Source organism: Nonomuraea sp. NPDC049624, assembly GCF_040675255.1.
GTDB lineage: Bacteria > Actinomycetota > Actinomycetes > Streptosporangiales > Streptosporangiaceae > Nonomuraea.
Window position 1 is genome coordinate 201,028 of the sequence record NZ_JBFAOR010000003.1, and the last position, 57,472, is coordinate 258,499.

49 protein-coding genes (1 of these 49 cut by a window edge) are annotated in these 57,472 nt (G+C 71.4%); 24 read left to right on the forward strand and 25 right to left on the reverse strand.

The genetic code is table 11. The features are described 5' to 3' along the window. A partial coding sequence (locus AB0J76_RS12495) for an RICIN domain-containing protein (RefSeq protein WP_364389438.1) occupies positions 1-291 on the forward strand: 291 nt, incomplete at its 5' end. 138 nt (positions 292-429) lie between these two features. Here the strand turns inward: AB0J76_RS12495 and AB0J76_RS12500 are convergent. The 3 genes from AB0J76_RS12500 to AB0J76_RS12510 form a co-directional block, all read right to left on the reverse strand. Beyond that, complete coding sequence (locus AB0J76_RS12500; RefSeq protein ID WP_352328014.1) at positions 430-1,059, reverse strand: hypothetical protein; 630 nt, start codon at positions 1,057-1,059, stop codon at positions 430-432. A gap of 80 nt (positions 1,060-1,139) precedes the next feature. Further along, positions 1,140-2,234 (reverse strand): HAMP domain-containing sensor histidine kinase, encoded by a 1,095-nt coding sequence (locus tag AB0J76_RS12505; RefSeq protein ID WP_364389440.1) that lies wholly within the window; start codon positions 2,232-2,234, stop codon positions 1,140-1,142. Next, positions 2,231-2,896, reverse strand: coding sequence for a response regulator transcription factor (locus AB0J76_RS12510; RefSeq protein WP_352328012.1), 666 nt, complete (start codon positions 2,894-2,896; stop codon positions 2,231-2,233). Before AB0J76_RS12510 ends, AB0J76_RS12505 begins: the two co-directional genes overlap by 4 nt. Before the next feature lie 163 nt (positions 2,897-3,059). Between AB0J76_RS12510 and AB0J76_RS12515 the strand changes: the two genes are divergently transcribed. The 5 genes from AB0J76_RS12515 (at position 3,060) to AB0J76_RS12535 (ending at position 10,122) form a co-directional block, all read left to right on the forward strand. Further along, entirely contained in the window at positions 3,060-4,136 is a 1,077-nt protein-coding gene (locus AB0J76_RS12515) for a hypothetical protein (RefSeq protein WP_352328011.1), read from the forward strand. 268 nt (positions 4,137-4,404) lie between these two features. Next, positions 4,405-5,736 carry a PHB depolymerase family esterase gene (locus AB0J76_RS12520; protein WP_352328010.1) on the forward strand — a complete coding sequence of 444 codons (1,332 nt, stop codon included), beginning with the start codon at positions 4,405-4,407 and terminating at the stop codon, positions 5,734-5,736. Then, on the forward strand, positions 5,733-7,109 hold the full coding sequence (locus tag AB0J76_RS12525) for a PHB depolymerase family esterase (protein WP_352328009.1): 1,377 nt from the start codon (positions 5,733-5,735) through the stop codon (positions 7,107-7,109). Before AB0J76_RS12520 ends, AB0J76_RS12525 begins: the two co-directional genes overlap by 4 nt. Before the next feature lie 25 nt (positions 7,110-7,134). After that, positions 7,135-8,712, forward strand: a complete 1,578-nt coding sequence (locus AB0J76_RS12530; protein ID WP_352328008.1) for a lectin — start codon at positions 7,135-7,137, stop codon at positions 8,710-8,712. A gap of 78 nt (positions 8,713-8,790) precedes the next feature. Further along, the gene (locus AB0J76_RS12535; RefSeq protein WP_352328007.1) at positions 8,791-10,122 is read left to right on the forward strand and encodes a glycoside hydrolase family 43 protein; all 1,332 of its coding nucleotides are present in this window, start codon (positions 8,791-8,793) and stop codon (positions 10,120-10,122) included. Positions 10,123-10,252: 130 nt separating this feature from the next. Here AB0J76_RS12535 and AB0J76_RS12540 read toward each other — a convergent pair whose 3' ends face one another. The 6 genes from AB0J76_RS12540 to AB0J76_RS12565 form a co-directional block, all read right to left on the reverse strand. After that, a complete protein-coding gene (locus AB0J76_RS12540) occupies positions 10,253-11,563 on the reverse strand; it encodes an FAD-binding oxidoreductase (protein WP_352324367.1) in 1,311 nt (436 codons plus the stop codon). Positions 11,564-11,602: 39 nt separating this feature from the next. Then, a complete protein-coding gene (locus AB0J76_RS12545; protein ID WP_352324366.1) occupies positions 11,603-12,007 on the reverse strand; it encodes a DUF4267 domain-containing protein in 405 nt (134 codons plus the stop codon). A 37-nt stretch (positions 12,008-12,044) separates the two neighbouring features. Continuing rightward, the gene (locus AB0J76_RS12550) at positions 12,045-12,683 is read right to left on the reverse strand and encodes a hemerythrin domain-containing protein (RefSeq protein ID WP_352324365.1); all 639 of its coding nucleotides are present in this window, start codon (positions 12,681-12,683) and stop codon (positions 12,045-12,047) included. A gap of 87 nt (positions 12,684-12,770) precedes the next feature. Next, entirely contained in the window at positions 12,771-12,944 is a 174-nt protein-coding gene (locus tag AB0J76_RS12555) for a hypothetical protein (RefSeq protein WP_352324364.1), read from the reverse strand. A 290-nt stretch (positions 12,945-13,234) separates the two neighbouring features. Beyond that, entirely contained in the window at positions 13,235-14,449 is a 1,215-nt protein-coding gene (locus AB0J76_RS12560; RefSeq protein WP_352324363.1) for an aminopeptidase, read from the reverse strand. A 232-nt stretch (positions 14,450-14,681) separates the two neighbouring features. Beyond that, positions 14,682-15,197, reverse strand: a complete 516-nt coding sequence (locus tag AB0J76_RS12565) for a helix-turn-helix domain-containing protein (protein WP_352324361.1) — start codon at positions 15,195-15,197, stop codon at positions 14,682-14,684. 49 nt (positions 15,198-15,246) lie between these two features. On the opposite strand from AB0J76_RS12565, the gene AB0J76_RS12570 reads away from it, so the two are divergent. The 3 genes from AB0J76_RS12570 (at position 15,247) to AB0J76_RS12580 (ending at position 17,346) form a co-directional block, all read left to right on the forward strand. After that, on the forward strand, positions 15,247-15,990 hold the full coding sequence (locus tag AB0J76_RS12570; protein WP_352324360.1) for an MBL fold metallo-hydrolase: 744 nt from the start codon (positions 15,247-15,249) through the stop codon (positions 15,988-15,990). Positions 15,991-16,261: 271 nt separating this feature from the next. Next, complete coding sequence (locus AB0J76_RS12575; protein WP_352324359.1) at positions 16,262-16,609, forward strand: hypothetical protein; 348 nt, start codon at positions 16,262-16,264, stop codon at positions 16,607-16,609. Next, positions 16,606-17,346: a DUF998 domain-containing protein gene (locus AB0J76_RS12580; RefSeq protein ID WP_352324358.1), complete on the forward strand. Its 741-nt coding sequence runs from the start codon at positions 16,606-16,608 to the stop codon at positions 17,344-17,346. The genes AB0J76_RS12575 and AB0J76_RS12580 overlap by 4 nt, the downstream gene beginning before the upstream one ends. A 15-nt stretch (positions 17,347-17,361) precedes the next feature. Here the strand turns inward: AB0J76_RS12580 and AB0J76_RS12585 are convergent, their stop codons facing one another. Continuing rightward, positions 17,362-17,796, reverse strand: a complete 435-nt coding sequence (locus AB0J76_RS12585) for a nuclear transport factor 2 family protein (RefSeq protein WP_352324356.1) — start codon at positions 17,794-17,796, stop codon at positions 17,362-17,364. Positions 17,797-17,880: 84 nt separating this feature from the next. Between AB0J76_RS12585 and AB0J76_RS12590 the strand changes: the two genes are divergently transcribed. The 4 genes from AB0J76_RS12590 to AB0J76_RS12605 all read left to right on the forward strand — a co-directional run bounded on the left by AB0J76_RS12590 (position 17,881) and on the right by AB0J76_RS12605 (position 22,683). Continuing rightward, positions 17,881-18,261, forward strand: a complete 381-nt coding sequence (locus AB0J76_RS12590; RefSeq protein WP_352324355.1) for a helix-turn-helix domain-containing protein — start codon at positions 17,881-17,883, stop codon at positions 18,259-18,261. Between the two features lie 140 nt (positions 18,262-18,401). Then, a complete protein-coding gene (locus AB0J76_RS12595; protein WP_352324354.1) occupies positions 18,402-20,507 on the forward strand; it encodes a prolyl oligopeptidase family serine peptidase in 2,106 nt (701 codons plus the stop codon). Between the two features lie 158 nt (positions 20,508-20,665). Next, positions 20,666-21,913: a hypothetical protein gene (locus AB0J76_RS12600; protein ID WP_352324353.1), complete on the forward strand. Its 1,248-nt coding sequence runs from the start codon at positions 20,666-20,668 to the stop codon at positions 21,911-21,913. Positions 21,914-22,224: 311 nt separating this feature from the next. Continuing rightward, positions 22,225-22,683, forward strand: a complete 459-nt coding sequence (locus AB0J76_RS12605) for a hypothetical protein (RefSeq protein ID WP_364389446.1) — start codon at positions 22,225-22,227, stop codon at positions 22,681-22,683. A 25-nt stretch (positions 22,684-22,708) separates the two neighbouring features. Here AB0J76_RS12605 and AB0J76_RS12610 read toward each other — a convergent pair whose 3' ends face one another. Genes AB0J76_RS12610 through sigJ form a run of 3 tightly spaced genes read right to left on the reverse strand, consistent with a single transcriptional unit; the run spans position 22,709 to position 26,212 of the window. Continuing rightward, complete coding sequence (locus AB0J76_RS12610; protein WP_352324351.1) at positions 22,709-24,304, reverse strand: OmpA family protein; 1,596 nt, start codon at positions 24,302-24,304, stop codon at positions 22,709-22,711. Positions 24,305-24,318: 14 nt separating this feature from the next. Further along, on the reverse strand, positions 24,319-25,275 hold the full coding sequence (locus AB0J76_RS12615; RefSeq protein ID WP_352324350.1) for a hypothetical protein: 957 nt from the start codon (positions 25,273-25,275) through the stop codon (positions 24,319-24,321). 49 nt (positions 25,276-25,324) lie between these two features. Beyond that, positions 25,325-26,212, reverse strand: coding sequence for an RNA polymerase sigma factor SigJ (sigJ, locus tag AB0J76_RS12620; RefSeq protein ID WP_352324349.1), 888 nt, complete (start codon positions 26,210-26,212; stop codon positions 25,325-25,327). 143 nt (positions 26,213-26,355) lie between these two features. On the opposite strand from sigJ, the gene AB0J76_RS12625 reads away from it, so the two are divergent. Then, positions 26,356-27,165 carry a serine hydrolase domain-containing protein gene (locus tag AB0J76_RS12625; protein ID WP_352324348.1) on the forward strand — a complete coding sequence of 270 codons (810 nt, stop codon included), beginning with the start codon at positions 26,356-26,358 and terminating at the stop codon, positions 27,163-27,165. Continuing rightward, a complete protein-coding gene (locus tag AB0J76_RS12630) occupies positions 27,054-27,617 on the forward strand; it encodes an MFS transporter (RefSeq protein WP_364389788.1) in 564 nt (187 codons plus the stop codon). Before AB0J76_RS12625 ends, AB0J76_RS12630 begins: the two co-directional genes overlap by 112 nt. A 70-nt stretch (positions 27,618-27,687) precedes the next feature. Here the strand turns inward: AB0J76_RS12630 and AB0J76_RS12635 are convergent, their stop codons facing one another. Beyond that, positions 27,688-28,566, reverse strand: coding sequence for a sigma-70 family RNA polymerase sigma factor (locus AB0J76_RS12635; RefSeq protein ID WP_352324347.1), 879 nt, complete (start codon positions 28,564-28,566; stop codon positions 27,688-27,690). Positions 28,567-28,700: 134 nt separating this feature from the next. On the opposite strand from AB0J76_RS12635, the gene AB0J76_RS12640 reads away from it, so the two are divergent. After that, entirely contained in the window at positions 28,701-29,159 is a 459-nt protein-coding gene (locus AB0J76_RS12640; protein WP_352324346.1) for a carboxymuconolactone decarboxylase family protein, read from the forward strand. A gap of 28 nt (positions 29,160-29,187) precedes the next feature. Next, entirely contained in the window at positions 29,188-29,652 is a 465-nt protein-coding gene (locus AB0J76_RS12645) for a DoxX family protein (RefSeq protein ID WP_352324345.1), read from the forward strand. Between the two features lie 124 nt (positions 29,653-29,776). Here AB0J76_RS12645 and AB0J76_RS12650 read toward each other — a convergent pair whose 3' ends face one another. Together AB0J76_RS12650 and AB0J76_RS12655 are read right to left on the reverse strand one after the other, a co-directional pair. Beyond that, positions 29,777-30,166, reverse strand: a complete 390-nt coding sequence (locus AB0J76_RS12650; RefSeq protein WP_352324344.1) for an antibiotic biosynthesis monooxygenase family protein — start codon at positions 30,164-30,166, stop codon at positions 29,777-29,779. Between the two features lie 31 nt (positions 30,167-30,197). After that, complete coding sequence (locus AB0J76_RS12655) at positions 30,198-30,869, reverse strand: NAD(P)H-binding protein (RefSeq protein WP_352324343.1); 672 nt, start codon at positions 30,867-30,869, stop codon at positions 30,198-30,200. Positions 30,870-31,653: 784 nt separating this feature from the next. Between AB0J76_RS12655 and AB0J76_RS12660 the strand changes: the two genes are divergently transcribed. From AB0J76_RS12660 to AB0J76_RS12670, 3 genes are read left to right on the forward strand one after another with little or no spacing between them, the layout of a single operon-like run. After that, positions 31,654-32,412 (forward strand): hypothetical protein, encoded by a 759-nt coding sequence (locus AB0J76_RS12660; RefSeq protein ID WP_352324342.1) that lies wholly within the window; start codon positions 31,654-31,656, stop codon positions 32,410-32,412. A gap of 4 nt (positions 32,413-32,416) precedes the next feature. Then, the gene (locus AB0J76_RS12665; protein WP_352324341.1) at positions 32,417-32,989 is read left to right on the forward strand and encodes a hypothetical protein; all 573 of its coding nucleotides are present in this window, start codon (positions 32,417-32,419) and stop codon (positions 32,987-32,989) included. Continuing rightward, entirely contained in the window at positions 32,980-33,783 is an 804-nt protein-coding gene (locus tag AB0J76_RS12670) for a hypothetical protein (RefSeq protein WP_352324340.1), read from the forward strand. Before AB0J76_RS12665 ends, AB0J76_RS12670 begins: the two co-directional genes overlap by 10 nt. Before the next feature lie 119 nt (positions 33,784-33,902). Here the strand turns inward: AB0J76_RS12670 and AB0J76_RS12675 are convergent, their stop codons facing one another. Next, positions 33,903-34,865 (reverse strand): AraC family transcriptional regulator, encoded by a 963-nt coding sequence (locus tag AB0J76_RS12675; RefSeq protein WP_352324338.1) that lies wholly within the window; start codon positions 34,863-34,865, stop codon positions 33,903-33,905. A gap of 71 nt (positions 34,866-34,936) precedes the next feature. Here AB0J76_RS12675 and AB0J76_RS12680 point away from each other — a divergent pair, with 71 nt between their 5' ends. Both AB0J76_RS12680 and AB0J76_RS12685 read left to right on the forward strand, forming a co-directional pair. Continuing rightward, the gene (locus tag AB0J76_RS12680) at positions 34,937-35,782 is read left to right on the forward strand and encodes an NmrA family NAD(P)-binding protein (RefSeq protein WP_364389451.1); all 846 of its coding nucleotides are present in this window, start codon (positions 34,937-34,939) and stop codon (positions 35,780-35,782) included. Continuing rightward, positions 35,779-36,135, forward strand: a complete 357-nt coding sequence (locus AB0J76_RS12685) for a DUF4440 domain-containing protein (RefSeq protein WP_352324259.1) — start codon at positions 35,779-35,781, stop codon at positions 36,133-36,135. Before AB0J76_RS12680 ends, AB0J76_RS12685 begins: the two co-directional genes overlap by 4 nt. Before the next feature lie 58 nt (positions 36,136-36,193). On the opposite strand, the gene AB0J76_RS12690 is transcribed toward AB0J76_RS12685, so the two are convergent. Beyond that, on the reverse strand, positions 36,194-36,904 hold the full coding sequence (locus tag AB0J76_RS12690) for a hypothetical protein (protein WP_352324260.1): 711 nt from the start codon (positions 36,902-36,904) through the stop codon (positions 36,194-36,196). 275 nt (positions 36,905-37,179) lie between these two features. Further along, positions 37,180-39,312: a hypothetical protein gene (locus AB0J76_RS12695; RefSeq protein WP_352324261.1), complete on the reverse strand. Its 2,133-nt coding sequence runs from the start codon at positions 39,310-39,312 to the stop codon at positions 37,180-37,182. Positions 39,313-39,585: 273 nt separating this feature from the next. On the opposite strand from AB0J76_RS12695, the gene AB0J76_RS12700 reads away from it, so the two are divergent. Both AB0J76_RS12700 and AB0J76_RS12705 read left to right on the forward strand, forming a co-directional pair. Continuing rightward, positions 39,586-39,942, forward strand: a complete 357-nt coding sequence (locus AB0J76_RS12700; protein ID WP_352324262.1) for a hypothetical protein — start codon at positions 39,586-39,588, stop codon at positions 39,940-39,942. A 274-nt stretch (positions 39,943-40,216) separates the two neighbouring features. After that, positions 40,217-40,543, forward strand: a complete 327-nt coding sequence (locus AB0J76_RS12705; RefSeq protein WP_352324263.1) for a hypothetical protein — start codon at positions 40,217-40,219, stop codon at positions 40,541-40,543. A gap of 132 nt (positions 40,544-40,675) precedes the next feature. Here AB0J76_RS12705 and AB0J76_RS12710 read toward each other — a convergent pair whose 3' ends face one another. The 6 genes from AB0J76_RS12710 to AB0J76_RS12735 form a co-directional block, all read right to left on the reverse strand. Next, positions 40,676-41,533 (reverse strand): phosphotransferase, encoded by an 858-nt coding sequence (locus AB0J76_RS12710; RefSeq protein ID WP_352324264.1) that lies wholly within the window; start codon positions 41,531-41,533, stop codon positions 40,676-40,678. 228 nt (positions 41,534-41,761) lie between these two features. Then, complete coding sequence (locus AB0J76_RS12715; RefSeq protein WP_352324265.1) at positions 41,762-43,276, reverse strand: hypothetical protein; 1,515 nt, start codon at positions 43,274-43,276, stop codon at positions 41,762-41,764. Positions 43,277-43,294: 18 nt separating this feature from the next. Beyond that, positions 43,295-54,679: a hemopexin repeat-containing protein gene (locus tag AB0J76_RS12720; protein ID WP_352324266.1), complete on the reverse strand. Its 11,385-nt coding sequence runs from the start codon at positions 54,677-54,679 to the stop codon at positions 43,295-43,297. A gap of 327 nt (positions 54,680-55,006) precedes the next feature. Continuing rightward, complete coding sequence (locus tag AB0J76_RS12725; RefSeq protein WP_352324267.1) at positions 55,007-56,341, reverse strand: protein kinase; 1,335 nt, start codon at positions 56,339-56,341, stop codon at positions 55,007-55,009. Between the two features lie 61 nt (positions 56,342-56,402). Next, positions 56,403-56,894, reverse strand: a complete 492-nt coding sequence (locus tag AB0J76_RS12730; protein ID WP_352324269.1) for an SRPBCC family protein — start codon at positions 56,892-56,894, stop codon at positions 56,403-56,405. 37 nt (positions 56,895-56,931) lie between these two features. Beyond that, positions 56,932-57,472, reverse strand: the 3' portion of a protein-coding gene (locus AB0J76_RS12735; RefSeq protein WP_352324271.1) for an alpha/beta hydrolase. Its footprint extends 338 nt past the window's final position; 541 of the gene's 879 nt are visible here — the last part of the coding sequence; its start codon lies off the right edge, out of view — the gene reads right to left on this strand; the stop codon is at positions 56,932-56,934.

Here is a 57,472-nt window from a genome sequence, read left to right on the forward strand (position 1 = left end):
TACGTGCGCATCATCGTCAAGCATTCGGGCAAGGTGCTGGCGATCGAGAACGCCAGCCTCAATCAGGGCGCCAGCCTGAACCAGTACGACACCGGCACCCAGGACAACGAGAAGTTCCAGCTGCGCGACGCCGGTGACGGCTACGTGCGCATCATCGTCAAGCATTCGGGCAAGGTGCTGGCGATCGAGAACGCCAGCCTCAATCAGGGCGCCAGCCTGAACCAGTACGACACCGGCACCCGGGACAACGAGAAGTTCCGGCTGGAGCCCATCAGCGACGCCAACTGGTAGCTCACAAGGTTGAGCACGTCCGGCCGTCCGTGCGCCGGACGGCCGGACGTACCTGACATCGCGCGTCACCTGCAAGGGTGACGTGCCCGTCCGCTCGGCTGAGCGCGCATCGCGACCTGAGCCGTGGTCTCGTGGACGTCAGCGAATCCTCGCGGACGCCAGAGGCGCCGGCGTCTCCTGACCCGGCCAGGCACCACGTACCACGACGTCCGCGAGCTCGACGCCGACATCGAGTCGGCGGACGACGACCAGCTCGACCGTGTCTGTCACGATCACCGTCGGGTCGTCCTCGGTGACCCGCTCGATCTCGCGCACCGCCGGCAGCACCACTGCCTCAGCTCCACCACCGAGGACGCTCATATCAGGCTCGCGACGCACCAGACGGCCATCGACCTGCACCAGTTTCTCGGCCTGGCCCGTGCCATTGATGATCGCGCCCGCCAGCGCCGCAGCGTAGACAGGATCACCGACCCCGTCATAGATCCAGCGCATGCCCAGCACCGAGTGCTCGGCGGTGCCCAGCAGCCACGCGTCGGCACCGGGCAACGGCGCCTCCCGGTAGGTGAGCGGCATCTGATGAACCGGGCCGTCACCGACCCGTACCAGTATCGTCTCCATGCCGACCGCGCCGGCCGGGTCGTCGAACCGGAAGGAGGCGACGTGCCGCATCTCGCCGGCCGACCCGCTGTACCAGGGGCGTCCGGGCAACCAGCCGCTCAGCAGCTCAAGCTTCGTAGGCCGAAGGGTCGCCTGGTAGAGCAGTGCCATGGGGGCATCGTAGCGTGATCGAGGAATTCGCCATCGGGAGAACTTCCGCCGCGACCGGTCCGCCGGCGCCCGAACCGGGATCAGCCGAACAGTAGCGTCACGTCCAAGCCGCCCTCGGCGCGTGGAAGGGCCGTCAGCCGTGCGCCGTGCGCCTGGGCGACGGCCCGGACGATCGCCAGGCCCAGTCCGTGACCGCCGGTCGTGTGGGTGCGGGGGGCGCCGAGCCGCTGGAACGGCTGGAAGAGCCGCCGCAGGTCCTGCGGCCGGATGGGCGGGCCGGTGTTGCCGATCGTCAGGCGGGCGCCCTCGCCGGTGAGGCCGGTGGCGATGGTGACGTGTCCGTCGGGGACGTTGTGGTGGAGCGCGTTGTCGACCAGGTTGCCGATCATGCTGGCGATCAGGTCGGGGTCACCGCTGACGGGCGCGGGGTCCAGCGACGTACGAACCGTGACCGTTCGCCCGGCGGCCTCCGAGCGGCGCGACGACACCACCTGCTCGGTGACCTCGGCCAGGTCGACCGGCTCCCGGTGCTCGATGCCCTTCTCTCCTTCGGCCAGCGTGAGGAGGGCGCCGATCAGGCGTTCCTGCCGCGCTCCGAGAGCGAGTGCCTCCTCACACGCGGCCCTCAGGCTCGCCTCACCCGCCTCGGGGTCGGCGAGCGCGACCTGGAGCACGGCGCGCTGACCGGCCAGCGGGGTGCGCAGCTCGTGGGAGGCGTTGGCCACGAAGTGGCGCTGCGCCGCGAACGCGGAGTCCAGCCGCTCGAACAGGTCGTCGAGCGTACGCCCGAGCCTGGTCAGCTCGTCGTCCGGGCCGCGCAGGCCGAGCCGGCGGTTGAGGTTGGTGGCCGAGATCTGCCGGGCGGTCACGGTCATGGCGCGCAGCGGACGGAGGAAGCGCCCGGCCAGCCACCACGCGGCCACCACGGTCAGGGCCACGACGACGATCCCGGTGACCGTGAGCACGGCGTCGACCTGCTGGGCGGAGGCGTCAGGCGGGGGAGCGGCGTCCCCGGCCCGGAGGCGGACCTGGTCCCTGCCGAACAGGAAACCGGCGACCAGCATCATCGGGACGACGACCGCCAGAACCAGTCCGGCGTACAGCGTCGTGAGCTGCGCGCGCAGGGACGGCCGTCGCAAGTGGCTGCGAACGCGGCCGGTCACCGTCGGGTTCATCGCGGGACCCCGATGCGGTAGCCGCCCTCGCGGACGGTGCCGATCACCGGTGGTTCGCCGAGTTTGGCCCGTAACCGGTGCACGGTCGTCTTGACGGCCGTGGTGAACGGGTCAGCGGCCTCGTCCCAGACCCGTTCCAGCAGCTCCTCCGTGGACACGACCCGGTCACCGGCGGCCAGCAGGCACTCCAGCAGCGCGAACTCCTTCGGGGTCAGCTCCAGGCGCCGCGCGCCGCGAAAGGCCACCCGCCTGCCCGGGTCCAGCATCAGGCCCTCCGCCCGGAGGATCGGCGGCACGGCGGGCGCCGAGCGGCGCGCCAGCGCGCGCACGCGGGCCACGAGTTCGGCGAAGTCGAACGGTTTGGGCAGGTAGTCGTCCGCGCCCAGCCCCAGACCCTCGACCCTGTCCCGCACGGTGCCGGCGGCGGTGAGCATCAGCACCCGCGAACCCGTGTCACCGGCGGCGATGTCACGGCACACCTCGTCGCCGGGCGTGCCCGGCAGATCGCGGTCCAGCACCACCACGTCGTACCGGGTGGCGGCCAGGCGGGCCAGAGCGTCGTCGCCGTCGAGGACGACGTCCACCGCCATGCCCTCGCGCCGCAACCCGGTCCCGATCGCCCGCGCCAGAACCTCGAAGTCCTCGACGACCAGCACTCGCACGACCGTCCTCCTCACCCCGGTGGTGGCGCCGTCCCGTCCACCGTTTCCCGTCAATGGCCACGATGCCAGGGATCGGGTGTCGGGCGGGTGTCAGCGGCTGACACCCGGCCGACACCGGCCGTGCCGTACAACCGTCCGTGATCCCCCTCGGAAAGGACGAGACGTGACAGATCCGCGGTTGACCCGGCGCAGGTTCCTCGCCGTCACCGGAGCCGGCACGGCTGCCGGCGGACTGCTGGCCTCCAGCTCGACGGCCGGCTCGACGGGCAGCTCGACGGGCGGCTCGACGGGCACGGGCGAGGTGTCCGCACGGGGCCTCACCCAGGCCGTCCTGTCGGCCTTCGAACACCACCGGCTCGTCGCCGTCGGCGAGTCGCACGGCCAGCAGGAACACGGCGACGCGCAGCAGCTGCTGCTCACGGACCCGCGGTTGCCGGACGTGGTCGACGACATCGTCGTGGAATTCGGCAACGCGCTCTACCAGCCGGTCGTCGACCGGTTCGTCGCCGGCGGGGCCGTCGAGGACCACGTGTTGCGGCAGGTCTGGCGGAACACCACGCAATCGCCCGGGGGCACCGGCGACCAGCCGATCCGTGAGCAGTTCTTCCGTACGGTCCGCGCCGTCAACTGGACGCTGCCCGCCGCGCGGAGGATCCGGGTGCTCCTCGGGGACCCGCCCATCGACTGGTCACGCATCACCACCCAGGACCAGGTGGACGGCTTCCTCGCCCAGCGTGACACCCACATGGCGTCCCTGGTGCGGCGGGAGGTGCTCGCCAGGAACCGCCGGGCGCTGATCTGCTACGGCAGCGGGCACGTGACGCACTCGCCGGAGCGGGGCCAGAACGCCGACCACGCGATCCCGCTGATCGAGGAGCAGACCGGCCGGCGCGTGTACGTGATCGTGGCCGGCAGCCATCCCCGCCTGGCGGCCTGTCCACGGCGTACCGTGATCGCGTGCTCCGGCACCTGGCTGGAGTCGGCCGACGCGGGACACTTCATGGACGCGCCCCGGCTGTGCGGCTTCCCGCTGGGGAAGCTGGCCGACGCCGTCCTGTACCTGGGGCAGCTGAAGGACCTGACGCAGCCGCTGTGGAACCCCGCGATCTTCCTCGATCCGGTGTACTGGGCGGAGCTCCAGAGACGCAACGCGATCAACGGGAACCTCGTCGACCTGGAGGCGTACCGGCGGCAGCAGCCGATCTCCCTGCCCTCCTCACCTCCCGTCAGCTGCTCCTGACAGCGCCGGGCGGGGCGCGCCGTAAGCCTGGTGAAGTGCGTGTGCTGGACGCGGAGGCTGATGAAAGTTTCATGGCGACGCTCTGGCCGGCCCGCCTCGATAGCTCAAGGTGAGCGCGCCCGGCGGCCGCCTCGTCCGGCCGCCGCGCGCCATGGCGCTCTTGACAGCGCCTTTCCGGCTCGTATTTGCTCCCACCGTCCCTTCCATCGGCCCGGAAGAGCTCGACCGGTTGGCACTTTGTTAGCGCTAACATACGAGAGGTGGATGCATGAGACCAGGCGAATCGCGCAGGAGAAGGCGCGCGGGCATCGGAGCCGCCCTGGCGGCTGTGATCACGGCGGCGGCCACCACTCTGGCCATGTTTCTGGTGGGCGCGCCGCAGGCGTCGGCCGCGGTCCTGACCGAGGTGACGAACTTCGGCACCAACCCGGGCGGGCTGCGGATGTACCTCTACGTCCCCGACAGGGTGGCGGCCAGGCCGGGCGTCCTGGTGGCGATGCACGGCTGCAACGGCTGGGCCCCCGGCTTCCACCAGGGCACCGAGTTCGCCTCGCTGGCCGACCGGTACGGCTTCATCGTCATCTACCCGCAGGCGAACAAGAGCGCCAACGGCCTGTCGAACTGCTTCGACGTCTGGTCGAACGAGGCCCTGCGGCACGGCGGCGGCAGCGACCCGGTGTCGATCGTCTCCATGACGAACTACGTGCTGCAACGCTACAACGGCGACCCGCAGCGGGTGTTCGCGACCGGCTTCTCCTCGGGAGCGATGGAGACCAACAACCTGCTCGCCACGTACCCCGACGTCTTCAAGGGCGGAGCGCCGTTCTCGGGCGTCCCCTACGGCTGCCTCGGCCCCGCCGGATGCGGCGACAAGACCCCGCAGCAGTGGGGTGACCTGGCCAGGAACGCCTACCCCGGCTACACCGGGCCCCGGCCGCGCGTCATGGCCTGGCACGGCACCGCCGACTCCGTCCTGCCGTACACGATGTTGCAGGAGGAGGTCGACCAGTGGACCGACGTGCACGGCCTGAGCCAGACCCCCGCCTCCACCGACAGCCCGCAGTCCGGCTGGACGCGGCGTGTCTTCGGTTCCGGGCAGGTCGAGGCGTACACCGTCACCGGCGCCGGACACGACCTGCCCCACCCGGGGATGGCGGCGTACGCCATCCGCTTCTTCGGCCTGGACGGCGGCTCGTCCACCACGACGCCGACCCCGCCACCGGCAGGTCAGATCAGGGGAGTGGCCTCCGGCCGCTGCGTGGACGTGCCCAACGCCGGCACCGCCGACGGCACCGCCGTGCAGCTGTGGGACTGCAACGGCCGCACCAACCAGCAGTGGACGCAGACCCCGGCCGGAGAGCTGAGGGTGTACGGCAACAAGTGCCTGGACGCCGGAGGCGCCGGCAACGGCGCCAGGATCCAGATCTACTCCTGCTGGGGCGGCGACAACCAGAAGTGGCGCCTCAACTCCGACGGCACCATCACCGGCGTCCAGTCCGGGCTGTGCCTCGACGCCGTCGGCGCAGGCAACGGCAACGGGACCGCGCTCCAGCTGTACAGCTGCTCGGGCGGCGCCAACCAGAAGTGGACCCGGACGTGACGCCCCTGGCCCGCCGCGTCGGCCGCGGCCCCGCGACGACCTGGGCATCGCGTGCCGCACTCGCGGCCGCCGCCGTCCTCGTGATGGCCGCCGCCGTGCTGCTGGGCATCAGGCCCGCCGCCGCCGCGTCGCTGACCCGGGTCACCGGCTTCGGCAACAACCCGACCAACCTGAACATGTACATCTATGTCCCGGACCGGGTGGCGGCGAGGCCGGCGCTGCTGGTCATGGTGCACTACTGCACCGGCTCGGCCTCCGGGGTGTTCAACGGCGTCGGGCACGACTACGTCACCGCCGCCGACCAGTACGGATACCTCATCGTGGTCCCGGAGGCCACCCGCAGCGGCCAGTGCTTCGACGTGTCCACTCCGGCCGCGCTGAGACGTGACGGCGGCGGGGACTCCACCGGGATCATGTCGATGGTCGGCTACGCCCGGCAGCGGTACAACGTGGACCCCGCCAAGATCGTGGTCAGCGGCTTCTCCTCGGGCGCGATGATGACGAACGTACTCGCCGCGCAGTACCCCGACGTGTTCTCGGCCGCCGCGGCGTTCTCCGGCGTCCCGGCCGGATGCTTCGCCACCGCCGACGGATCCTTGTGGAACAGCGAGTGCTCCGGCGGCCGGATCGTCAAGACCGCCCAGCAGTGGGGCGACCAGGCCCGCGCCATGTTCCCCGGCTACACCGGCGCCTACCCGCGCATGCAGCTCTGGCACGGCACCGTCGACACCACCCTGGCCTACGCCAACTTCGGCGAGGAGATCAAGCAGTGGTCCGGCCTGAACGGGGTGAGCCAGACCCCCGCGTACACCGACAGCCCGCGCTCGGGCGTCACCCGCACCCGGTACGGCGGCACCGGGAACCAGCCGCGGGTCGAGGGGCTCAGCTTCGCGGGGCAGGGCCACTCCCTGCCGTTGACGGGCATGTTCCCTTACGCCCTCTCCTTCCTCGGACTCGACGGCACCTCGCCCGGCCCGGCGCCCGGCGGCCAGGTCAGGAACGCGGGGTCGGGCAGGTGTCTCGACGTCGCGGGCGCCTCGCAGGCCAACGGCGCCCAGGCGCAGATCTGGGACTGCCACGGGCAGCCCAACCAGCAGTGGACGTCCACCGCCTCCGGTGAGCTGCGCGTGTACGGCGGCAAGTGCCTGGACGTGGCCAACCGGAGCACCGCCGACGGCGCCGGCGTGATCATCTGGGACTGCAGCGGCCAGAGCAACCAGCAGTGGCGCTTCAACGCCGACGGCTCGATCACCGCCGTCGGTGCGAACAAGTGCCTGGACGTGCCGAGCAACAGCACCGCCAACGGCGTCAAGCTCCAGATCTGGTCCTGCAGCGGCGCCGCCAACCAGCGCTGGACCCGCACCGGCTCATGACGACACCCAGGAGGTGGAGAAGCGAATGCGCAGCATTCTCGGCCTGACGACGGCCGCGTTACTGGCGGCCGGCTCCCTCGTCGCGATCGGCGGTGCCACGTCCCCGGCCGTCGCGCTGGAGAACGGCCTCGCCCGCACCCCGCAGATGGGCTGGAACGACTGGAACAGCTTCGGCTGCAACGTCAACGACGGCCTCGTCCGCCAGACGGCCGACGCCATGGTCTCCAGTGGCATGGCGGCGGCGGGCTACACCTACGTCAACATCGACGACTGCTGGTCCACCAAGAGCCGGAACGCGAGCGGCGACCTGGTGCCGGATCCGCAGAAGTTCCCCCACGGCATCAAGGCTCTGGCCGACTACGTGCACTCCAAGGGGCTCAAGCTCGGCATCTACTCCTCGGCCGGCACCACGACGTGCGCGGGCTACCCGGCCAGCCTGGGCTACGAGCGGCGGGACGCGGCCCTGTGGGCGTCGTGGGGGATCGACTATCTGAAATACGACAACTGCGGCGACCACCGCGGCATGAACGGGCAACAGCGGTACACGGCCATGCGGGACGCGCTGGCCGCCGCCGGCCGCCCGATCGTGTACAGCCTGTGCAACTGGGGCCAGGAGAACGTGTGGACCTGGGGAGCGCCGGTGGGCAACTCCTGGCGTGACACCGGCGACATCGCGGCCAACTGGAATTCCATCATGGGCATCCTGGACCAGCAGGTCGGGCTGGAGTCGTACTCGGGCCCGGGGGGCTGGAACGACCCGGACATGCTGGAGGTCGGCGTCGGTTCGGTGACGGGCACCGAGGGGCGCGCGCACTTCAGCCTGTGGTCGCTGCTGAACGCGCCGCTCATCGCCGGCAACGACCTCCGTACGATGAGCGCCGACACGCGCGCCATCCTCACCAACACCGAGGTCATCGCGGTCAACCAGGACTGGGGCGGCCGGCAGGGCCACAAGATCAGCGACAACGGCGACCTGGAGGTCTGGCGCAAGCCGATGAAGAACGGCTCGGTCGCGGTCGTCCTGCTCAACCGGGGCACCTCGACCGCGACCGTCTCCACCACCGCCGCGGCCCTCGGGCTGGGCTCGGCGTCCTCCTACTCCGTGCGTGACCTGTGGGCGCACACGACGTCCTCCTCGCCGGGGACGATCAGCGCGCCGGTCCCCGGGCACGGGGCGGCCATGTACGTCGTGACGGGAGGCGGCATCGTCCCGCCTGCCACGGTCGCGATCAAGGGAGTGGGCTCGGGACGGTGCCTCGACGTCGCCGGCGCCTCGCAGGCCAACGGCGCCCAGGCGCAGATCTGGGACTGCCACGGCCAGGCCAACCAGCAGTGGACGCCCACCGCGAGCGGCGAACTGCGCGTCTACGGCGGCAAGTGCCTGGACGTGTACGACGGCGGAACCACCGACGGCACCAACGTCATCATCTGGGACTGCAACGGCCAGAGCAACCAGCAGTGGCGGTTCAACGCCGACGGCACCCTCACCGCCGTCGGTGCGAACAAGTGCCTGGACGTGCCGAACAACGCCACCGCCAACGGCACCAAGCTGACCATCTGGTCGTGCAACGGCGGCGCCAACCAGCGCTGGACCCGTAGCTAACCCGTCGTCCCGGGAGCGATCGTGAGAATGGCATTACGGTTTCCGGCCACCACAGGAGCCGGACGCGGAATCGTAGGGGTGCTGGTGCTGCTCGGGCTCGTGGCGCTGCTGCCCGCCCACCCTGCCAGGGCGGACAATCCGATCATCCAGACCGTCTACACCGCCGACCCGGCGCCGCTGGTGCACAACGGACGGGTGTACCTCTACACCGGCCACGACGAGGACGGCTCGACCTGGTTCACCATGAAGGACTGGCGGGTCTGGTCCTCCGCCGACATGGTGAACTGGACCGACCACGGATCCCCGCTGAGCCTGACCACCTTCAGCTGGGCGAAGTCCGACGCCTGGGCGGGACAGACCATCTACCGGAACGGCAGGTTCTACTGGTACGTGCCCACGACCAACCGGGCGACCGGCCGCATGGCCATCGGGGTGGCCGTCTCCGACAGTCCGACCGGGCCGTTCAGGGACGCACTCGGACGGCCGCTGATCGAGAACGGCGAGATCGACCCGACGGTCTTCATCGACGACGACGGGCAGGCCTACCTCTACTGGGGCAACCCGCACCTCTGGTACGTGAAGCTGAACGCCGACATGACCTCCTACTCGGGAAGCGCGACGCAGATCCCGCTCACCACGGCGGGATTCGGCGCCAGGACGGGTGACGCCAACCGCCCGACGCTGTTCGAAGAGGGGCCCTGGGTCTACAAGCGGAACGGTCTGTACTACCTGGTGTTCGCGGCCAAGTGCTGCTCGGAGTTCATCGCCTACTCCACGGCCCCCGGCCCCACCGGGCCCTGGACCTACCGAGGGACGATCATGCCCACGCAGGGCGGCAGCTTCACCAACCACGCGGGGATCGTCGACTTCCAGGGCGGCTCGTACTTCTTCTACCACAACGGCGCACTGCCGGGCGGCGGCGGCTTCACCCGTTCGGTGGCCGTGGAGAAGTTCACCTACGGCTCCGGCGGCACGATCCCGACGATCAACATGACCGCGTCCGGGGCGCCCCAGGTGGGCACCCTCGATCCGTACGTCCGCCAGGAGGCCGAGACGATCGCCTGGGAGTCGGGGGTCGAGACCGAGCCCTCCAGTGAAGGCGGGATGAACGTCGGCTGGATCGAGAACGGCGACTACATCAAGGTCAAGGGCGTCGCGTTCGGCGCCGGCGCCAGGACCTTCACCGCGCGGGTCGCCTCGGCGTCCGCCGGCGGCAGGCTCGAACTCCACCTGGACGGCGTCAACGGCCCGTCGGCCGGGACGTGCACCGTGCCGGGCACGGGCGGCTGGCAGACCTGGACCACCGTGTCCTGTCCGGTCAGCGGCGCGACCGGCACCCGCGACCTGTACCTGAGGTTCACCGGCGGAAGCGGCTACCTGTTCAACATGAACTGGTGGCAGTTCAGCTGACGTCGCATCCCCACGCGTCACCGGCGTCACCGCCCTCGCCGGAGGGCGGTGACGCCACCCCGCAGCACGCGGGTGCGGTACGGCCCCGCCGCCGTGGCGGGCGGAGGGGCCATGACCTGCTGGGGCCGATCTATCCGAGCACCGGGTAGTTCGCGCGGAACACGTTGTGCGGGTCACGGGCCCGCTTGATCTTCCGCAGCCGCGCGAGCGCGTCGCCGGAGAAGGACTGCGCCGCCGTCTCGCCGGGGGACAGCAGGGTGTACGGCTTGCGGCCGCTGACGTACGCCTCCAGATCGGCCACGACCTCGGCCTGCTTGGCGCGCGTCGCGTCGGCCGCGTGCGGCAGGCCGAGACCCACCAGTCCGAGCAGGTACGGTTCAGCCACCGCGCCGCTGGCGCCGGCCCCGCCGTCCGGCTCGGCGAGCGCGCCGCCCAGGTGCCTGATCTGCACGTTGACGAGCGGCTCGATCGGCTTGGCCAGCAGCAGCTCCACCGCGTCCGCGTCCAGCCCGGTGAGCAGCTCCGCCCGAGCGATGGACGGGACCGGGCCGGTGGGTTCGGCGGATATGTCACCCAGGTCGGCAACCGGGACGACGCCGCGGCTGTCGGAGATCGCGTCCTCGATCTTGTCGATGCGCGCCAGCAGGTCCGCCCCCTGCGCCGCCTCGCCCAGGTAGGCCAGATCCAGCGTCACCATCGGCGGCGCGCCGGGGGGCTGGAGCCGGTTGATCCAGACACTGAGTTCACGCGGCGCGTCGGCGGTGATCTCCAGGAACGCGTCGTACACCTCCCTGGTCCGGTGCTCGGGCCAGATCACGCGCCCGCCGTACAGGTCCGGAGCGGGATACAGGTCGAGTTCGAGGGCGGTCACCACCGCGAAGTCCCCGCCGCCGCCGCGCAGCGCCCAGAACAGGTCCGGGTCGGACTCGGCGGTCACCCGGCCCGGCTCGCCGTCGGCGTCCACGATCTCGATGGCCCGCACGCTGTCGGAGGCCAAGCCGTACGCGCGGCTGAACCAGCCGACCCCACCGCCCAGGGTGTAGCCGGTCACGCTGACCCCCGGCGCGCTGCCGGACAGGCCGGTCAGACCCAGCGGACCGGCCGCCGCCAGCACCTGCCCCCACTTCACGCCCGCGCCCACCCGGACCACGCGCTCCTGCGGGCGTACCTCCACCTCGTTCAACCGGCCGGTACGCAACAGGATCAGGCCGTCCACATCGCCCGAGGCGCCATGCCCGCTCGGCTGCGCGGTCACCGTCATGCCCGCCCGCCGGGCGTAACGCACGAGCGCCGTCACGTCATCGGCATCCGCGGCCTCCGCCACGGCCGCCACCGGCTGCCTCACGGTCAGGTTCCACGCGGTGGCCGCCTGTTGGAAGCCGTCGTCACCGGGCAGGAGCACACGCCCCTTGAGGACACCGGCCAAATCGTTGATCGTCATTGTCGTCTCCCTGGTCGAGTTGTCAGAAAAATGTGGGCGTCAGGCGGGCTGCGCGGCGGTCGCGGGGGCGGTGCCGGCCTCGCGGAGGGTCAGCAACCCCGTGACCGCGATCAGCGCCGCGGTCAGGCCGTGGACGCCGAGCGCGACGGCCGTGGATCCGTGGTGGGCCAGGACGTTGACCATGTCGCCGAACGGGGCGACGGCCGTCATCAGCAGGACCCAGCCCAACGGGCGGCGGTGACCTGTCACCAGCAGGACGCCCATGGCCAGGCCCATCGCGATCTCGCGGCTGCCCTTCACGATGGAGAAGCCGCTGCCGTCAGAGGGCCAGTTCGCCAGCCCCGGGAAGGTGGTCCCGAGGGGCAGGACGAAGGACAACCCGAGGTAGAGGGTGAACAGGACGACGACGGCGGCCAGGACGGTGTTGAGCTTCTTCAGCGACATGGTCGTTCTCCTTTGTCTGTACGGACGGTCAGGAAGTTCAGCCGCGGACACGGCGGATGTGGCGGGCGTAGCGGGGGCGGCCGATGACGTGCCAGATGACGCGGACCGGAGCGGGAAGGCCGCGGAGGACGATGGCGCGCTCGGCCGGGTTCGCGTCCTCCAGGACGGCGCCGCAGAGCGTGAGCAGGGTGAGTTTGGGCGTGTTGTGCACCAGGTGGTCGCCCAGGGAGGCCCACTCCCGTGGGGTGATGTGCTTGGCCGCTAGCGGGAGGAGGGTGGCCTCCTCGTCGCGGAGGTGTTCCAGCAGGACCGCGCGGTGCTCGCAGAGCGCGGCCGCCAGGGCGTCGCGCTCGTCGGCGCCCGCGGTGGCCTCCCAGGCGGGGAACGCGGCGTCCAGCCTGCTCAGGGTGGCCGCGACGCGTTCGTGCTGGGCCTGCATGCGCAGGACGACGTCGGCCTCCAGGTCCACCCGGGAGAGCAGCGGCGGCCACAGCAGCTCGTCCTCGGCCTCGTGATGGTTGCGCAGGCCCAGCCGGTAGAGGCGGAAGTGGCCGGAGATCACCTTGGCGCGAGCGGTGTCACCCGGGGCGACGGCCGCGACGAGCTCCACCAGCAGCCGCGACTCACGGCGGAGCACGCGGTGGACGATCTCCATGTCCTGGGCGTTGACGCTCATCTGTTCCCGCTCCTTCATCGGTTGCGATGTGTTCAGCCTGCTCCTGGGTCTTTGGAAGGCATTTGGAAGGGATTTGGAACGTCCACGTCAGATGCGCGGATCATGGTCTTCACCGCTGGACACGAGCCCCGCCGTCCCGGCCCCCCGGCCGGTCAGCGTTCGATGGGACTGCCGCGGGATGAACGTGCCGTCGTTGGTCCTGGTGATGTCGAAGGAGGCCACCACGTAGGCGCCGTCACGATGGAGCGGCAGCACGTCCACGTTGGGTTTGTCCGCTTGGCGGCGCCATGACCAGGTGGAATCGGCCACCCGCGTTCCCGGATCGGCGCGGAAGGGGGGCCGCCGCTCCCGTGGAGCCGCGTACTCGGCCGGGGGAGGGGCTTGTGGTGGCCGCGTCGCCGCGTCCGGCCCTGTTGCTTGATGGAGTAGGAGATCTCCACGCGGCGGTTCCTGGCCCGCCCTGCCGGATTGTCGCTGCCGTCCCGCGGCTTGTATAAGTCAATGCTGATAGAGCGGAGGATGGTTGGGGCGACCTCGGCGAACTGGCCGCGTCAGAACTCCCAGGTGTCGTCGCGCAGGAGCACCACCTTCCCGCCGGGCCCCAGCCCGGTGACCGTGACGTCCGGGCCGCCGACCATGAAGTCGACGTGCACGCGCGAGGTGTTCACGCCCGCCGCGTCCAGCCGTGCGGGGTCGTCCGTACGCAGGTGGGCGGGCACGCCCGGAGGCAGCCCTGCGCCCCAGGCCAGGTGGCAGGTGGCGTTCTCGTCCAGAAGGGTCTCCAGGTAGGTGATGCCGCTTTCGCCCACCCGCGAGGAACGGTCGACCAGAGCGAGCTCGCCCAGCCGGGCGGCGCCCGCGTCGGTGGCCTGGTGCGCGCGGACGACCTCGGCTCCGGCGCTCGCCCTGACATCGGTCACGACGCCGTCGGCGAAGGTCAGCTCCAGGTCGCGGATGAGGGTGCCGTCGAGGGACAGCGGCCGGGTGGCGCGGACCGTACCGGTGACGCGGCGGTAGTCAGGGGTGGTGAACACCTCCTCGGTCGGCAGGTTGGCCTGGAACGGGCGGCCGTTGACGTCCTCCAGGCGGGCGGCGGTCCAGTGGGCGTCCGGGAGCAGGCCGATGGTCAGGTCGGTGCCGGGGCCCTCGAACCGCACGGCGTCCAGGCGCATGTCGGTGAGCCGTCGAGCGCGATCGAGCAGTTCGGCGATGCGCTGCCGCCACGCCTCGCGCGGATCGGGCTCGTCGAGACGGAGGATGCGGCGCAGGTGCCGCCACAGCCTGGCCTGGTCGGGTTCGCCGAAGACGGCACGGGCCCACTCGGGGGTCGCGTAGGGGACGATCGTCCAGCGGACCAGGTTGTTGAGCTGGAGCCGCTGCCGTGAGGTCAGCGCCGGCATGCGGTCCAGCCCGACGCGGATCGGATGGAGTCCGGCCAGGAGGTCGGGGGCGGCGGTGCCGCGGACGTTGACGATGATGCCGCCGTTCCGCCCCAGCTCGTCGTTGCGGGCGTCGAGCCACGAGGGCACCTCGGCCAGGCTCGCGGTGTCGGCGTGCCGGAGTCGGGAGCGTTTGGCGTGCGGGTCGAAGTACCAGATGTCGGCGTAGCGGGCGCCTCGGGCGTAGGCGGCCTCGGCCAGGGCGCGGGCGAGCGGGGCGTGCTCGATCTCGGCGTTGATCAGCACCCGGTCGTCCGCCAGCAGGGGCACGGCCACGTCGAACACGACGTCGGCATAGTCGGACAGGTCAGCGGGGGGAATGGTCAAGGGGGGCTCCTTCGCGTTCGTTGTGGTGCATGGGCGGGAACAGCAGCGCTCCGGCGGACGGCGACGAGGACGCCGTCGTGGACCAGGAGATGGAGACCGCAGGTGACGGCCGGCGAGACGCCCACCATGCCCGCCTGCCGGCCCAGCGGGCCGGTGAGGTGTCGCGGAACCGCCGGGACGAGCGGTCCGATCGGCAGGAACGCGCCGGCCGCGCAGGAGAGCAGGCGGCCGATCACTGTTCGTCACGTAGTTCGAGCAGGAGCGCGGTCATGCTGACCTTGACGCCGTCGTGCGGCGGTCCGGCCTTGTCGTGCAGGAGCGCCACGGCCTGGTCGATCAGGCCGACGATCTCCTCCCAGACAGGCCTGGCCAGCCACACCTCGGCGTCCATGGACGTGCGCCGGCGAGCGGTCTCAGCCAGGCGCCTGGCCAGGTCGGTGCTCATCGCCTGGTGAAGAAGCTGCTGTCCCTCGGACCGGTCGAGGCGCTCACCACTGGACGGGTCGTACCGGTAGAGCAGCTGCGGGCGGCCCTTGCCTGCCCGCGGACGCTCCTCCGTCTGCTGGAGGAAGCCCGCCTTGGCCAACTGGCGCAGGTGGTAGCTGGCCGAGGCGTGCGCGATGCCGAGCTCGTCGGCGACCTCGGTGGCCGACATCGACGCGCCGGTGAGCAGCGACACGATGCGGATACGCAGCGGGTTGGCGAGGGCGCGCAGGGGAACAAGATCGTCCCGGTTTTCCAAAGACACCTTGGGATAATAATTTTCCCAACGACTCTTGGGAAGGGGTGGCTCACGGATGCTGCTGACGATCCTTGGCGGATGCGGTGCCTGGCCGGCGGCGGGTCAGGCCTGCAGTGGTTACCTCGTGGAGCACGACGGGTTCAGGCTGCTCGTCGACCTTGGCTCCGGGACGGTGCCGCGGCTGCTGGAACGGGTCGGCGCCGATCAGATCGATGCGGTGTTCATCAGCCACGGACATCCCGACCACTGCGCCGACCTGAACCCGCTGTTGCGGGCGCGCACCATGCGTGATGACCCGTCGGCGCCGTTGCCGGTGTACTCGCTGCCCGGCGCCCTGGACGCGGTGCTCGCGCTGGACCGCCCGGGAGTGCTGGCCGACGCCTACGTCCTGCACGAGTTCGCCGTCGGCAGCGCATTCGACCTCGGCCCGTTTCGCGCACAGACTCGCCTGCTGCCGCACTCGGTCCCCAATGCCGGCGTACGGCTGACAGCGGGCGGACGGGTGCTCGCCTATACCGGCGACAGCGGCCCGAGCCCCGACAGGGTGGAACTGGCGCGTGACGCTGACCTGCTGCTGGCCGAGGCCACCTATGTGGACCAGGTCCCGGAGGATTTGCGACGTCACCTGACCGGCGCCCGTCAGGCAGGTCGGCAGGCGCTGGAGGCCCACGTCCGGCACCTGCTCCTGACGCACCTGCAGCCGGGCACGGACACCTCGGCCGCGCGGGCCGCCGCCGGGGCCGAATACGACGGTGAGATCGGCATCGCCACGTCCGGTCTCGTCTTCGACCTGTCGTGAGCCGAGGTCTCAGGGGGCGAAGAACGTTCACCGCACAGGCGCAATCACAGTAGTCGATCGCCTGGTGATGGACCGTATCCCTGATCGATCTCTGCTGTATCAGGATTGACTTATATAAGTACTGGCTGAAATTATGGCCCGCGCACGCACTCGACGTGCTCGGCGGCGCTGGACGCTGAAGTCGCGCGCGCCCGGCGCGAGCGCCGTCACCCGCTTGAGGAGATCCGTCCGATGAGGGACGAACAGGCTCGAACGACGAGAAGAAGGACCAATGATCGACATCGTCAACCAGGTGAACGCCACCCGGCGGGAGACCGGCAACCGGCCGGTCGCCGTCGGCGAGGGACGCTCACTGCTGCTCAAGGACAACGCCAGGGGGGAGATCCTGCGCCGTGAGAAGCGCCATCTGATCAAAGTGACCCGGATGTCGGGGAAGGGCATGCCCACCGAGGTCGAAGCGGGTCTGGCGCCCGGCGGTGACGGCGGCGGGACCGTCCTGGAACTGGAGCACGCCGCACCCCAGGCTGCTCGGGGCACCGGCGACGACGGCCTCGCCGCAGCCGTCGCCTTCGCCGTGCAGCACTTCGCCCCCGAGTCCGGCAGGGACGGCGACAGATGACCCGCCGCTCGGTGGGTCGTCCCGTTCTCAGAGGAGTGGGCCGGACGGCCGACCACCCCACCACCACAGCGGTCAGCAGGGCGACGCGGACGCTGCTGACGTGCGGCACCGTCGCCGGAGCGTTCTACATCATCGTGGTCCTGCTGCAGATGCTCACCAGGGACGGATTCGACATCAGCCGGTACCCGGCCAGCATGCTGAGCAACGGCGACCAAGGATGGATGCAGATCGCCAATTTCACGGTCAGCGGCCTGCTGTTCGTGGCCGGAGCGGTCGGCCTGCACCGGGCTCGTGGCCCGGCGGGCTGGGACGGCGCCTGGGGGCCGCGACTGGTCGGCGTCTTCGGCGCCGGGATGATCGCCGCTGCCTGCTTCTCCGCCGACCCTGCCGACGGCTTCCCGCCCGGGACGCCCGTCGGCCCGCCCACCAGCATGAGCACGGAGGCGATGCTGCACCTCCTCGTCTCCGGGATCGCCTTTCTCGCGCTGATCTCCGCGTGTTTCGCGTTCGGACGGCGGTTCGCGGCGGCCGGCCGTCGCGGCTGGGCCGTCCTGAGCATGGTGACCGGCGGGCTCTTCGTGGCGGCCTGGATCTCGATCTTCGCGGCGCAGGGCTCCAGAGCGGCCAATGTCGCCTTCGCGCTGGCCATCGCGCTCACCATGGCATGGGCGTCGATCCTGGCCGCGTACCGGCTGGCTTCGACCCGGCGTCGCGGCGTCACCCTGACCGTGGTCTGAGCGGGCATCGTGACCTCATGACGTGATCACGGCGGGGTTCCCCTCGCTCCAGACGCTGGTGATCCTGCGGTGGGCGAACCGCCAGCCGTCCGGGGTGCGGCGCAGCCGGTCGTCGTAGCGACCCCCGGCAAGGAACTTGTCGCCATCGGGCAGGCCGAGGCGGACATGCTGGGCCTGGTAGTAGCACGTGTGCTCGGCCTCGTCGCCGTGCACTGTGGCGACATGGTTGCCGTTCAGGTGATGGGTGGCGTCGAATCGCTCCACGCCGGTCCGGATCCTGGCGATGATCGCCTCAGGCCCGCGGAGCCGTTCGCCCGAACCGCTGTACTCCCAGCAGGCGTCGTCGGTGAACAGCGCGCCCAGGGTCTTCCAGTCCCTGGTGTCCAGGGCCGTCGCGTAGGCGATGACGGCGTCCACGATCGCGGTGCGGTCTGCCAGTTCCTGCAACATGGGGGCCACCTTCCGGTTTGGTGCACGATTTGATACGGAGTACATGATTGGTGACTGTCGAGACCGGCGGAAGAAGGCACTTTCATGTCCCAGAGTCACATCGATGTGTCAGCCCTGGCCCGCGAGGCGTGCCCGGTCTCGGAGGTCCTCGATCACGTCTCCGGGAAGTGGAGCATCGGCATCCTGGTAGCCGCTGCGCAGGGTCCGGTCCGGTTCACGGAGCTGGAACGCTCGATCACCGGGATCAGCAGGCGCATGCTCACGCTCAAGCTGCGCAAGCTGGAGCGGGACGGCCTGCTCGTCCGCACCGTCCATCCCGTCGTTCCGCCCAAGGTCGAGTACACGCTGACGGAGATGGCGCGGGAACTCCACAAGTCGCTGCTGGAGCTCACCGACTGGGCCAAGCGACACGGCGCCGCCGTCGCCGCCGCCCAGGCCGCCTACGATCACGAACACAAGGGCTGACGGCAGCCATCGCCCAGAAGACTCCGTGCCCTTGACGGTCAGACGGCCCTCGCTGCGGAGCGGCTCGACCAGCTTGGCGACGCCGAGGCTGCGCAGGAATCATCAGCCCCACACCCGGCTTCGCGCCTATGATCACGCGGATGAGCGACATCAGCGGCCCCCCGATCGCCCGAGTGGACGTGGTGCGCGACGTTCACCACGGCGTCACGCTCGACGATGCCTACCGGTGGATGGAGGCGGACGGCGAGGAGTTCCACCGCTGGCTCGACGGCCAGGCCCGCCATGCCCGCGAGCAGCTGGACACCCTGCCCCGCCGGGAGGAGCTGCTGACCCGGATCCGCGAGCTGGGCGGCGCGCTCCCGCAGTACTCGACCTTCACGCCGGCGGGCGACAGGATCTTCCACCTGGCGCGCGAACCGGGCGCCGGCGTACTCGTGCTGATGGTGCGTGAGCCCGACGGAACGAGCAGAGTCCTGTTCGACCCGGACACCCTGCCCGGCGAGGGGCACCACGCCATCGCCTGGTACGTGCCCTCTCCCGACGGTCGCCACGTCGCCTGCGCCGTCTTCCCGTCCGGGGCGGAGGAGAGCACGATCCAGGTCATCGACGTCGGCTCCGGTGCCGTCCTGGAGACGATCCCGCCCACGGTGCGCTTCGCCTTCCTGAGCTGGCTGGAGGACGGCCGGTCGTTCGTCTACCACCGCTTCGTGGCTCCTGCGGCGGGCGCTCCGCCCGAGGAGCGCCGCCTGGACAGCCGTTCCTTCCTGCACCGGCTGGGCGCCGACCCGGCGCGGGACGAGGTGGTGCTGGCGCGCGGGCTCAACCCCCACGTCGAGCTGACCCCGCAGGATCGGCCCTTCCTCGTGGTGCCGCCGCGTGGCGAGTGGATGCTGGCAATCGTCTCCCGCGGCGCACTCGGCCCCTGGACCAGCGAGCAGTTGAGCGATTGCGCGCTGTACGTGGCGCCACGAGCCGCGCTCGCCGATCCCGCCACCTGCCCCTGGCGGAAGGTGGCGGACGTGGCGGACGGTGTCACCGCCTTCGCCGCCAGTCACGACACCCTCTATCTGGTCTCCCATCGGGACGCGCCCCGCTCCCACGTGCTGGCCGTTCCGTTCGCCGCACCCGATCTGTCGCGAGCCCGGGTGGTGGTGCCCGCGGGTGAGCGCGTGGTGGAGGCGGTGCGGGTCGTCGGCGACCGGCTGCTGGTGCGCGATCTCGACGGCGGCGTCCATCGGGTACGGCATGTGCCCCTGTCCGGCGGCGCGCCCGCCGACCTCCCGCTGCCGGGGGAGGTCGCCGTCTGGGAGTTGACCACCCACCCGGAACGGCCCGAGGCCCTGCTGCTGGCGGCCGGTTGGACGGACGCCCCGCGGCTCTACCGCTACGACGGCGAAACCCTCCAGGACACCGGGCTGGCGCCCCGCTCACCGGTCGACTTCGGCGACGTGCACGCCCGCACCCTGCATGTGCCCGCGAGGGACGGAACACAGATCCCGCTCACCGTCATCCACCACAAGGACGTCGTGCTGGACGGCGACAACCCGGTCCTGCTCACCGGCTACGGCTCCCATGGCATGTCCGAGCTGCCGGAGTTCCGTCCGGAGATGCTCGCCTGGTACGAGCGCGGCGGCGTCTACGCCGTCGCACACCTGCGCGGTGGCGGGGCCTATGGCCGGGAGTGGCACGAAGCCGGGCGTGGCCCGCGCAAGGAGGCCACCATCACCGACTTCATCGACTGCGCCGAGCACCTCATCGCCCTGGGCTACACCCGGCAGGGACGGCTGGCGGGCGAGGGCGTCAGCGCCGGCGGCATCCCCACCGGGGGCGCGCTGGTGCGCCGGCCGGAGCTGTGGGCCGCCATGGTGATGCAGGTGCCGACGGTCAACGCCACCCGGATCGAGTTCAGCGAGAACGGGCCGATCAACGTGCCGGAGTTCGGCAGCGTCACCACCGAGGACGGCCTGCGCGGTCTGCTGATCGCCGATGCCTACCTGCGGGTCCAGGACGGCGTGCCGTACCCGGCGGTGCTGCTGACCACCGGACGGCGCGACGCGCGGGTGCCGCCGTGGCAGCCGGCGAAGCTGGCCGCCCGCCTGCAGGCGGCCGGCGCCTCCGGCCGGCCGGTGCTGCTGCGTGTGGAGGAGCACGGCGGTCACGGCGCCGGCTCGACCCGGGAGCAGGAACATGCCCTGCTCGCCGATGTGCTGGCCTTCCTGCTGCACGCGTTCGAGGCGTCACGATGAGGACGACCGAGCAGTGGGCCTCGTGCCGTCGCCCGAGTACCACGTGCCCGCCCCCGCGCAGACCTTGAGCTGCTGAGGGCTTGGGCCAACCAAACGAGGAGCCGGGCGAGGGGATAGCTTTAGGTGTCCGTACGACTACTAATGGTGATAACTCTGGAGTGATCAACAAACAGCAGATCGCGAGCGCCCTGAGCGCCGCGCCGCCGGTCGTCCTGTCCTCCAGCGCCAGCTCCAGGGCCGGCGCCACCACCACCGCCCCGCCCGCCGAGCAGTGGAGCGACCGCTGGCAGCTGCCCGGCGGCACGGCCTGGGTGTACTACGGCGAGCGGAACCAGACCCTGACCCGGCCGGTGCTCCTGGCCGACGGCTTCGGGGCCGGGGCCACCGACATCGACGAGCTCTACGACGGCCTGGAGCGGCGCGCCTTCCCGCTGATCAGCGAGCTGCGCCGGCGCGACCGCGACGTCGTCGTCATCGGCTACGACGACCGCGGCGCCTCCATCCTCGACAACGCGGAGACCGTCACCGCGGCGATCCACCGCGCCGCCGCCGAGCGGGTCGGCGACAACCGCCTGCTGGCCGGTGGGTTCAGCATGGGCGGCCTGGTCACCCGCTACGCCCTGGCCCGGATGGAGACGCAGCACGTCGACCACCAGGTCGGCGTGTACTTCTCCTGGGACACCCCGCACCGCGGCGCCTACGTGCCCATCTCGCTGCAGGCGTTCGCGCACCACAGCAAGGCCTACGACCCGCGCTTCTCCGACCTGTTCAACAGCCCCGCCGCCCGCCAGCTGCTGGCCTGGCACCTGCCTGACCCCAATGGCGTGCCCGGCGTCGACCCGCTGCGCACCCAGTTCCTGCGCGAACTGGAGTCCGTCGGTGGATGGCCGCGTATCCCGCGTCTGCTCGCCGTGGCCGACGGCGCGGGCAACGGCGCAGGCAACGGCACCGGCGCCGGCGAGAGCGCGCTGCTCGGCACCGGCGACCTCATCTCCGGCACCGATCTGCGCACCCAGCCCAAGGCGCCCGAGACCCTGGCCGCCAGGCTTCGCCTGCTGACGCCCGACGTCATCGAGGTCCAGGCGCCGGGGGTCCCGTGCGTGGACGGCGCGCCCGGCGGCATCCTGGACGGGTTCAAGATCCTCGCCGACGCGCTCAACGCCATCGCCGAAGCCACCGGTCTCGGCCTGGACGTCGACAATCCGATCGCCGGCCACTGCTTCGTCCCCTCCATCAGCGCCGTCTCCGTGCGGGACGTCACCGAAACCCACCTGTACACCGACATCGACGCGCTGTCGCCGGACGAGAGCGACTTCGACGACTTCCTCTGCGCCAACGACAACCACGGCCACACCGAGATCACGGAAGAGGGCGCCACCTGGCTCCTGGACCGCCTGCCCGACTAGAACGCGCCACCGATCCCACAGCAGCCCGGCATCCTCGATGTCGCGAATGGAGCAGAGCGAAGCGGCCCCGTGATCACCAATGGGATCACGGGGCCGCTTCTCATCATGTCCCGAGGGGGAACGGTGTCTGCTTCCCGCGTGAGCGGGCTGCGTCCACCGGTCCGCTGAGTGGACCGAAGATTGCCCGCCGCCGCGCCCCGCCAAGAATATGGATGCTGTACAGGGTCGATCACGGTCAGTGACGGTCCGAAGGTCGCGTGACACCTATGTCCGGCGGCGGCGATCAGGCCGCTGACGAAGGGACGGCCACGATGAACAACCGATCGGCGAGGGCCCTGTCCCGAGCCCTGATCGCAGCGGTGGTGGCGGCTGCTGTGACGACGGCACCGGGCCTGACCGGCGCGAGCAGCGCCTCGGCCGCGGCCGACCCGACATGCGGGAGCTGGATCTCCAGTCTCGTCTTCCCCGGCCTGTCGGCCCGAGCCTGTATCTGGGGCAGCGGTGCCCCCTGGAAGCAGGCCCAGACGGAGGTCTTCAACGGCACGGGCTTCTCGGTGGAGGTCGAGAACCTCACCGCCCGCCTGGAGGGCCTTCCCGCGGACGCCCGTTGCGTCCACATCAGCCTCCAGAACGGGCAGACGGCGTTCTGCGGCACCCGTAGCGTGCCCGACAACAATCCCTTCCAGTTCGACCGGGCCCTGGGCACCGCCCAGGTCACGGACCTGATCAGGCGGGAGCAGTTCTCCTTCGATTCCCCCTTCGTGGGGTGAGCGGCGGCCGGGGCGGGAGAGGTCATCAGGTGATGGGCACGTCGTGCATCGGGGTGAACCCGAACAGGTTCACGTCCACGCTGGTCACGTCGGCGGGTGGGGCGGTCATGAGCACGAACATCCGGATCTGCTCGCCCGCTCCCAGCGACTTCAGCACCGTGCTGGAGCAGACGCAGTGCCGGGGCACGTCGAGGCGGCCGGGCGTGGTCAGCGGGAGGTAGCGGGTACGAGCCGCGTCGGTCAGCGCGAGCCAGAAGAAGTCGAGCTTGTACCCGTAGATGCCGGCCTGCTGGTCGACGTCGGGGTCCCAGGCTCCCCTCTCCAAGGAGACCCTGTCGCCGCCGCCGGCGTGTCGGAAGGTCACGGTGGCGATGAGGGTCCTGTCGTTGATGCGTCTCAGTTCCCGCAGGTCGGCTTTGAGGCCGGTCAGCTCGCGCAGGCCGGTGGCCGTCGGAACCGCCGTGGTGGCCGTCGTGGTCGCCGTGACGGACGGCGTCGGAACGGGGGTGCGCGGCGCGCCGGCCGGCTTGGGCAGCCGCTGGAAGGTCACCTCGACCCGCCGGTTGCGGGCGCGGGCGGCATCGGAGGTGGCCGGCACGGCGGGCTCCGTCTCGCCCTTGCCCTCCACCTGCAAGGGGACCGGGCCGACGAGGCCGGTCAGTGCCTTCTGCACGGCCTTGGCCCGTCTCAGGGACAGGTCCATGTTGTAGGTGTCGTCGCCGACGTCGTCGGTGTGCCCGACGACCCGCACGGCGCCCTGGGCCTCGGTGCGGACGCGCTCCGCGACGCGCTGCAGTGTCTGCTTGGCGCGGCTGGTGAGGGCGGCCTTGTCGAAGGCGAACAGGACGTCGGTGTTGAGCGCCAGCTCGACCTGCTGGTCCGACTCGGTCACCGAGGTCGTGGTGGCGTCGGAGCGGGTGGCGAGCGGGACGGTGAGCGGGAAGGCGGCGGCGATGGCGGCGGCGTCCGGTTCGCCGTCCAGCCGGGGGCCGGTGCCGGCGGGGCTGATCGGCAGGGGCGCGGTCAGTCCGGCGCTGTCGAATCCGACGGCCAGGCTGGTGGTCTCCGGCGGCACCTGGTAGGTGGCCCACATCAGCGCGGGGCTGCCGGGCGTGGCCTTGGCGAGCGGCCCGGAGTAGCTGCACAGGCAGCGGGCCCGGACCTCGGCGTCGTCCTTCTTCATCGGGTAGTAGACGGAGAAGCGCGGGTCGTCCAGGAGGAAGAAGCCGGAGGCGGCCTGAATGTAGTCGTAGGGGGTGTCGCCGGCCAGCTGGCCGGCGTGGAAGCCTTCGAGCCGGACCTCGCCCTGGTCGGCGCTGATCCTGAACCGCGCGGTGACGGCGTTGGGGGCGCTGCGTTCCAGCCCGATCACGTCGATGCGGGCCGTGGCCACGCCGTCGGTGTGGCCGTCGCCGTACAGCGTGGCCAGGGGCGGAGCGTCGGCGGGCGGCGTGCCCCCGTTGGCGGTGGCTGCGGAGGGGCTGGCGGACGGCGCGACGGACGGCGCGGCGGACGGCGGTCGTGTGGTGGCCGCCGGTGCCGACGGGACGGAGCAGCCACCGAGTAAGAGCAGTGCCGCGATCAGAATCCGGCCGCTCGCTGAAAGCCTGCCAAAGTTCATGATCCGCCATTAAATCAGCATCGATTCGCCGCGTTCGACGCACTCTCGGCGGCGAGCAGCGCCGCGCGCAGCCGTTCGTACGTCGGGGCCAGCCGGCGCAGCCCGGCCGCCAGCGCCGCGTCGTCGCCCGCCACGAGCGGGCCCTGCAACCCGCCGACGATGCGGGCCTGCTCGGCGGCGACGGCCGCGCCCGCGTCGAGGCGGAGGGACGACAGGCAGGCCGCCAGGTCGTTGAGGCGGCGGGCGCCCACCCGCACCGCGAACGCCTGCCACAGCATCCTGATCTCGGGATCCAGCCCTTCCTCCACCAGTTCGGCCGTGCGCTCGGCGGCCTCGGCCAGCCCCAGCGTGCCGGGCGGGACCCGCACATCCGTACGGCCCGCCAGCCAGGCCAGTCCGGCGGGCAGCGAGCGCCGCAGCGCCTCCTGCCGGCCGACCTGCTGGCGGCGGGTGAAGCCGTGCCGCATCAGGAACGGCCGCTCCAGATAGGGGATCAGCTCTCCGCGCCACGCCTCGGCGAAGGCGCCGACCGGCAGGGTGGCGTACGGGTAGCCCTGCGGGTCGTGCACCAGCACGGTGTCGCCGGCCACCTCCAGCACCACCAGGTAGTGGTCGGCGCCGACCGCTTCACCCGACCCGGGCTGGTAGGCCAGCAGGCCGAGCTCAAGCGGGCCGGCCAGCACCGGGCCGTCCTCGCAGGCGCGGCGCAGCCGGTCGAGCGCCGCCGCCGCCGTCCCGCCGTCGGCGCGCTCGCACTCCCAGCCGAGCAGGCCGAGCGCGGCGTCGATCCCGATCCCGGGGTCCCAGCCGAACGCGTCGAACAGCGGCAGCCGGCCGCCGATGAGCTGCATCCCGTACGGGGAGCCCGTCAGGACCTCGATCACGGCCGGAGGCGGCGCCTGGCCGCCCAGGACCATCGCGAGGGAGTTGGCGTAGCAGTACGGCCCGGAGCCGACATAGGTGACCGACATGCTCCGCACCGTGCCGCCTGACACGGTGTCAGGGTCAAGTCCGTCGTCGTCACGGCTCCAGGTGGGTGAGGTCGAGCCGACCCAGCCGATCGGGGTCGGACAGGATGTCGATCGTGGCGATCCTGCCGTCGGAGACGGTGAAGCTCATGACCGAGATCAGCTCGTCGTCGATGGTGTTGACCAGACCGGCCAGGCCGTTGACGAGCGCCGGGCGGGTGGTGGCGCTCGTGGCCATGCGCTGGAAGGTGGCGAGCTGTCCGGCCACGGCCGCGGCGCCCCTGATGACCCGCATGCCGCCGGTGAGCGTCCCGCCGTCGGCGCGCAGCGTCACCTCGGGGTGGAGGACGGACACCAGCGCGGCGAGGTCGCCGTCGCGGGCGGCGGCGAGGAAGGCGTCCACCACCCGGCGCTGACTGCCCGGATCGGGGCCGGGGTTCGGGGTCGCGCCGCGGACCCGCAGGCGCGCCCGGCTGGCGAGCTTCTTGGCCGCCGTGGGAGTGCGGTCCACGATGGGCGCGATCTGCTCGAACGGCATCCCGAACATGTCATGGAGCACGAACGCCAGCCGTTCGGCGGGGGTCAGGGACTCCAGCACGACCAGGAGCGCCAGTCCCACCGAGTCGGCCAGCAGCACTTCCTGCTCCGGGTCGGCGGCGTCCGCGCGGCTGATCACCGGATCGGGCAGGCGTTCCTCCAGCGACTCCTCACGTCGGGACCTGCGGGCGCGGAGCATGTCCAGGCACACCCGGCCGACCACGGTGGTCAGCCAGCCGCCGAGGTTGTCGATGTCGCCCGCGTCCGAACGCGCCAGCCGCAGCCATGCCTCCTGGACCGCGTCCTCGGCCTCGCTCAGCGAGCCGAGCATGCGGTAGGCGACCGCCTTCAGGTGCGGGCGGTGCCCCTGGAACCGGTCGGCAAGGAAGTCCTGGGATGTCACGGTCGCGTTCCTCTCTTGTCAGCCACGTCAGAGCGCTGACGCACCGAACCGGTGAAAGGTGACCGGGCACGCGTCCGGTCACCTTTCCCGCGGACCGTCCGTCATGCCGGCGACCGACACTCACTCACGAAGGGTTGCCGACGATGAGCAGGACGAATGTCCACGGAACGGTCGCGGACGGCTTCGAGCAGGTGCGCGAGGAGTTCGCCGCGGTGGTGGCCGGGCAGGACGGCCAGGCGGGCGCGCAACTGGCGGCCTATGTGCACGGCCGTCAGGTGGTGGACCTGTGGGCCGGGGACGAGGTGGGCGGCGACACCCTGACCGGGGTCTACTCCTCCACGAAGGGCGCCGCGACGCTGGTGACGGCGCTGCTGGCGCAGGGCGGGGTCCTCGATCTGGACGAGCCGGTGGCCCGGCGATGGCCGGAGTTCGCCGCCGCCGGCAAGGACGGGATCACGCTGCGGGACGTGCTGACCCACCGCTCCGGTGTCATCAGCGTCGACGGCGGACTGTCGGCCGCCGAGCTGGCCGACGACGCGGTGATCGCGCGCCGGCTGGCCGGGCAGCGGCCGTACTGGAAGCCGGGCTCGGCCTACGGCTACGGCGGGTTCGTCTCGTTCGCCATGGTGAACGAGGTGATCCGGCGGGTCACCGGCCAGTCGCTGCAGCAGGTCTACGACGAGCGCGTCCGCGCCCCTTACGGGCTGGACCTCTACCTGGGGCTGCCCGAGGCCGAGGAGCGCCGCTTCCGGCCGATCCGGTGGTGGACCGCCACGCCGGAGCAGGAGGCCGCGTTCTGCAGGGCCTCGGCGCCGCGATCGTCGCCCCGGCCGCGCTGTCGCTGCTCGCCGACACCTTCCCCGCCGGGCCCCGGCGCAACAAGGCGCTCGGCGTGTACGGCGCCATGGGCGGCCTGGGCTCGGTCGCCGGGCTGCTCCTGGGCGGTGCGCTGACCGAGTACCTGGGCTGGCGCTGGATCATGTTCGTCAACCTCCCCATCGCGCTGCTGGTCCTGGCCGGCACGTTCGCCCTGGTGCCCGGCACCCGTGAGCGCGGCGGGCTCGACCTGCCCGGCGCGCTCACGGCGACCCTGGCCCTCGGCTCGCTGGTCTACGCGATCAACCGGGCCGGGTCCCACGGCGTCGGCGACGGGCTCACCCTGGCCTTCGGCGTGGTGGCCGTGGCGCTGCTCGTCGCGCTCGCCCTGGTGGAGGCCGTCCTCACCGCGAACCCGGCCGGCGAGCGCGTCCCCGACGAGCTGTACGAGCGGGCGCGCGAGCACTACGACGAGAAGGCGCTCGCCACGCTCATCATGGCCATCGGCCAGGTCGGCTTCTTCACCCCCCTGGCCCTCATCGGCAAGCCGCTGGCCGGCGTGTCGCCGACGGAGCAGTGGAGGCGGTAGCCGGCGCACCCGCTCAGGGTGAGGACGCGGTGCCCGCGCCTCGCCCTGAGCGCTTTCAGTGCTCGGACGCCTACCCGCCGAGCGTGACCAGTTCGACGTCCTCCAGGTATTCGGGGTCGGCGAGCAGGTCGATGTGGGTGATCCGGCCGTTCGCGACGGTGAAGGCGAAGACCACCCGCGGCCGTCCGCCCGGCGCCCACACCAGGCCCGGTGCCCCGTCGATGAGCGCGAGCTCGGCGGCCCGAGCCCGGCCGGCGAACGTCTCGGCCACGCCGTCCGCCCCTCGTACCAGCCTGGACGCGCCGGAGAGCACGGCGGTGCGGTCCGCGCTGATCTCCACGTCGGGGTCGAGCAGCGCGAGCAGGGCCGCGAAGTCACCGTCACGGGACGCGGCCCGGAAAGCGGCGACGATCTCCCGCTGCCTGACGGAGCCGGTCCCTGCTCCCGGGGCCGACGGGTGCTGCACGCGCCGGCGGGCGCGGCTGGCCAGTTGCCGGGCCGCGGCCGGCGAACGGTTCACGATCAACGCGATCTCGCCGAACGGCACGGCGAACATGTCGTGCAGGACGAACGCGATCCGTTCCGCCGGCGCGAGCATGTCGAGCACCACCAGCAGAGCCAGGCCCACCGAGTCGGCGACGACCACCTCGTGCTCCGGATCGTCCGCCTCGCGAAGGCCGGCCACCGGGTCCGGGCCGGAGACGCGCAGCGGCTCCTCGCGGCGCGTCCGGCGATCGCGCAGCATGCTCAGCGCCACCCGTGCGACGATCGTGGTGAGCCAGCCCGGCACGTTACGCACGTCCTCCGCGCCGGCGCGGCTGAGCCGCAGCCAGGCCTCCTGCAGGGCGTCGTCGGCCTCGCTCGCCGAGCCGAGCAGCCGGTAGGCCACCGCCCACAGATGGTCGCGATGCTGCTGGAACCAACCGGCCAGCAGGTCCTTCTCCTCCATGACGCCGTCCCTCTCGTGCTGTCTGCAACAGATGACGGAAACGACCGCACAGATGTGACGGCGGCGCGCTGTCACAACCTCCCCTCGCGGCGCGTCATCAGTGCGGAAGTCCAGCCGATACAGCGGAGAAACACATGCAGACACGGATGAAGAATCCCGCCGCCGTCCTGCCGGCGGCGATGGCGCCCGTCCAGGAGCTCTTCAAGGCCGCCCGTACGGGCGGCGTGCCGGAGACCACGCTGGGGCTGGTGCACCTGCGCGCCAGCCAGATCAACGGTTGCGGCCCCTGCGTGGAGTCGGGGGTCCGCAGCGCCAGGAAGAGCGGCGAGAGCGACGAGCGGACGGGGCTGGTCGTCGCCTGGCGGGAGACGCCGTACTTCACCGACGCCGAACGGGCCGCGCTGGCCCTCACCGAGGCCGCCACCCGGCTCGCCGACCGCAGCGACCCGGTCCCCGACGACATCTGGGACGAGGCGGCCCGGCACTACGACGAGGCGGGACTGGCCGCGATCATCCTGATGGTCGCGGTCACGAACCTGTCGAACCGGCTCAACGTCACCACCCGGCAGCTCGCCGGCCAGAAGTGGGGCTGAGTCGCATGGCGCACACGACGGAGGGCTCATGACCTTACGCACCTGGCCGCGACGGCTCGCCACGGTCCTCTACTGGTATCTGGCCGCGTCGTTCTTCGTCGGCTTCGTCACCAAGTTCTGGCCCGGGCCGACCTTCTTCGGCCCGGCCTACGCGGAGAAGTTCGTGGACTGGGGCTGGCCGCCGTGGATGCGGTTCGTGGTCGGCGCGCTGGAGCTCGTCTTCGGGCTGACGATGCTCGTCCCGCGGCGGCGGGTCAGGTTCATCGGGGCGGCGGGGCTGGTGTTCGTGCTGATCGGCGCGGTGACGACCCACCTCATCGACGTCGCCCCCCTGTACGAGGAGGTGTCGGCGCCGCTGCACCTGATCATCATGATCGGCGTGGCGCTGGCGAACTGGCCGGCGGACTGGCGGGACCTTCTCCACCCTCTCGACGACCGGAGCGTCCGCGCGGAGCCGAGCCCGTCGGTGGGACGCGCGTCGGCCGTTCGGTAGAGGAACCGGCCTGGCCGTGATCAAGCACGTGATCACGGCCAGGCCGGGCAAGCCTGCCGTGCACAACACCGTGGCCCGGGCGTCCGCATGTCCTTCGGCGGATGCCCGAGCCACGGCGCCGTCCTCAGCTCGTCACAGGTGCGGCGCCTGCGTCGCGGGAGGGCTGGAGGTCGACGACGACCTCGTAGATGCTGGGCCGCGCGGTGATGTGCAGGCCGGGGTCATTGAGCAGCCGCTGCGCGCTCTCCTGCCATTCGGGTCTGCCCAGCGCCTCTTCGAGCTGCCGCCCGCTCTCCCAGTGCGCCACGTTGACGAACCGCAGCTCGGCGTCGTCGATCATCGATCGGTGCAGCCGCGCCCCGACGAATCCCGGCTGCCGCGCCATGATCTCGGCGTTCTCCCTCCACAGCGGCAGGAACGTCTCCGACTCCGCCACCGGGACGGTGAAGGCGTTGATCATGGTGATCGGCTCGTCGACCGGCGTTTCGGTACGGGTGATCGGAACTTCGTTCATGATTTCTCCCTGGTGATCGGTGATGACAGGGTCAGTTCGCCATGCCGATGACCTGCTCGACCGTTTCCGGCCGGTCGAGCACCGCGAGCATGGCGTGGGCCACGTCGGCGCGTGAGACGTACCGGCCGCCCGGCACGTTCTGTGCCACCGCCGTCCGGTAGGCGCCGGTCACCGGCTTGTCGGTCAGCTGCACCGGCCGGAGCACCGTCCAGTCCAGGCCGCTGTCGCGCACGGCGTCCTCCATGACGGCCAGGTCGAGGTACTGCGGACGTAGCACGGCCTTGACGATCGGATACACCACGTAGCGCAGGAACGGCCCGTCGCCGGGGTCGTGCCGGGGCGGGTTGGGCCGGCCGGGGGAGGGGGTGGTGCCGACCGGGGCGGCGCTCACCACCACCAGCCGGCGGGTCCCGGCGGCCTGCATCGCCGCGATGATCGCCTTGGTGCCCCTGGAGGCCACCCCGGCTGCGGCGTTGTTCGGCGGGCCGAGCGCCGACAGAACGGCATCGGCTCCCTCGACGGCGGGCAGCAGCGTCGTGACGTCGGCCGTGGCCAGGTCGGCGGCACGCACGACGCGGACCGGCTTCCCGTCCAGCTTGGCCGGACTCCGCACGACGGCCGTGACGTCGTGCCCCTCGGCCAGAGCCTGGTCGAGCAGTTGCCGGCCGACGCCGCCACTGGCGCCGAAGACGGTGAGTTTCATGGACGAGTCCCTCCGGGTTCGTGGAAAGGGGTTGCCGAGGCAGACGATCCCTGCGCGTGGGCGGCGGGACCGCCTCGAAGACGCCCCGGTCGCTGACATGTATGGACACCCACTTGCTCGCGTTCTGTCTTCGCCTGTACGACGAGGCGGGCACGGCGAAGGTGACGACTCCCGGGAGCGACGCTCCGCGAGCTGCCGGCGGCCGAGCCCGTTCCGCCGCCTCCATGACCCGGCGCGCGGCGGAAATGTGACAGCGGGAACGATCACATCCCCCGGGTCTCCGGAGTCACGGCCGGCCGGTGCCGCTGGTCCCGGGCCGGGGCGGCCTACCAGGAGGCGCCGACCGTCCTGTCCGACTGCGTCGAGCGCGAACTCCGCATCGTCGAGGAGGAACCGCACTTGTGCGGGCCACATTCGTCCTGCAACGATCTCACCTTTATCAATGGCGCCATCGTCGAGTGTCAAAGATCAGGCGATGACGAAATAGAGAAGCTGCTGACAGACGGTTTGATCATTTCGCGATGCCCGTCCCGAGGAGCTGCGGGTCCTATTGCGACCTCGCAAGAGAGCCCGGCGAGATGCGGACCGGCATCAAGGTCAGGGGGCCCTTCAACATCGCCCTTTCCCTGCCTACACTGACCCTGACGTGGACAGGCCGCGCGCACAACAACCGCACCAATCGCCACCACCGCGCGGGACGCCCCGAGATCGGGACCAGCCGAAAACGGAGAAGGACATGGCGCATCCCCCCAAAGATTCCTTCGTGGTTGCAGAACGTCTACGCATGGACCTTGCCGAACGCTTCTTACGTCCCGTGCCACTGCCTGTCCGCGAGTTCTCTTCGGATTTCGGCGACCGGTCGGATGTGGATCTGACCCCGCCTCCCGGAACGGTCGTGGTGTATTTCGCCCGCGACACCACGGTCCTGGATCGCCTGTCCCGGGCTTTTGAGGCAGCGGATCTGACCGTACTGGCGGAGCTGCGCAGAGAACTGGACGGCAGGCGTTCCATCACGCCCTCCAAGAACTTCGACCTGCTGCAGCTCGTGAGACAATCCGACTGCGTATTCGACATCCGTTACGGAGGTCGAACGCTCGCCAGTAACAAGATCCTGCCGGACGCCGAGCTCCTGGGCTCCGTATCCATTTCGTGGACCGGCGGAGAGCTCGACGACAACCTGTTCTCGGTCGTCGAATACCATAAACGCGAGGAGGCCGGTCCACACCTGCAGTACGTGGCGTACCGGCGTCCGCCGTATCTCACGGACATGGAGCGATCCATGGTCTCCCGAATTCCGTCCGCGATCTCGGAAATCCACCTGGGCGTGGTGACACCGGACGAGACGCGGACCGCGCGCGAGGTCTGCGCGATCGTCGAGAAAGCGGCCAAAGACGCGGCCAAGACGCGGACGTGCGGCCCCGACCTCACCTTGCTTGCTCAGCTGGAAGAGGAGATCCGCAACGGTACGATCTCCCCGGAGGCGTCCGTTCGTGAACTTGTCCGAGCGCGCCTGGAGCTCATGACCCGCACACTTCAGCAGTAAGTCCGTGGTCGAGAACATCCTCGGATGGCTTGCCTGGACAGTGCTGTCCGGTTGGTACCTGGCCACCGTCGCCGTGAACATCCCCTACGTGGAACGCTTGATCGGCAGCCGTTTCGCCTCCAGGCGGGTCTGGTCATTCGTTCCGAACTGGTCGTTCTTCGCTCCGCGTCCTGCCGTCAGCGACACCTTTCTCTTCTATCGAGACCGTCTGGCCGGCGGAACCTGCTCGCCGTGGCGAACGGCAGCCGAACCGCCGAAGCTGCACTGGCTGCGCCGGATGGCGTGGAATCCGCACAGCCGGCCGGGAAAGGCGATATCGGACGCGGAGTCCGTGCTCCTGCAGGAGGGGATCGCCGCCAGATCCATGGCTGCCGAATCCCTCTTCCTGACGGTTCCGTATTTGCTGCTGCTCAACCACGTCTGCTCCTTCGCCGTCGGTCCTGGGGTAGGAGCCCGTCAGTTCGCCCTGGCTCGCCGCGACGGGCGCAGCCGTCAGTTGGAAATCGTCTTCGTCTCCGGATTTCACACGCTCGGGGATCGCCAGGACGCTCAGGAGGACAGGCAGGCGTGGACGTAGCGATGTTTGCGCAGGCCCTTCCCTTGTCGGTTTCGCTGATCGGGCTGGCGGGACTGATCCGGGCCGGTGAGGACTGGGCAATCCGCAAGGAGTACGGCGCGGACGGGGTGATGTCCGGGGACATCGTCCTGCTGCAGCAACCGGGCAGGCCCGGCTCTGTGTGGACGGCCCTTCGTCCCCTTCTGAGATCCGACCGGGTGCTCTCTTTCTGCGTCATCGGCCGCCTCGCGTCGGGCGCGGCGCTCACGGTGACTCCATGGGGTGCCGATCACCTCGTCGGCCCCCTGCTGTTCTTCAACCTCGCACTCCTGATGTTCTCCTTGCTCCGGTGCGGTTACGGCGCCGATGGCGCCGACCAGATGCTCATCATCGTCTGCACGGGGGCGTTGCTCGCCCAATCGGGAATTCCGGCGGTTCGCTCCGCGGGTCTGTGGTTCGTGACCGGGCAGTTGGTTCTGTCGTTCGTGGTGGCTGGGATGGCCAAGCTCTCCGGCGAGGAGTGGCGTTCAGGAAAGGCGATCTGCGGGATTCTCAGCACGGAGCGCTATGGGATGCCGGCACTGGCCGGCGTGCTGACCCGGCACGGCAGCCTGTCCCGCCTGCTGGGCTGGGGAGTCATCGTGTTCGAAGCATCCTTCTTCATGGTGCTGTTCGGAGTCGAGCCGCTCACGCTGGCTTATCTGGGGGCGGGGCTCGCCTTCCATGCCGGGGTGGCGGCCACCATGGGGCTCAACAACTTCCTCCTGAGCTTCGCGCCTGCCTATCCCATGGCGGCGATTTGCCTGGTCTCCTAGCACTGCGGCCGCAGAAGCCGGCGTCTCCAGGAGCGGCCGGCGCGGGCGAGCATGGGCAAGGTGACGTGGCCCCGGCCGCAGGAACGGCGCCGCCACGCCTCAGCGGGCGGGGGATCGGGTCACGTCGGCTGGACCGGGTGCGGTGTCCTGGGGGCCGTGCGGCGGCGGTAGTCGCCGGGGGTGGTCCCGTACTGCTGGCGGAAGGCCAGGTGGAAGCCGACCGCCGAGTGGTAGCCGACGCGTTCGCCGATCCGGCTGTGGGCGAGCGTGGTCTCGCTCAGCAGGCGGGCGGCCTCCTGCATGCGGCGGGCGGTCAGGTGCCGGATCGGCGCCTCGCCGACCAGCTCGCGGAAGGTCGCCGCGAACGCCGAGCGCGACATCCCGGCCTCGGCCGCCAGCGACTCCACCGTCCAGGGCTCGGCGAACCTCGTCTGTACGGCGTGCAGCGCCGCCCCGATCGCCGGGTGACGCAACGCCCGCAGGACCGGCGAGCCGTCGGGCATCTCGGCCATCTCGCCCACCGCGGCCCGCAACGCCAGCACGAAGACCAGCTCGAAGGCGCGCAGGGCGACCAGTGTCGCGCCGGGCTCGGCCAGGTCCCATTCTCCGGCCAGCCGTCCGAGGGTGCCGCCGAGCAGCCCGTGACGTTCCAGCGTGGCCCGGTCGAGCACCAGGACGGGCGGCAGCGCCCGGTAGATCGGCGAGATGGCGGCCCGGTCGTAGTGCAGCCCGCCGCAGAGCAGGACGGTCCGCTCGCCTGGCCCGCCCAGCTCGACGGTGCTCACGCCGCCCTGCGGCCGCTCGGGCAGCACGACCGCGAGCGGCACGGCGGGACGCCCCGGCCGGTCGCCCAGCCGGTGCGCGCTGCCGTGCGGGAAGACGGCCAGCTCCCCGGCGCGCAGCAGGACGGGCTCGGCGCCGGGCAGCTCGACGGCACACGTGCCCTCGTGCACGTAGTGCAGCAGCGCGCAGTCCTCGCCCTCGCCCGCGACGCCCCAGGGCGACCCGGCCCGCCAGCGGCTGTGGAAGACGCCCTCCAGCCGCAGCGGGGCCAGCAGAGCGCTGAGCAGGTCACCATCCACCGGACGATCCTTAAATAAGCTGATATTTCGCTTTATAGAGCGTATCGCCGACTCGTTGGAAGCTGTCCATCATGACGTTTCTTGTGATCGGCGCGGCAGGCGCCCAGGGCGGCGCGGTCGCGCGGCGGCTCGTCGCCGAGGGGCATACGGTGCGCGGACTGACCAGGAGCGGCCGGGTGCCGCACGGAGTGCAGCCGGTCGCCGGCGACCTCGGCGACGCCGAGGCGGTGAAGGCGGCCTTCGCCGGGGTGACGCACGCCTCGGTGACCCTGCCCATGGTCTACGAGCCGGACACGGTGGCCGCCCACGTCCGTCATGTGCGCGACGCCGCGCTGGCGGCCGGGGTGCGGCGGCTGGTGTTCAACACCGCCAACCGGCTGCCCGAGGCCGCCACGCGGGTGGCGGCCTTCGAGACGCGCCGCCGGGCGGTACGGACGCTGCGGTCGGCCGGGCTGCCCGTCGTGGTGCTGTGCCCGCCGGTCTACCTGGACAACCTGGCCGCGCCGTGGGTGACGGGGCCGCTGGCGGCCGAGGGCGTGCTGCGCTACCCGCTGCCCGCCGACCTGCCGGTGCCCTGGCTCTCGCACGACGACCTGGGCGCCGCCACGCACGCCGCGCTCGTGCGTGACGATCTGGAGGGAGCCGTGCTGAGGCTCGGCGGCCCCGACGTCGTGACCGGCGACGAGCTGGCGGCCGCCTTCGGCGCCCGTTACGCCGCGCAGGATCCGGCCGAGTTCGAGTCCGGCCTCACGAGGGCGCTGGGCGCGCCGACGGCCGCCGCGGTGGCGGCCACCTACCGCTGGGCCGCCGCCGACTGCGACCTGTTCGCGGCCGACCCCGCGGCGGCCGATCTGCTGGGCCTGCGGCTGACGCCGCTGCGCACCTGGATCGCCGCCCAGCCCTGGGCGAACCGGTGAACGACGTCGAGGCGGAGATCGTCCGCCACCACGAGGTCGTCGAACGCTGGCTGACCGGCGCCGCCGCGCCGGAGGAGTTCGCCCGCTTCGCCGACGCCCACGCCCCCGGCTTCACGCTCATCACCCCCGACGGCCGGACGCTCACCCGCGACCAGGTCCTCGCCGAGGTCGAGGCGCTCCACGGCCGGGCGCCAGGGCTGACCATCGAGATCCGCGACGTACGGATCGTCGCCTCCCACGGCGCGCTCGTGGCGGCCACCTACCAGGAGGTCCAGCCGGACCGGACCCGGCAGTCCACAGTGGTCCTCCAGTCCGCCACGTGGTTGCACCTGCACGAGACCTGGCTCCCGTGACGTCCGGTGCAGGTCGGGGGCGGAGCGCGACGCCTGGCCGGCGCGGCCGCCGACGGCCTCACCAGCAGGTCAGGTCGGGGTTGGGGGAGGGGCCACAGGGGCCTTGGTTGCCGCCGCCGTCGGCGACCGTGCCCGGGGGCGCCCAGATCAGATGGCCGACGTTGCCGGTGCCGACGTTGTTCCTCAAGGTGACCGGCGGGGTGACAGCCAGGCGCGACGCCAGGTGGATGCCGCCCTGGACCACCTGCCCCTGACGGTCGACGAGACCGCTGGGGTTGTGGCCGTTGCCGACGAACACGTTGTCGGAGACGGGATCGGGACCGGCCCGGTTGCTCCCGTACGAGTTCTCCACGAACATGCCGACGGTCTTGTTGCCGTTGAACACGTTCCTGCGGACGATGCGGTGCTTCAGCATGGAGCTGGAGTGCAGGCCGCCCATGGGGAAGGCGTCGAAGACGTTGCGCGTGAAGACGCCCCGGTCCGTGGCGCTGACGGTGAGGACGGCGCCGCCGTAGTCGATGTAGATCGCGTAGGTGAAGCCGGTGATCGTGCCGTTGCGGACCGTGGTGCCCTGCCTGCCGGTGGCCTTCAGCCCGTTGCCGGTGCCCGAGCCGGTGATCGTGTGGCTGTTGAGGTCCAGGTCGACGTCGTCGGCCCCGATGGTCAGGGCGCCGGCCGGGCAGGTCAGGTCGGCGGTGAGCGTGGTGTCGGTGGTCAGGACGTCACCGCAGGCCACCGCCGTGGTGGTCGCCTCCGCGGGGTTCGCCACATCAGGGTGGCCGATAAGAGGAGCAGGCACGCGGCCGCCCCGCGCGCGATCGCCGCCTTGGGCGCTCCGGGCATGATGATCTCCTGTCAGTCCATGGAACAGGGGGTCGTGATCAGAAGCATGCGCGAGGTGATCCATGTGCAGGAGTCACTCGATCGCGACCGGCGAGTGGGAAAACTGTGGCCGCCGCAGATGTAACGCATCGCACCGGTCCAAGCGCGGCTGCAGGGCGCGCTCGAGGCGGTGCCGGGGCTCGTCCGGTCCGCCGGCGCACGTCAGCGCGGCGGCGGATCGGAGCGTTGGCAGCCGTTGGCGAGGGTCGCTCGGAGCCGGTCGTGCTTGAACTGGTATCTGGCTCCGGCGGTGCGCAGCACATGACGCCGGCGGGCGTCTTCGAGGAACCGCATCCCGCGCAGCGGAAACAGCCGCCGCATGCGGAGCTGGGCGAAGAGCAGGCCGGTACGCCAGATGTCGGAGATCGCCGCGACGGAACCGAGGGTGATCATGATGCCGAACCCGGCGGCGGTGACGATCCCGGCCGGCACGCCGTGGGTGCGGCCGTTCTGGAAGCCCAGCGCCATGCTGATGGGGATCGCGGCGCTGCAGGCCACCAGCAGGGCGCGCCGGCGGTCCAGGCGCCAGCGCATGAGGGGAGTGGGCGGGGTGTCGATGTCGGCGATCGGACGGGCCACGGCGACCATGAGCCCGAACCCGAAGGCGGCGATCAGCCCGGCGAACGTTCCGTGCAGCGGCGTCTTGCTCAAGCCGTAGGCCAGCCCGATCGGCCCCCCGATGGCCGCGGCGGCCAGCAGGTCGACGCCGCCCGGACGCAGCCTGCTCCACCAGGAACCGGCGCTGTACGTGGGGCGGATGCGGGTGGCCGCGTGCCCGGCGACGGCCGCCGCGACGATCCCGGCGGCCAGGCCGTACGGATAGGCGCTCTGGTTGCCCACGGCCATGGTCACCACCACGAAGATCGCCAACCCGGCTGCGGTGTTGAACGCCGGGCGAGGCCGTCGGTGCGGCGGCCGGGCGGGCCGTCCGCCGAATGCGGCGCCGAGCCTGTCCGCCCAGCCGGAGCGGGGATCGCGCAGTTCGGAGACCAGGCCGGCCAGTAACCCGAAACACCCGCCCATGAGGGCGCCGTACCACACGCCGAACGCCGTCCCGGTGTTACCGGCGACCGTGTACTGCCCGATCGGGCCGAACACCACGGCGCCGATCCCGCTCGTCAGCAACGTTCCGGCAAGGGCGTTGATCAGGCAGCGCTCCCACATCGGCGCCCAGTGGTGCATCTGCCACCATGCCAGGTCGCCGCGGCCCATCCGGGCGGCCAGAAAGCTGAGCCATCTGCGAGCCTGCTCCGCCGAAGGGCCGGACCGGTGTGGCGGGTAGGTGGCGGGAACGACGCGATCGAGCAGGAAGTCCTCGGCTTGCTCGCGCGTGGTGAAGCGGCCTGGCCGGAGCAGGCCGGCGGCGGCCTGCGGGTCCTCCCGCAGGAGGGTGAGCGTCAGTGGCGTGTCCAGCGCCTGGCTGACCGGGTCGTCGGGGTGTTGTCGGAGACGGTCGATCAGTCGGCTCATGGCGTCGTCGTCGTCGCCGGCGAGCCGGTCGGGCTGGTGGTCCTGCAGATATCTGACCGCCTGCTCGGCCGCGACCGGCAGGAGCTCCACCGCCGCGGCGCCGTGCAGCGGGCCGGTCCTGGCCTGTACGGCGGCGCTGAAGTCGTCGGTGCGGGCCAGCACCAGGAGCCGGAAGGAACGGCGCTGCCGATTGACGTGGTGCAACGCCTCGATCTGGCGAGGCTCGTCCATCTCGTCGAAGCCGTCGAGGAGGAGCGAGACCATGCCGTGGCGGACCAGTTCGCCCGCTGCGTCCGGGCCGTATTCGGGGGAGGTGAGGAAGTCGTAGGCGGTGGCCAGTTGCCGGGCGAACCAGTCGCTGAGACTGTGGCGCCGGGGATCCCAGTCGCAGGCGTTCAGCAGCACCGGAACCGGCGTGCCCATGGCCTGCTGAGGGGTCAGGCGGACCCGGTGATCCAGCGCCTCCAGCAGTAACAGGATGGCTGTCGCGCTCTTGCCGGTGCCGTAGTGACCCATGACGACGATGCGGCCGGAGCCCAGCCCCGCGTACAGGTCGAACAACCCGGCAAGCCCGCCGCCCTCGACCGCCTGCGCCGTCGCCTGCTGGACGCCGGGCAGCGGCGTGAAGCGGGGCCGCCGCGGGTCGTCGAGGGCCACGCGCAACCGGCTGGCGACGGGCCGGGAGGTGCGCACCCAGCGCGGGGGGATCGGCGGCGGGTTGTCCAAGCCGCGATCGGCCGCCTCGTCCTCCCACTGCACCCGCAGCTTTCTCGCCAGCGCGTTGGCCGCCTTGGCCAGCCGGACGCCATCCTCGCCCTCGGGCACGATCCTTGACAGAGCAACGTCGTCCGGGCCCGGGCGACATCGTTCCTGAGCGAGATCAGGGGAAGACGCAGCCATTTCCGGACACCTTTCCTCCGGCGGGCCGGATTCGGACTCCTCCTTCATATCACGTGCGATGTCCGCCGTTTCATTTCTGCCCGCGGCCATCGGGACAAAGGCGCTGCGAATGGGGACGGCGACGGTGTCGGACGCCCTGGATTCGGCGAGCACGGTTTTCGCCGGGCCGGTGGTGGCGGTTCCGCGCATTGTCCACGCATGGTGAGCGCGGCGCGCGAGGTCGAGGAAGGCCGCGTGCTCGGGGTGCTCGACTTCCAGCCCTGCCCGGACGAGCACGGAAGAGATCAATGTCTGGCGCGGGAAATGCCGCTCTTTGCGCCAGTGTCCAATGGTGGAGGCACTCAGGTCCAGCGCCCTGGCCAGGTCGACGTCCAATGGCTTCCCGTCGGCGTCACGGCGGGCCTGCCAGCGTTTTCCCTGTTCGGAGCGCCGGGCCGCCTCATATACGTACCCGAAGAAGCGGCCGAAGAACTCGGCGATCGCATCATCTTCCGCCCTCGGTGTCCGATTGGTTCCGACCATGCCTTGTTCGACCTCCTGGTTCTCGATGGGTAATTCACGGCATTTTCCAGCTCCACCGTATCGCGTCCCGGCGCCGCTCCTCCCGCGCGATTGCATGTGCAATGCAATTGTGTTGGGCCAGGTCGCAGGCCTTGCCATTTGCATTTGAGGTCATTTCTGTGGAATGGCTTTACGGTTCGAGTCAAGCGATGATCTCCTTTCCCGGGACACGATCGCGGTGGCCGGCCAATAGCGCCATCCGGGCGATTGACACGCTCGGCCGTCGGCGAAGCCGCCGGCCGCCTGAGAACACCAAGGGAGAATCACCATGCAGAGCACCAGGAAAGTCAGATGGGCCGCCTCGTTCGCGGCGGCGGCTCTCGCCGGCAGCCTCACGATGACGGCATCCGCCTCTGCCGAGGCCGCCGTCACGGCGCCGTGCGGTCTCAGCTACACGACGGGCGACGTGCCCGGCGGCCCCCTGAAGATCGTCTACTACACGATCCGCAACTGCCACGCCTACACGGTCAAGCGCAAGCTGGACATCGCCGGAACCACGGACGAGCCATGTCTCACCATTCCTGGCGGAGGGACCGTGTCAAGGACGCGGGTCATCGCGGGCTGGGCGGGCGTCAGGGGGATGAAGCCCTGCTGAGTTCGCGCACCGGGCGCTGACAAGCGTGACGCGTGCGCCTCCGGGGGTGGCCCGCGGCCGGGCCCGTCCCTGGAGGCGCCGTCGGAAGCAGCGCCGGTGGGGCGTTCCCGGCCCAGCGCCCACGGGCGCGGCTCAGTGGCCGCCACCGGCGGCGTGCTCGCGGCGGTCGAGGTGGGCCCGCAGCTCGGCGAGCCACTCCCGGCCCCTGCTGCGCCCGTCGGGGAGCTGGTCGTCGCGGTCCCAACGCCAGGAGACCGCGAGGGCGAGGCTGAGGATCCGGCACTCGGCGAGCAGCCCGGAGTCGGCGCCCGGGTAGTGCGCGGCGACGTCCTGCGGGGCATGGGCCAGGTCGAACTCGACGGGGCCGCGGCAGGCGGTCTCCAGGTCGATGAAGAGCGGTCCGTCCACGGTGGCGAGCAGGTTGCCGGGGTGCGGTTCGCCGTGCAGGAGCTGTTGCCGCGGGCCGCGGCCCAGGATCGCGCGGCTGATTCCGCGGAGGGTGCCGGTCAGCAGGGCACGTTCCGCGGCGCCGAGGTCCGGGCTGACCGCGGGGTCCTCGACGACCCGGAGGGCGTCCTCGACCCGGTCGGTGAACGGCGGTGCGGGCGAGTCGATGCGGCGCAGGCCGGCGTGCAGCCGGGCCAGGGCGTCGGCGTAGGCGGCGGGCGGGTGGTCCTCAGGTGCGGCGGTGGGCTCGTAGTAGGTCCAGAGGGTGACGGCGAAGCCGTCGCGGACATGGACCCGGGGCTCGGCCCTCGGATCGAGACCCGCCACCGGGCTGCCGGTCCCGGCGAGGCGCCGGGCGAGCTCCACCTCGAAGTCCGGGCGGTGCGCGAGGGGCGCGACCCGGGCGAGGACGCCGCTGGGCCGCAGCCGGACGGCGATCCGGTTCGAGTTGTGCAGCACGGCGGTGTCGTCGGCGCCCAGGCCGTACTCCGCGGCCGTGTCGACGGCCGCGGCCACCGCCCGCGGGATCTCGGTGTCCTTCACGTGTTCGGCGCCTCTCCCTGCTGGAGTTGATGTGCGCGGCGCAGGGGGAGGCGGTCGCGGGGTTCGTCCGGTGGCCGGTGTCGCGTCAGCGCCCGCGGGCGGGCGGCTGCTTTCGCAGAAGTACGGTCACGCCTGTATGCAACACCACCCGGCTGGTTCGGCGCATCCGGTTTGTTGCCGGTGCCGGTGCCGGTGCCGGTGCCGGTGCCGGTGCCGCGGCCAGCGGCCTCAGGTCCACGGGTTCTTGGTCAGGACGGTGGACGTGCTGCGAGGACGGTCGTCCGGCGGGGGAGTGGACGCCGGCGGGTGCACCTTGGTGGTCTTCACGAAGCCATCCAGATTGCCCTGCACGGCGATCTGCTTGTTCTTCTGCGCCTTCTTCTTGGCCGGGAGCTTCTCCTTGGACGTGGCCACCTTCTCCTTGACGACGGCCTTGGGGGTCGAGACGGTTCTCTGCCGCGGCGCCTGGGTGACGGGGGTGTCGATGGAGGTGGTGGTGATGATGCCCGACTTCGCCGACCTGCCGAAGAAGTCCTTCTCTTTCCCGACGATCCTGGTGCCGGATCCCTCGGTGATGTAGACCTTCTTCCCGGCGGCCTGCAGCTTCTCGGCGGCGGCGCGGAGTCTGGAGTGCACCCAGTCGGGAGCCGCGTCCGGAAAGACGTAACGCAGGTGACAGACCTGGCTCGGCAGGAGAAGCTTCTTGACGTAGTCGTTGAGCTGGGCGTCGAAGTCGTTGACGAAATCCTTGGTCGGGGTTTGGTTGGTGCCGTACCCCTTGTACTCGCAGAAGCAGAGTGCGGGCTCCGGCTCTCCGCGGGTGAAGACCAGCTCGATGCTGTCCACCGATCTCCCCTTGCTGGAGTTCGGGATGGCGATCGGCAGTTCGACGTCCTTGAGCAGGTAGTTGCTGCGTGCCGCCAGCGTCTTGTTGATCTGGAAGATGTAGCCGCGCAGCTCCGCCCATTCGACGGTGGCCGTGCCTTCGTCGATCGCCCTCAGCAGCCTGTCGATGTTCTCCCGCATCCACTCCAGCCTGCGGCCGTCGTCGAAGCCGTCCCGGTCGAGGACGGACAGCGCCTCGTCCAGCCAGGCGCTCGTCTCGGTGACCTGCTGCTTCGCGGGCACGGAGTCCATACCCTTCTTCTTCGCCCCCGGCAGCACGTACGGCTCCGGTTGCGGGCGGACGGCGAGGAGGTAGGCGCGGACCGTCGCGGTGAGTTCGTCGACCGTCGGATCCGGGCCCTCGACGGCCTGCGTCTGCCGTTTGAGCAGAATCTTCGCCATCAGGGTCAGCTGCTTGAGCGAGAACTTCTTCATCGTCTGCGTGCCGGCCAGGGTGACGAGGTCATGCATCTGCTGGGCGTAGTCGTAGGACGACGACCCCTCTTCCGTGCCGGCCATGACGCTCTGCGCGAGTTCCAGAGCGCCGGTGCGCAGCTCGTCACTCGACGGCTTCTGCTTCTTGGCGGGCTTTGGCGGGTCCATGTCCAGGGTCGTGGTCGTCAGCGAGATGGACGGGGTCAGGAACGACAACGACTGCTTGGGCTTGGTGATCGTGCTGGGTTCGCCGTCCGTCGTCAGGACCGGCGTGATCGTGACCGGTGTTCTGTCGCCGCCGGTCGGGCCCGTGCCGGTGTCCGTGTCGATGGTGACGGGCACGCGGTTGGGCTGGATGTCGCCCTGGTTCTGGTTCGCCTTCTTCTTGTTCGGGGCGGACAGCGTCCTGGCTTTTCTCTTCATGGTCGTGATCCGTCCTGGTCAGCGGGCGCGGTAGAGGAGGGCGAGTCGCAGACCCGCCAGGGCGGAGCGGTCACCGGTGAAGGCGAGCACCAGGGGAGCGGTGGCGGGGAGTCCGGGGGTGGGCAGGAGGCGGCCGTCGACCAGCGGGTTGCCGTGCACAGCGAACTGGGCGGCGCCGGGCGTGGCCGGGTCGTACACCGGGTAGATGCCCGTGATCTGCGGGCTGTACAGGTCCGGCAGCAGGGCGGGGGACAGGGGAAGGGTGAGAGTGTCGGTGAACGACTCCCACTGCTCGGGGAACTCCGCGGCGACGTCGATGAACCGGGCCGCGTCGTACGGCCGCAGCAGCCCCTTCACCCCGGCCGCGAACGTCTCGCCACCGTGGTCCGCCTCGTACCGCAGCGTGATCCTGGCGTCGTGCAGACCGGCGGGGTGGTCGGCGGAACGCAGGCCGGGCAGTGTGAGACGCCAGGCGGAGACCGCGCCCGTGCCCTCGAACGGCAGGTAGCGGTCCTCGTCGTAACGCAGCTCGAACAGGCCGTTGTTCTCCCAGCCCTCGGGCGGTTGCGACAACGCGATCTGCCGGCCCGCCCGCCAGTCGGTACGCACGCTGCTCGGCGGCGTGCCGGTCGGGGTGAGCAGGTACTGCACGCCCTTCGGGTCCGGGGTCAGCAGGGTGTGGTGCGTGACCTGGGCGAGCGTGGCGTTGAGCGGCAGCGTCGCCCCGTCCGCGCCGACGAACGTGATGGCCATGGTGCGGATCTGGCGGCGGTAGTGGCCGGGGAAGTCGCGGTCGAAGAAGCCCTCGGTGAGCGCGAACTCGCAACTGCCGGTCGTGCGCAACGTGAGCAGCGCCACCGGATCCAGCTCCAGCAGCGAGATCTGCCGGGTGATCTCCAGCCGCCGCCCGTCCCCTGCCGTGTACGCCTGACCCAGCCGGTCCAGGTCGTGCGCGAGCAGCTGCCCGGCGAGCAGGCCCTTGCGCCTGCTGTCCCAGTGCGCGGGAGTGATCACGCCGCCGGTGGCGCCCCGCTCGTACTGGTAGGCGCGTTCGGCGGCACGGGCCAGGTCGGCCGCCATCCCGTAGGTCTGGAAGTACAGCCCGGCCAGCCGGCCCGACATCCACTGGTACAGGTCGGCGCCGGTGAACTTCTCCCGCAGGAACGCCGTCACCGCCTCCTGGTCGGAGATCTGCCGGTGCAGGATGTCCAGTTCGCGCCGCGCGATGGCCAGCCGCGCCTCGGCGCTCGTGACCTGGTGCTCGATCTGCGCGCTCTCGTTGGTGGCGATGGCGAGCTGCAGCTGGTTGTCCTGCATGGCCCGTTCCTGCTCCGCGCGCACGCCGAGCAGCTCGCCCAGGACCGACAGCCCCTCGCCCAGCGACTCGGCGATCCCGGCGACGCTGTCCAGGGCGTCGCCGATCTCGTCGCCGCCCGCCATCGTGCCCATGATGAACGGGCCGACCAGCACCTGCGGCGCGCCGTGCGCGGCGGAGGCGCCGATCCGCAGGCCGCTGGAGGTGAAGTGGGCGGTGGACGCGGCGGCCATCATGGTGAGCTGGGCGACCTGCAGCGGCGTGACACCGGCGTCGATCACCTGCTGGAAGTGGGCCATGCGCGCCCGCGCCCCGGCCAGCCCGGTCCGCAGGCCGGCGAGGGTCTCCTCGGCGTCGGTGATCTGTGCTGCCTTGACGGCGCGGGTGAGTTCGAGAATGCCTGACTCCTGGGTGGACTGCAGCAGGCTGAGCGCCTCGGCGTCCTGGCGCTCAAGCACGTCCTGCAGGTTCGCCCCGAACTGGCAGACCCGGTCGGTGAGCTCCTGCGCCCTGCGGTACAGGTAGGCGAACCGGTGCTGCGGCACCTCGGCGGCCGGCGTGACGCTCACGCCGTCGAGCTCGCCCGCGTACGCGCCCGTGACCAGCGTCATCGGGTCGATGGGCGGCTCGAACAGCGGCAGCGGCCGGCTGATGCCCATGATGTCCAGCGACGCCCTGATCTTGGTCAGCCGGTCGGCGACCAGATCCCAGTAGCCGAGCAGGGTGGTGTTGACCGGCGCGAAGAAGTACGGGTGCCCGATGCTGGCATGCACCCTGGCCAGCTCCCCGAACAGCTCGTCGGAGGCCGAGACCTTCTCCAGCTCGGCGAAGCCCATGGCCGCGTCCAGGGGCATCGGCCCCAGCTCCTGCGGACGCCGCCCGAGCAGGTCGTGGGCGAAGATGTACAACATCCGCGCCTCGTCCACGCTCTCCGGGGTGAAGCGCCGGTAGAGCTGGTCGCCCCAGTCGAGCAGGTTGTCGATGTACCCGGTGACCACCGCCCGCCGGTAGGCCACCGGCCGCAGCGCCGCGATCGTGTGCGGGTCGAAGGGATCGTCGCGGTACGCCTCCCGCAGGCTGTCCACGTCGCCCGTCGCGTCGTACACGCGGGGCAGCTCCATGGCGATCGCGAGCTCCTCACCCGGCGGCAGCGCGGCCAGCGCGGCGAGGTCCCTGCGCTGCTCGTCGGTGAGCGCCGCGCCGCCACGGAAGACCGGCACGAGCGAGTCGAGCAACGCGATCGCGCCGGCGAGCGCCGGATCCCCGTACGCCCGCAACGCGTCGGCCAGCGCGGCCGGGTCGGCGCCGAGGAAGGGCAGGAACCGCCACGGCTGACCGGGCCGCGTGGGGTCGAAGACGTACTCGTACCAGGTCCGCGCCTCGTCGAACCGCTGGGCGGCGTTGAGCGCCTGCGCGATCAGCAGCGGGGCGTGGAAGAAGATCTCCCAGTAGTAGATGCCGTTCGCGCTGGTGAAGTCCAGGTGGGAGCGGCCGGGCAGCCAGGCCTTCTTGACCCGTTCCGCGCGCACCTTGATCGTGACGGCGTCGGAGGCGCCGGTGTCGAAGGCGGGCAGCTCGTCGGTCTCCTGGGTGGAGGTGTCCAGCAGCGCGGGCACGCCGCCGGCCAGCAGGCGCTGGTTCAGCTTGTAGGCGGTGCTGGTGGTGAGCCTGACGATGTCGTGCGGCACCTCGGTGTACTCGTACGGGTGCGGCAGGCCGCCGCCCTTGGCGTACACGGCGTACTGGTCGCCGACGAAGAGGTACACCTCGGCGCTGGTCTCCAGGGCGCCGGTGATCCCGGCGGGCAGCTCGCCCCAGTTGCCCGCCAGGGGCCGCCACTTCCAGTCGCCGACCCTGGCGTACTCGCCGTCGCTGATCGCCCAGCCGCGGAAGACGGCCTCGACGGTGTGGTTGATCGTCTGCGGGTATCCCCGGTCGACCACCTCCGGGACGCTGTACCCGGGGCCGAGGGTGTAGCGGGCGAGCCTGGTGCCGCTGGTGATGAACAGGTACGTATCGTCGACGACCCACGCCGCGTCCACCGAGGTCCAGCCGGGCCCGTCGGACGAAGCGCCCTGCTGGCCCGGCGGGTCGTGCCGGACCGGCAGGTCGATCTTCCCCGGCCCCCGCCCGCCGCGTGACCCGCCGCGCGCCGGTTCGGTGAGCCCCCAGTGCCGGGAGATGTACTTGCCGCGCTCCGCGGTGTTCGACCCCGGCGCCATCCTGGTGAACCGGCCGCCCCGGCTGTTGGTGAAGAAGTAACGCGTGCCGTCGGGCAGCGCGACGGCGGCGTCCACGCGCACCCAGTCGGGCAGCCCGGTGGCCCCCTTGATCGGCGCCAGCGCGGCCGGCTCTCCCGCGGCCGGCAGGATCGGCCGGCACAGGAAGCTGCCGCCCTTGTGGTCCACGCTGAACCAGGAGCCCTCGCCCGTCCCGGAGCCGGCCGGCCGGTTGAACCAGATCACCGAAGCCGGGTCGATCCCGCCCGGCTCGTCGAAGATGGTCGTCACGTCTCCCGTGGGCGGCTGCACGGCGATCCCGGGCACGGGCACGCTGTACAGCTCGGGGGTGAGCGCGTACGACGTGCCCATGCTGCCGCCGCCCGCCAGCGTGGCCACGTACGAGGCGATGATCGCCTGGTGGTCGCCGCCGCCGGGCAGCGGGCCGGGCCGCACCGCGAGGGTGACGCCGAGGATCGGGATGTTCGTCGAGGACCCGGTGGCCAGCAGCTGCGCGGGCACCCACTCCTGGTTGAGGTTGACGTAGGAGTAATAGATCGTGACGGCGTGCCGTACCGGTGCGCTCACCTGCTGGCCGGTGCCCGACTCGACGACCGCGATGGTCGTGGTGCCGGTCCGCTCGGGTGGCAGGTCCTCGACGGTGGCCCAGAACACGAAGGTCCGGTCGAAGGCCCGTACGGGCTGGACGCGGTCGGCGTCGATGCGCAGGTCCACCTTCTGCCAGGGCCGCCAGGTGGCCGACAGCTTGTCGCCGTCGCGGAAGGTGGCCGTACGGCAGTAGTAGCGCCGTGGATCGCTGCGGGTACGCCCGAACAGGACCAGGTCGCGCGCCCCGGCGTGGGCGGCGTCCGCGTACCCGCCGGCGATCTCCAGCCGGGACACCTCGGTGTACTCGTCCAGGTAACGCTTGTACGCGCGCTGCGCGCCGGCGGAGGTGACGCCGCTCTGCAGCAGGTCGCTCTCCAGGTCGGCGAAGCCGGGCGTCTTGGTGTCACGCAGCTCGGGACGCAGGTAGTTCTCCGGATACAGGTAGACCCGCCGGTTGGCCTCCCACACCCGGTAGTTCTTCATCCAGGACCACCAGCGGCGCAGCCGCGCCCGTGTCTCCGGGTCGGCGAGGCCGGGGGCCTGCTCCAGGTCCAGCAGGCAGCGGTGCAGGTAGAGCTGCACGGCCGCGATCGCCTCGCGGATCCGCGAGGTGACGCCCTTGCCGCCCATGTCGACGTCGATGAGCTGCCGGTCGAACAGGTCGGTGGAGTCGGCCAGGCCGGGGTCGGCCGCGAGCACGACCGACAGCAGCGCGTCGCGCCGCAGGACGTTGTCGCGTTCGCCGGTCAGGCCGGGCAGCCTGGACGGCGGCACGCCGAGCTTGCGCGCGAGGGCGAACAGCTCGCGCGCCGCCAGCACGAAGCCCATGTCCGACGCCGACGGCATGGTGCGCTGCGCCCACATCAGCTCGGCCACGTCCCAGCCGAACAGGCCCGCCATCGTCTTGTACGGCTCCTTGTCCGCGGCCGTCAGGGCCTCGGCCGGCGCGGCGCCGAGCGCGGCGAAGCGGATGATCGTGAACAGGTCGGCGAGCCGGTGGTCGGCGCCGTCGCCGAAGCCCTCGGTGAGCGTGCGCACCAGGCCCGCGTCGCTGACGTACGTGTCGCCGCGCACCAGGTACAGCCGTCCGGCCAGGGTGAAGGCGGCGTCCACGCCGGACTCGAAGGCGGGCGGCACGGCGCCCCAGTCGTCCTTGATCGTCCGCGGGAAGCCGGGGTCGGCCAGGTCCAGGACGCCTGCCGGGTCCGGCCCGCCGTCCGTCAGGCCGCCGGCTTCGATCGTGTAGCGGACGTACTGGTCGCGGCGGAAGGCGTACACCGCCTCCTCGATGGCCACCACGGCGTCCACGGGGCCGTCGAAGGCGTTGCGCACCCGGCCCCACACCGGTGGCGGCGTGCCGGGGGCGTCGGCCCGCAGGTAGGCCGGGCCCGAGAACAGGTGGATGCCGTGGCCGGCGAATCCCGCGTCCACCCCGTCGAGGAACGCCTCGGGCAGCGGCGCGGGCAGGCCGAGGTCGTCGGCGAGCCGGGCGAAGATCGCCCGGGGGTAGCCCTCGTCGGGCCGGACGTACTCGTTGCCCGTGTAGCGGCTGTAGCGCTCGCCGGACAGCAGGTAGGTGCGCTCGCCGACGATCAGCGCGGCGTCGAGCGGGCCGCCCAGCGGACGGGTCCGTCCGGCGAGATCCTCGTAGCGGGCCTGGTAACCGGCCTCGTCGCCGCTGGCGAAGGCGGTGTCGAGCACCGCCTCCTGCCCGGCCGAGACCACGTGGCAGCGGCCGCCCATGAACAGGTAGAGGCTGCGCCGCCCGGTGACGGCGGCGTCCACGCCGGTCAGGGCGTCCTCGAAGGACTCGGCCAGCCCTGGAAACTCTTTCCGGAAATTTCGGGACATGGGCTTGGGGTAGCCGGGGTCGGCGTAGGCGTACTCCTGCGTGGAGTACCGCGCGTACCGGTCGCCGCTGATCAGGTACGTGCGCCCCGCCCAGGTGAACGCCGCGTCCACCCGCCGGAACGACTCGCCGGCCGGTCGGGTGAGCGGGCCGAAGGCGCCGTCGGCGTAGCGCCGGTACTGCTCGCCGAAGCAGAAGTAGGTCGCCCCGTCGCCGCCGACGTACGCGCTGGTCAGCGTGCCTTCGAAGCCCCGCCAGAGCCGGCCGATCGGCCGCGGCGCCGACCCGTCGGGCAGCGTGTACGTCAGCCCGGACAGCAGCACCAGCGAGTCGCCCACCGCCAGCACCGCCCGGGGCACCTCGTCGGCGTTCCAGTACGACGCGTCGGTGACCCGCGGATACCCGGGATCGGGCGCGGTGTAGTCGGGGCCCGAGTAGACCACGTACCGCATGAACCCGTTCTCGTCGGGCCGCTCGAACAGGTAGGTCGCCTGTCGCCACACGTACGCGATCGCGACGCTGGTCAGACCGCCCCACGTCGCGGCGATGGGGCGTGGCCGGCCGCCGTCCACCGTGTACTGCTCGCCGCTGAACAGGTAGGTGCGCCGGTCGCGCCCGGTGAACCCGGCCTCCACCGCGCCGAGCCCGCGCGGCCTGCCCCACGCCTCGGCGACCGGGTACTCGCGATCGACGAGCGTGTCGTAGCAGGCGTCGCCCTTGAACACGTACGTGACGCCGTCGGTGCCGCGCAGGACCGCGTCCAGGCCGGTGCGGAACCGCTCGGGCACCTCGCGCAGCAGCCTGGGCCTGGCCGGGCCGCTCACCGCGCCCAGCCCTTCCACCGACCCCTGCCGCCGCCAGCCGCCCGGCCCCTCGACGATCAGCTGCCCGTCCTCCACGAAGGCGCAGGACACCCCGGGCACGTCGTACGTCCGGTGCAGCGCGTCGGACACCACATGACAGGTGTGCTCGCGGAACAGGTAGACGTTCCCCCGATCGGCGAAGGCCGCGTCCACCGCGTCCAGCTCCGCCGTCAGCCTGCCCAGCCGCGGCTCCTCCTTCAGGTCGGAGAGCGCGCGCGGATACCCGAGGTCGGGCGTGGTGCCGGTGTAGCGGACGAACTGGTCGCCCGAGAACAGATAGGTGTGCTCGGCCAGTTGCAGCGCCGCGTCCACCCGCCCGGTGCGCACCAGGTTGTTGCGCGTCCGTCCCCAGAAGGCGGCCACCGGCGCGGGGTAGCTGTCGTCGGTCCTGCTGTAGTCGCCGCTGGAGTACCGCACGTACTGCTCGCCGGAGAACACGTAGGTGCGCCCGTCGCGCCCGATGAAGGCCGCGTCCACCGAGGCGAACGGCAGGCTGTCCCACTGCTCGGACAGCTTCCGCGGCGCCGACCACCAGCGCCGCCGCGCGTCGAACTCGACGTACTGGTCGCCGCGGAACAGATGAGTCCGCCCGTCGGCCGAGGTGAAGACCGCGTCGACCGTCGAGCCGAACGTGTCAGGCAGGTTCCACCAGTTGCCGGGCAGCGGCTGCGGAAAGCCCGCGTCAGGCTCGGCGTAGTCCGCGGTCGAGTACCGCACGAACCGGCCGCCGCCGAACAGGTACGTCTCGCCGTCCAGCACGAAGGCGGCGTCGACGCTGGTCAGGCCGCCCCAGTCGGGGGCGATCGCGCGCGGGTGGCCGAGGTCCACGCGCGAGTAGTCCGTGCCGGAGTACCGCAGGTACGTCCCGCCGCTGAACAGGTACGTCCGCCCGTCCAGGCCGACGAACGCGGCGTCGACCCGGCCGCTGGGGAACGCGGCGGGCATGTTCCCCCACCGCTGCGTGGTCGGCACGATCCGCGCGTCGCCGGTCAGCGCGACGGTACGGCCGTCCTTGAACAGGTGGACGACGCGGCCCGCGTCGGCGAAGGCCGCCTCGATGTCGCGCTCGAACTCGGCGGGCACGCCGGGGAACCGCGTCTCGATCTTCACCGGGTAGCCGTCGTCGGCCTGCGCGCCCTCGTTCTCCAGTGACGCCGTGTGCAGGGCGACGCGGTCGCCGCGGAAGACGTACACGCCGGTGGGGTCGGCGTACGCGGCGTCCACCAGCCCGTCGAAGCCGTGCCCGTCGAACCCCGGCGCGCCGGGCTCCTCCCCGTCGCCGGCACCGGCCCCGCGCCAGAACCCCGCCTCGTCGCCGAAGGCGTGGAACGCGCCGTCCCGCCCGAAGAAGCCGGGCTCGCCGAACTCCGCCGCGGGACGCGGGAACCCTTCGTCCACCACGCCGAAGTCGCCGGTGGAGTAACGCACGTACTGGTCTCCGCAGAACAGGTAGGTCCGCCCGTCGTCGTCCACCAGCGCGGCGGTGATCTTCCCGCCGCCGGCGAAGTCGTCGCGGAAACGTCCCCAGGCCTGCTCGTGGGCCACCCATCGGGTGCCGCCGGGCTCGCGCACGTACGCCCGCGCGCCGCTCACCAGCCAGTCGGCCCCCGCTGGGTGCCGGAACGCGGCCTCCACCCGGGTCAGACCCGGCACGAGCGTGGCCAGCGGCGCGGTGGTGGTGAGCGTTCCCTCGTGGAAGCGCCAGTACCGGTCGCCGCGGAAGACGTACACGTCTCCGTCCGCGCTCTCCAGCACCGCGTCGATGCCGTCGGCCTGGTCGGGCAGCGCCAGCGGCTCGGGGTAACGCCCGGCCAGCCGCAGGTCGGCGAAGGCGAGCGCGACCCGGCGCTCGTCCAGGCCGAGCTTGGCGGCCAGCCGGGCGAACGCCCTGATGCGCCGGTACGCCGTCGTCGGCGGCTGCAGCAGGTCGGTCAGCTCGGCGCCGGCCCCGGCGCAGATCGCGGTGACGACCGTGGCGGGCACGCCCAGCCTGTCCTGCGCGACCGCCAGCAGCGCCGCCGCCTGGGCCTCCTCCTGCGTGACGAGCACCGCCTCGATCTCCGCGACGGCCTCCTGGGTCGCCACGGCGACCGCGTTCAGCAGGCCGAAGACCTGCGCGCTGTAGTCGGCGACGCCCGGCAGGTAGAACTCGACCACGCTGTTGGGCTCGGCGAAGAACGCCAGGCGATCCTCGGGCACGGCCAGCTCTTCGTCCAGGTCCCCGCCCTGGATCAGCGCGTCCAGCACGACCTGCGCCCCGGCCTCCTCCAGCCCGAGCGCGAGCAGCGACTCAGGGGCGAGCCGGTAGGGCCGCTGCTCCTCCGCGATGGCCCGCAGTCGCTCCTCGACGACCGGATCGTCCCACTCGCCCGCGTCGATGATCCGCCGTCCGACGGCCGGCTCGGCGATCTCGACGAAGGCCTCCGGCGGGAAGAGGCAGACCCGCGCCCACAGCTCGGCGACCTGCTCCTGCATGATCGCCAGAACGTCCGCCTTGTACGGCTCGAACTCGGCGGAGAGCGCGAAGTCCTCCGCCGCCAGCTCGGCCACCGCCTCCTTGTCGCGGTAGTTCCCTTCGCCGTCGATGAACCCGTTGTACTTCAGGTTCGCCAGCAGCCCGTCGGGCGCCGCACCCAGCTCGATCTTCAGCGGCTGCGTCAGATAGGCCTGGCCGCCGGCCCTGATCAGCTCGATGACGTCGGCCGCGACGTCGCCGAGGTCGGCGTTCAGCTCGCCGACGGCGGCGTCCAGCACCACGCCCTCGGCGTCGATGTAGCCGTTGTAGACGAGGTTGTCGTACAGCTCGGCGCGCTGGGCGATCGACAGCCCGGTCAGCTTCTCCAGGTGCGACGGATAGCACATGTCGCCCAGGTCGCCGAACAGCTCGGCAACCTTGTCCCAGTACGCGGAGAAGTCGGTGGCCAGCTCCGACGGGACCTCGACCAGCTCGCCGTCGGCCGTGAGGTTGCCGCGGAGCACCAGGTTGGTGAAGATCTTGACGGCCAGCCGGTCACCCAGCCCCAGCCCGGCGAAGTCGGCCGGCGTGATCTGCGCCGCCCCGATCAGGGCCGCGTACGCGTCGGCGGGCCCCTCCCAGATCGCCCGGGACGCGCGCTCGCTGAACCGGTCCGACACGAACATCCGCGGCCCCGGCGCCACCAGCGCCAGCGCCTCGCCGAGCGCGGCGGCGAACTCCTCCTCGCCCTCGACGGGCTCGCCCGGCACGGCCTCCGGCGCCGGCCCGCCGGCGAACTCGGCCAGGTCCTGAACCGACAGCCCGCCGTCGCGCATCCACCGCACCACCAGCGGCAACGCCTGCGCCAGCCATAACCCCGCCCCCGCCGCGGGCATGGCCAGGATCCGCCTGCAGTCGCCCCTCCTGCGTGGCGTCGCGAACGGCATGGTGAACGGCACCGCGAACGGCACGGTGATCGATCCGTCCAGCAGCCGCAGCAGGTCGAACAGCTCGTCCGCGGTGAGTCCGAGCACCGTCATCAGCCGCGCCGCCCGATGCAGCGCCGACGGCCCGGCCTCGCCGGTGACCACCTCGGCGAAGCGCGCACGCAGCCGCTCCAGCTCCGCGGCCCCGATCCCGAGCGCCTCGGCCGCCGTGACCCCGGCGAACGTACGGACCTCCAGCTCGGCCGGCATCGGCGCGGCCAGGCTCACCGTGACGTCCATGGGCAGCCCGAGCGAGCGGCTGACGTGCACGGCCGCGGCCAGCACGCCCAGCGCCGCCGCGTCCAGCCGGTTCTCGCAGCAACCGCTGAGCACGAGGTCCAGGTCCTCGAACGCCAGCCCGGCCCGCCGCGCCAGGCGGACGAACCGGTTGAACCGGTCCAGCCAGGCGAGCAGCTCGGCGCCGCCCGGCAGGCTCAGCCGCCCGCCGGCCACGCTGACGGCCGCGCCGCCCTGCCTGACGAACGCCGCGCCGAGCACCCGGGTCAGCTCGACCTCCGACAGCCCCGCCGTCCGGCGCAGCCGCGCGGCGTCGGCCAGCACGCCGAGCTGCTCGGTCTTGCCCGCCGCGTCCTTTCCCACCTGGAAGGACGCCCGCAGCTCGGCCTCCACCGGCCGGGCGGCCGTGACCACGCCGACCACCTCGGGCGACAGGCCGAGGAACCGTTCAGCCAGCTCGGCCGCCTGCGCGCCGAACAGCCGCGGAATCTCGTCCCGCCGGACGTCGTGCCTCGTCAGGAACGTTCCAAGCTCTTCGTAGGCCAGGTTGAACGGCTTGTCGAAGGGGAAGGGCATGGCCTTCATGCGCTCGTACGGGTCCGGGGCCGCCAGCCGTTCGAGTATCTCGACCACGATGTCGATGTAGGGGAGCTCGGTGGTGGTGTGCTCGGCGTCCAGCGGGATCTCCCGGATGTCGGGCCGCCGCTCGTGCAGCCGCGCCCCGTCGGCGTCGACCTCCTCGTCCAGCAGCCGCAGCAGATCGGCCAGGTAGGCCGCCGGTGAGTTCACCGTCCGCGCCTCGTCCCCCGGCCGGAAATCCAGTTCACCGAACAGCAGCTGGTAGTTGGGCAGGCTGTCGCCGACTCGCATGGGAAAAACCTCCGAATCGCGGGCGCGCAGGGCAGGCCGGCGGCGCCGCGTACAGGTGAAGTCGTCTTCCGGAGATGAAGAATGGGGGTCGACAGCGGGAAGGACCGTTGTGCGGTGAATCCGTCGTCGTCCCGGTAGCCGCCCCCCCTTGGCGCGACCGTCAGCGGCCAGGCCCCCCACAGCACTGGCTCAAAGCGCCGCCCGGCCTCGTCACGGCAACGCACCGGACAGGGACAGGCAGTAGCAACAATGCATCGACTTCAAAGTCAGGTCAATGCATGACGACACCGGAGATTCCGCCAATTTCATCGCGCGCTGGTCCGCGCGTCAGCACATCGACGGGATGCAGGTGAACGGGTTCTCCAGCGGGGATGGCTGCTGCGGCTGGGCGGGCGGCTGGGTGGTCTGCCGAGGCGGCTCGCGCGTGGGCTCCGGCGGTTTCTCCGTGTTCCTGGCAGGCGTCGGGTGGGGCGCCGAGCCGTCGTCGACGCGGCTGCTCACCGGGTCGCCCGTCCTGGCCGGCCGGGTCGCGGGGGCCGAGCTCCCGGGCCGGGCCCGCTGCGTGGCCGGCGGGGACGACGTGGCCGGCGGGGACGACGTGCGCCGCGCGGTGCTCCTGGCCTCCTGCGGCGAGGCGGTGACCGCGGCCGGAGCCGAGGTGGTGATGCCGGCCGACGGGGGCGCGACCGAGCCGATCGTGGCCGGGGGCGGCGCGGGCGGGCCGTCCCCGAAGAACAGCACGCCGCCCGCGACGAGCAGCGCAGCCGTCGCGGCGGCCGCCGCCGGCAGCGCGCGCCGCCGCCCCCGACCGGCCTGAGGCTCCGGTGGCGGGGGAGACCCGGCGGCCGGCTCCGGTACGAACGCGCCCGAGGTCAGCCCGGCGACCAGGTCGTCGGCGCTCGGCCGCGCGGCCGGGTCCTTCGACAGGCCGGCGGTGACGAGCCGGAGCAGGACGCCGTCCAGCCCGGAGACGGCCGGCTGCTCGTTCAGGATGCGGTTGATCACCGCGGGGGTGGAGTCGGCGCCGAACGCGGGCCGCCCGGAAGCGGCGAACACCATGGTCACGGCCCAGGCGAAGACGTCGGCCGCGGCCGTCACCTGCTCGCCGCCGAGCTGCTCGGGCGCCAGATAGGACGGCGTGCCCATCAGCGGGCCCGTCGAGGTGTTGCCCGGCGCGTCCAGGGCCCGGGCGATGCCGAAGTCGATGACGACCGGGCCCTCGGGCCCCATGAGGATGTTGGCCGGCTTGAAGTCGCGGTGGAGCACCCCGGCCCGGTGGATGGCGGCCAGCGCGGCGGCGGTGCTGATCGCCAGCCGTTCCAGCGCGGCCCCCTGCCGTGGTCCCTCGGTGGCGACCAGGTCACGCAGCGAGGGGCCGGGCACGTACTCGGTGACGATGTAGGGCCGCCGGCCCGCCAGGTCGGCGTGGAGCACGGGCGCGGTGGAGAACCTGGCCACCCGCTGGGCGATCTCGACCTCCCGCAGGAACCCGGCGCGCGCGCCCGGATCGGTCAGCAGGCCGTTGTGCAGCAGCTTGACGGCCACCTGCCGGCCGGAGGGGGCGCGTCCCAGATAGACGACGCCCTGGCCGCCCTCGCCGAGCCGGGCGACGAGCTCGTACGGCCCCAGCGTGCGCGGATCGTCCTCCACCAGCTGATCCATCTGGCTCCCTGCGACACATGAACGGACAGGACAAAACGATGGTGCAATGATGCCTGTTCCTTCAGGCTGACAGGCCGCTCGGGTGGGCGTCGGCGACGAGGCCGAGGACGACGTCGTGCTCCAGCAGCGCCTTGAGGGCGCTGATCAGGAACGTGAAGCCGCCGGTGGAGTCGGTCACCTGCTGGACGAGCTCGTCGCCGGTGCCGGTGAACCCGGTCTCGGTGACCTGGACGTAGGTGGTGTCGTCGGGCATGGGGATGAAACGGAACTCGACCGTGGTGGGGGCGTCGGGCGAGTAGTTGCCCCAGGTGAAGCGGATCCGGCGGTTCTCGTCCACCTCTTGGACCGAGGCTCGGGTCGACGCCCCGTACATCTCCCATTCCCAGGTCAGCTCGGCGCCGGGGGTCATCCTCCCGCTGCTCCTGGTGTACCAGATCTTGCTCGTGACGGCGGGGTCCACGATGGCCTGGAACACCTCGCGGGCGGGGCGGCGGATGAGCATGCCGACCTTCACCGAGGGGATCGTGGTGAGCTCGAACGTCCGTGCGGACATGCGCTGGTTCTCCTTTCGCGGTCCGGCCTTGTCGTGGTCAGCGTGTCAGGTAGGCGCGTAACGCGCTGATGAGGGCGGCCGGGTTGTCCTCCTGGACGTTGTGCCCGGCGTCCGGCACGACCACGAGCTCGCCGTCCGGGACGTGCGCGACCAGGCGTTCGGCGGTGGCCTGGGGGAGCACTTTGCTGCGTCCGCCGCGCACGAGCAGCACCGGCGTCCTGCCCAGCCGGGCGGGCAGCCGCTCGATGGCCGCCAGGATGGCGGGGAAGTCCGGAGGCCGCGGATCGCCCTTCGGCACCCAGCCGCCGCCGGGTGCGCGGCGGAACAGCGTGCTCATGCGGTAGGCGACGCTGGGCCGGTGGGCGCGTGGGTTGACCCGCATCGCGGCCTCCACCACCGTCTCCAGATCCCGCACCGGGCCGAGCCCGCCGATGAACGTCCGCACCCGCCAGGTGCTGTCGAAGTCCACGCCGGGTGCGACGTCGATGAGCACCAGCCGCTCCACCCGGCCGGGATGCTCGTCGGCGACCTGGGCCGCGACGACGCCGCCCAGCGACATGCCGACCAGCTTGACCCGG

What these genes read in the sequence shown, in the direction of transcription:
- AB0J76_RS12500 (WP_352328014.1), bottom strand. Translation starts at nt 1,059, where the DNA reads ATGGCACTGCTCTACCAGGCGACCCTTCGGCCTACGAAGCTTGAGCTG.
- AB0J76_RS12505 (WP_364389440.1), bottom strand. Translation starts at nt 2,234, where the DNA reads ATGAACCCGACGGTGACCGGCCGCGTTCGCAGCCACTTGCGACGGCCG.
- AB0J76_RS12520 (WP_352328010.1), top strand. Translation starts at nt 4,405, where the DNA reads ATGAGACCAGGCGAATCGCGCAGGAGAAGGCGCGCGGGCATCGGAGCC.
- AB0J76_RS12530 (WP_352328008.1), top strand. Translation starts at nt 7,135, where the DNA reads ATGCGCAGCATTCTCGGCCTGACGACGGCCGCGTTACTGGCGGCCGGC.
- AB0J76_RS12540 (WP_352324367.1), bottom strand. Translation starts at nt 11,563, where the DNA reads ATGACGATCAACGATTTGGCCGGTGTCCTCAAGGGGCGTGTGCTCCTG.
- AB0J76_RS12545 (WP_352324366.1), bottom strand. Translation starts at nt 12,007, where the DNA reads ATGTCGCTGAAGAAGCTCAACACCGTCCTGGCCGCCGTCGTCGTCCTG.
- AB0J76_RS12550 (WP_352324365.1), bottom strand. Translation starts at nt 12,683, where the DNA reads ATGAGCGTCAACGCCCAGGACATGGAGATCGTCCACCGCGTGCTCCGC.
- AB0J76_RS12570 (WP_352324360.1), top strand. Translation starts at nt 15,247, where the DNA reads ATGCTGCTGACGATCCTTGGCGGATGCGGTGCCTGGCCGGCGGCGGGT.
- AB0J76_RS12575 (WP_352324359.1), top strand. Translation starts at nt 16,262, where the DNA reads ATGATCGACATCGTCAACCAGGTGAACGCCACCCGGCGGGAGACCGGC.
- AB0J76_RS12580 (WP_352324358.1), top strand. Translation starts at nt 16,606, where the DNA reads ATGACCCGCCGCTCGGTGGGTCGTCCCGTTCTCAGAGGAGTGGGCCGG.
- AB0J76_RS12585 (WP_352324356.1), bottom strand. Translation starts at nt 17,796, where the DNA reads ATGTTGCAGGAACTGGCAGACCGCACCGCGATCGTGGACGCCGTCATC.
- AB0J76_RS12590 (WP_352324355.1), top strand. Translation starts at nt 17,881, where the DNA reads ATGTCCCAGAGTCACATCGATGTGTCAGCCCTGGCCCGCGAGGCGTGC.
- AB0J76_RS12595 (WP_352324354.1), top strand. Translation starts at nt 18,402, where the DNA reads ATGAGCGACATCAGCGGCCCCCCGATCGCCCGAGTGGACGTGGTGCGC.
- AB0J76_RS12605 (WP_364389446.1), top strand. Translation starts at nt 22,225, where the DNA reads ATGAACAACCGATCGGCGAGGGCCCTGTCCCGAGCCCTGATCGCAGCG.
- AB0J76_RS12610 (WP_352324351.1), bottom strand. Translation starts at nt 24,304, where the DNA reads ATGAACTTTGGCAGGCTTTCAGCGAGCGGCCGGATTCTGATCGCGGCA.
- AB0J76_RS12615 (WP_352324350.1), bottom strand. Translation starts at nt 25,275, where the DNA reads ATGTCGGTCACCTATGTCGGCTCCGGGCCGTACTGCTACGCCAACTCC.
- AB0J76_RS12625 (WP_352324348.1), top strand. Translation starts at nt 26,356, where the DNA reads ATGAGCAGGACGAATGTCCACGGAACGGTCGCGGACGGCTTCGAGCAG.
- AB0J76_RS12635 (WP_352324347.1), bottom strand. Translation starts at nt 28,566, where the DNA reads ATGGAGGAGAAGGACCTGCTGGCCGGTTGGTTCCAGCAGCATCGCGAC.
- AB0J76_RS12640 (WP_352324346.1), top strand. Translation starts at nt 28,701, where the DNA reads ATGCAGACACGGATGAAGAATCCCGCCGCCGTCCTGCCGGCGGCGATG.
- AB0J76_RS12645 (WP_352324345.1), top strand. Translation starts at nt 29,188, where the DNA reads ATGACCTTACGCACCTGGCCGCGACGGCTCGCCACGGTCCTCTACTGG.
- AB0J76_RS12650 (WP_352324344.1), bottom strand. Translation starts at nt 30,166, where the DNA reads ATGAACGAAGTTCCGATCACCCGTACCGAAACGCCGGTCGACGAGCCG.
- AB0J76_RS12655 (WP_352324343.1), bottom strand. Translation starts at nt 30,869, where the DNA reads ATGAAACTCACCGTCTTCGGCGCCAGTGGCGGCGTCGGCCGGCAACTG.
- AB0J76_RS12660 (WP_352324342.1), top strand. Translation starts at nt 31,654, where the DNA reads ATGGACCTTGCCGAACGCTTCTTACGTCCCGTGCCACTGCCTGTCCGC.
- AB0J76_RS12680 (WP_364389451.1), top strand. Translation starts at nt 34,937, where the DNA reads ATGACGTTTCTTGTGATCGGCGCGGCAGGCGCCCAGGGCGGCGCGGTC.
- AB0J76_RS12700 (WP_352324262.1), top strand. Translation starts at nt 39,586, where the DNA reads ATGGTGAGCGCGGCGCGCGAGGTCGAGGAAGGCCGCGTGCTCGGGGTG.
- AB0J76_RS12705 (WP_352324263.1), top strand. Translation starts at nt 40,217, where the DNA reads ATGCAGAGCACCAGGAAAGTCAGATGGGCCGCCTCGTTCGCGGCGGCG.
- AB0J76_RS12715 (WP_352324265.1), bottom strand. Translation starts at nt 43,276, where the DNA reads ATGAAGAGAAAAGCCAGGACGCTGTCCGCCCCGAACAAGAAGAAGGCG.
- AB0J76_RS12720 (WP_352324266.1), bottom strand. Translation starts at nt 54,679, where the DNA reads ATGCGAGTCGGCGACAGCCTGCCCAACTACCAGCTGCTGTTCGGTGAA.
- AB0J76_RS12725 (WP_352324267.1), bottom strand. Translation starts at nt 56,341, where the DNA reads ATGGATCAGCTGGTGGAGGACGATCCGCGCACGCTGGGGCCGTACGAG.
- AB0J76_RS12730 (WP_352324269.1), bottom strand. Translation starts at nt 56,894, where the DNA reads ATGTCCGCACGGACGTTCGAGCTCACCACGATCCCCTCGGTGAAGGTC.